The following is a 57,671-nucleotide window of genomic DNA, read 5'->3' on the forward strand; positions in this document are numbered from 1 at the left end:
GTGATAAACTTCACCATAAAGGTGCTCCTCTCTTTTGGGTGATGTGTTCTAGACAAACACCATTCTACCAAAGATCAGGGCACTTTTTTACGTTTTTATAAGATTTCACTTTCGAAATTCAGGTTAATCAATTACTATTGCGATTTAAAGGGAATACTAAGATTTTGGCGAATATGATAACTTTAGAGACACATAAAAATTGGTAAATTATAGGTATATAAAATAGATAAATTATATATGGAGTGAAATCTTTGAAATGCACAATAATGCAAGCAATACTATTTTCTTTTGTCGTACAACTATTATTATTTGGTGGAGTATATGCTTACATAAAGATAATTGATTGGAGGGAAATTCATAATATACAGTCTCGTGGAGGAAATCCATTTCATTCAAACTCCATTATTGCTGTATCCGATGGAAGTAGTTTAATTATTTTACTCATTTTTAGTTTTCTATTTATGACGAACGAACTTACTTAATGGAGGTTACAATATTGTTCCTTAGAATTGATAACTTAGCGTATCGACTAGATGACTTGGAACTTATAAAAAAATGGTTGATCCCAAACCAAACAAGTGAATTATTATCTAAATACTGTACACATGTAACTTTGAATAAAAATAATAAATTTGATATTCCAATGATCCTTATAGCGCTTTTAGATGAAAAACCGGTTGGTACCATAGCATTATTAAGTGATAGTATGATTAAAGAAAATAAGTATACCCCCTGGATTGCGAATATGTTTGTAGTAGAAGATAAAAGAAATATGGGAATTGGATCTTATATGCATAACTATATGCTCGAAGAAGCTTTAACAATGGGATATGAAAAATTGTATGTATCGACAAACCTAGATGGATTTTTCGAAAGACTTGGATGGACATATAAAGAAACGGCTGTAACGATCATCGGTAATGAAACAAATCTTTATGTCAAAGAATTAGAATAGCAATAATGATGGATTTACTATTTGTGGAAAAAAAGAGAAAGTATGTTCTTATAAACAAGGGCCCTTTTAGAAGGTAACATTAGAAGTAGAGCCGGATGCCTTGTAAGTTTGATCCCGACAATAGAGGTCTGTTAATAATTTTGTGTAAACTCTTTTTTAAGGTGCCCCCCGAGGGGGATTTCCCTCTTAACGTAGATGCTGTCAAACCCTATCCGGAAATAAAACGGAGAGTTGAAGAAGTATCTGCCCTCAGTTCTGGACACGACTTGTCCACTTGCGAATGACGTCCATTGTGGAGAAATAGAGCATTTTGAGAAGGCCTCATCGGAGATACTCTTTGCTTTCGTTACTATGCGAAGTTGACGATGGCAGCTCTCAATGATGTTAGTAGTGTAGATGAATTTACGAAGATGTTAGTAGTTTAGATGAGTTTAAGAATCTCAGGCGGATACTTAAAAAAGGTCGCCAGCTCGTCCCAATTATTACGCCAGGAACGGATAATGAGCGGATATTTCGTATCCCAGATTTCCTCGAACCGATAAACTGTCCTGCTTCACTTTGAAGTGAATGGCATCCAAAAACACGACCGCGTATATGCCCTGCGTGTGTAAAGGGCTACAATTTGGTCTTCTATACCAGTCACATTCGACTGATGCTTCTTCATGAATAAGGGTTCAAACTCCCCCTGACGGTCACGATCACTTACTCTATTTTAATAGAAATAGTAGCTTACTCAAAGTACTTTACAGACTCTGCGACACACTCATGCCACAATGCTTATCGAAAAAAATGTAAATGTGAAACTTATTTCTGAGCGGCTTGGTCATTCGAAGATAGGGATTACGTTGGATACGTATAGCCATGTGACACAATATCCAACAAGAGCTGGCAGAGCAGATAGATTCATTTATAAATTTGTGACCGCATGTGTGATTTCCCCCTACAATCATCATTTTAATGAGCATTCAACCAACACTGTACAAATTATTTTTGCATATACTGTTGTTGCAAAGCAATGCCTCTTATTCATGTACCGAAGGGGGTGGATCCTATATGATGCGAATGGTTCCTTTTACACTGGAGAATGGGGAAACCGTTCTTGGCGTTGAAGTGAAGCTGCCCAAAACAACTTTGCTAGCCATTATGACGGACAAAGGATATATTATGTGCGGTGCGCTTGATGTCTCTCTGTTGAATGAGAAGCTTAAGGACAGGGAAATTTTGGCCGGCCGTGCTGTTGGCGTACGAACGCTGGAGGAACTGATGGCAGCCCCATTGGAATCAGTCACCCACACAGCAGAGGCAAAGGGCATCGTAGTTGGAATGACGGGCTCGGAAGCATTAAAGCTAATGGTATAAAAGAACGAAATAAAGCCCTAATCAGCTTTGCGGCAATTTGGTTGCCACGTGCTTCTGATCAGGGCTTTCACTTGTTTCTTATTTATTCGAAAAGCTTGCGCAGATTGACATCGTATGGAGCTTGCACGATACCTTTTTCAGTAATAATCGCTGTTACATATTCATTTGGCGTTACGTCGAAGGCAGGATTGAATACCTTGATCCCTTGCGGAGCGGTACGTTTGCCGAAGCCTTCCGTTATTTCTTCTGCATTGCGTTCTTCGATCGGAATTTCTGCGCCGGTAGGCGTCCCCAAATCGATCGTTGACAGCGGGCTTGCCACATAGAATGGAATGCCGTGAGCCTTCGCCAGGACAGCAACGCTGTAGGTTCCGATTTTGTTGGCGACATCGCCGTTTGCGGCAACGCGGTCGGTGCCGACGATAACCGCATCGACCCAGCCTTTAGCCATAATCATACCCGCCATATTATCGCAAATGAGCGTCACATCTACGCCAGCCTGCTGTAATTCAAATGCAGTCAATCGAGCTCCTTGCAGGACAGGTCGAGTCTCATCCGCGTATACGCGAAGCGTAATGCCGCGCTCAAGAGCTAGGTAGAACGGTGCGAGCGCCGTTCCGTATTTGGCAGTCGCGAGACCGCCGGCGTTGCAGTGAGTAAGCACGCCCATATCGTCCTTGAACAGTGAGAGTGCGTGCTCGCCGATCAATCGGTTCGTCTCTTCATCTTCACTTTGAATAGCAATTGCTTCCGTTAACAAAGCGGCTTTGCTCTCTTCAAGAGACAAGCCCTGCTCAATGAGAGCAGCGGCAGCGGCCTTCATGCGATCAAGCGCCCAGAACAGGTTAACCGCGGTAGGCCGCGATGTAGCCAAGTACTCTGCTTGTTTGCGCACTTGCGCGAGCCAACCGTCCAGTGACTGCTCATCGCGGCTGCCGAGAACGACTCCGTATGCGGCTGAAATCCCGATAGCCGGCGCTCCCCGAACTTTTAGATGGCGAATGGCTTCCCATACATCCTCTGCCGTAGTTAAGGGCAAATATACGATTTCCTCAGGCAGCAGCCGTTGGTCTAGCAGATCAAGCCTGCCTTCGGTCCAAATAACCGATTGCAAGCCAGCGTAATTTGTTGTCATGATGTTAATTCCTCTCTATCTTCACTCATTTGCTTGCTGCCGTTAAGGCAGCATCGATTACTTCTTCAATGGACTGCGCCTTGCGGTTGATGCGAATAAGCGATGTTCCAATCTCAAGCGCTAATCGTTGTGCCCGCTCGCGTGCGGCTGCATCTGGAATGCGGTCAATGTCAACGACATGCGATAAACCGACGATGCGGCGAACGATTTTGCAGCCGGCAAAGCCGATAGCATCTTGAAGCAAGCGATTCATGTAATAGTCCTGATAGGCTGGCGTAGAAGAAGCAATGCGGTCTACCCCTTGCTCATTCCATAATGCACGGAACTTTTGATCAAATAATTGCCATACATCGCGTACAGTGTCCGTTAAATAACGGCGGAAGTCGCTGCGCTTGTCCGAATCGGCAATCCAATGCTCTTGGCCGGCAAAATTAAGGAGCAGGTTCGCGATAACCGCGCCGATATCGAAGCCGATTGGCCCGTAGTAGGCAAATTCAGGATCGATGACCTTTGTGGATTCCGGCGTTACAAATACACTACCCGTATGAAGGTCTCCATGAAGCAGCGCTTGTGCGTTCGTCAAAAATTTGTCGCGCAGTATAGCCACTTCCAAATGAAGCTCTTGATCCTGCCATAGCGCTTCAGCAGCGTCCCGTATAGCTGGATCAAAGCTGTTGTTTGGCGAGTCCGTATAAGGGTCGTCAAAAATAAGGTCTTCCGTTATTTTGCACAGCTCCGGATTAATAAAGGCTTTCACGCGAAGCTTCTTTTCCTGCTGGTTCAGCCCGAGATCGGAGGTGAAAAATAACGTGCGGGCGATAAACGTAGAAATATCGTCCGCAAATTTCGGATAGCGTGTCCCGCCGATCAGCCCTTGCCGCATAATAATATGATCGCTAAGATCCTCCATGATCGTAAGGTAGAGCTCTGGGTCATACTTGTAAACAGCAGGAACGAGACCAGGAGCAAGCTCGCCCTCCAAAATAAGCTTCTCGCTCTCGATACGCGCGCGATCAAGCGTAAGCGGCCACGACTCACCTACAACTTTAGCATAAGGCAAGGCTTGCTTCATAATCAGGCTTTTGCCGCTGGCAGAGTCAGTGATGTGGAAAACCAAATTTAAATTGCCGTCGCCAATTTCACGACTCGTTAAAGTAGCACCCTCCGGGAAAAACCCGTCAAGCGAAAGCGCTATTTGAACGGCTTCTTGTTCAGTTAATGGTTGATATGCAGACATGGCTGTCCACCTCCGGTTCATAGTAGTTGGGCAGCAATGCCCAGTATTCATCTCAACATAGTATAATGGATATTATTTCGCCTTGGAATACCTTCGTTTGATATAATGTTATCAATTATAGACAAGTTGGATGGAGGAAGCATGATGACATCATCAAATAAGGAACAGCCAATCGCTTTGAAGGAGTGGGCTGTAAGCGTAAAGGCGCTAGCAGAAGGGAAGCAAATTATCGTAATGCGCAAAGGCGGGATCATTGAAGAAACGCGTGATTTTCAATTGATCAGCCCGAACTTCTATTTAATGCCCGCTTACGAGCACCAGAAAAAGCATCTATTGAAGGAACAATTCGCCGATGATATGGACGAGACACTTGCGGATTGGTCATTGGAATTGGAGACGATCAAGCTTGAATCGTATGCCGAGGTCATCCTAGACATTGAAATAACCGATCAGGAAACGCTGGATCGTTTGCGCGATTTGCATATATGGACGGATACATTTGCCGAGGAAAGATTGCGATGGAAGCGAACCAAGCCGCTTCATGTATTGCTTCTTCGAGTATACCGCTTGGCGGAGCCAATAGAAATACCTATGCGTGCTGCTTATAACGGATGCAAATCTTGGGTAAGACTGGAAGATGAGTTTGCTGTTCCTGCGCTGATCCCTGTACTGGATGCGGAGAAATTTGAAGCTGAGGTTCAGAAAATCAAGCTGGCACTTGCATAATTCAAAGCTTTGGTGAACATGCGACCCTGCATCTAGATTAGTTATCCTCTTTTTGCTTTGAAATATAGGGAATACATACACGAATTTCAACCAATTTTCTCTTCTAAAAAGAGACATATTCAGCGAAACAGGGCATCTCGCATTGATTTATAACAAAAACTATATTAAAATGATTATTGAGAATCATTGAGAATCACTCTATATAGAAAGTGTAAATCTATGTAGACGTGGCAGAGCGAATTAAACCAACCTTGGAGGGATCAGCATATTATGGCAACGCATTTTGTCATCGAAGGCCTGAAAGCGGCTATCGACGGAAAAGAGATTTTAAAAGGAATTAACCTTGATATTAAAGGTGGAGAAATTCACGCGATCATGGGCCCTAACGGAACAGGTAAATCTACGCTGGCATCCGCCTTGATGGGACATCCTAAATATGAAGTAACAGAAGGCAAAGCTGTATTGAACGGTGAAGACATTCTTGAAATGGGCGTTGACGAGCGTGCCCTTGCTGGTTTGTTTCTAGCCATGCAATATCCAAGCGAGATTCCAGGCGTAACAAATTCCGACTTTTTGCGCAGCGCGCTAAATGCACGCCGCGGCGAAGGCAACGAAATTTCGCTGATCAAGTTTATTCGTCAAATGGAAAGCAAGATGAAGGAACTCGAAATGAACGCTGAGTTCGCTCACCGTTACTTGAATGAAGGCTTCTCCGGCGGCGAGAAAAAACGCAATGAAATTTTGCAAATGATGCTCCTTGATCCAAAAATCGTTGTTCTTGATGAGATCGATTCCGGTCTTGACATCGATGCGCTTCGTATCGTATCGCAAGGCGTAAACGCTATGCGTTCGGAAGATCGCGGCTTCCTTATCATTACTCACTATCAGCGTTTGCTTAACTATATTACACCGGATTTCGTACACGTTATGATGCAAGGCCGCATTGTTAAATCAGGTGGTCCTGAGCTTGCAGAGCGTTTGGAAAACGAAGGTTATGATTGGGTTAAAGAAGAACTTGGCATAGTAGATGAAACGGTCGGCCAGGCCTAAGCGAAAGAAGGGGGCATTACGAATGAGTACACAACTATCGACGCCTGCCAACCGTCAAGCTGCTGAAGCGCTGGCACGCAGCAAAGGCGAGCCGAATTGGCTCGTTGAACTACGTGGAGAAGCGGCTGAGCTAGCCGGAACACTCGGTTGGCCGAAGCCGGAGAAGGTTCGGATTGAACGTTGGAATTTAAACGCAGTCGGCACCTATGAGCAGCCAACATCAGTTGGCGCAATTAGCAACCTTCCAGAGGTTGTCCGTGAATTGATTACAGAAGGAACTGAAAATTTGCTTGTACAACGCAATTCCGGAACGGTATGGAATCAGTTCTCAAGCGAATATGCAAGCAAAGGCGTTATTTTCACCGATTTGGAGACGGCATGCAAGGAGCATGGCGATCTCGTTCAAAAATATTTGTTCCAAGCGGTTGCTAAGGACGAAGACAAGCTGACAGCACTGCATGCTGCACTATGGAACGGCGGCGTATTCATATACGTTCCGAAGAATGTTGAAGTAGAGCTTCCGCTTCAAGCTATTTTCTACAACGACAATGCTGAAGCGACGTTTGCTCCGCATATTCTCATTGTTGCAGATAATAATAGCCGAGTGACTTACGTGGATTGTGTTGTTTCCGAGCCAGGCGCAAGCAGCGCTCCGTTCGTACATCCATCCATCGTAGAAATATTCGTGAAGCCAGGCGCACACGTTCGTTTCAGCTCTATTCATCATATGGGCGAGACCGGCGTTGATATGTCGATCCGTCGTTCCATCATTGAAAACGACGGTCAAATGGAATGGATCATTGGCGATCTAAATGACGGCAACACGTTGTCGGATACGAAATCGATTCTGAAGGGCACTGGCTCTACTTCGGATGCGAAAGTTATAAGCGTCGGCAAAAACGCCCAGCAAAACAGCTTGACAACGCAAGCTGTTCACTTTGGCAAAAGCTCCGACAGCAACATGGTAACCCGCGCCGTAATGAAGGATTCCGCTTCAGCGATCATTAACGGCATTACAAAAATCGAGCATGGCGCAACGAAAGCGAACGGCGTGCAAACCGAGAAGGTTCTTATGCTTAGCCCGAAAGCGCGCGGCGACGCCAATCCGATTTTGCTTATTGATGAAGATGATGTAACTGCCGGTCATGCGGCAAGCGTAGGGCAAGTTAACCCGGAGCAGGTCTATTACCTGATGTCACGCGGTATATCTAAGCAGGACGCTGAACGATTGATTATTTATGGCTTTTTGGCTCCGGTCGTATCGGAAATTCCGGTCGAGGCGGTACGCGGGCAGCTTCAGCGTTTGCTCGAAAGGAAGCTAGAGGGATGAATATAAATGCGATTCGGGAGCAGTTCCCGATATTGCATCAAGAAATAAACGGGCACCCGCTCGTTTATCTAGACAGCGCGGCATCTTCGCAGAAGCCGCGCTCCGTCATTGATGCGGTTAAACGGTACTATGAGCTGGATAACGCGAACGTTCATCGCGGTGTGCATACACTTGGTTCCAGGGCGACTGATGCCTATGAGGGAGCGCGTGAGAAGGTAGCGAAATTGCTGAACGCGGGAGCGCCTGAGCAAATCATCTTTACACGCGGAACGACGACGGGTCTGAACTTGGTTGCTTCCAGCTACGCACGCTCGGTGTGCAAAGAAGGCGATGAGATTGTTATCACGCCAATGGAGCATCATAGTAACTTGATTCCTTGGCAGCAAGCGGCTAAAGCGACTGGCGCAACGTTGAAATATATTCCAATGCAGCCTGACGGTACGATCTCGCTTGAGGATGTAGAGAAAACGATCACGCCGCAAACGAAGGTGGTCTCGGTCACTTACGTATCGAACGTGCTTGGCCTTATTAATCCGATCAAGGAAATTACGCAAATCGCTCACCGCAATGGCGCAATTATGGTTGTTGACGGTGCGCAAAGCACACCGCATATGAAGATTGACCTACAGGATTTGGACGTCGATTTTTATGCGTTTTCCGGACATAAAATGTGTGGTCCTACGGGCATCGGCGCATTGTATGGCAAGAAATCGCTTCTTAACAACATGGAGCCGATTGAGTATGGCGGCGAAATGATCGATTTTGTAGATCTATATGAATCCACGTGGAAAGAGATTCCTTATCGCTTCGAAGGCGGTACTCCCATTATTGCGGGTGCTGTCGGCCTAGGAGCAGCAATCGACTTTTTGCAAGAAATCGGACTGGATGAAATCGATCAGCATGAGAGACGTTTGGCAACGTATGCTTACGAGAAGCTGTCGTCGCTTGATGGAATAACCTTGTACGGGCCTAAAGAAAATCGTGTCGGACTCGTAACCTTTAATTTGGAGGATGTACATCCGCATGACGTTGCAACCGTTCTGGATTCCAAAGGTATCGCGGTGCGCGCAGGCCATCATTGCTGCCAGCCGCTTATGCGATGGCTGAATGTATCGGCAACGGCAAGAGCTAGCTTTTATCTATATAATACGGAAAATGACATTGACCGCTTAGCCGATGCATTACTACAAACGAAGGAGTTCTTCGGTCATGCAATTGGATGATTTATATCGCAGAGTAATTATGGATCATTATAAAAACCCTAGAAATCGCGGTACGATGAATGAAGAATCGGTTACGATCAACCTGAACAACCCAACCTGCGGTGATCGCATTTCGCTACAGCTTCAAGTTGTAGACGGCAAAGTAGCTGATGCGAAATATAGCGGTGAAGGCTGTTCGATCAGCATGAGCTCTGCATCGATGATGACAGAGGCGGTAAAAGGGAAATCATTTGACGAGGCGCTCGCTATGGCTGAGAAATTTTCGGCACTTATGAAAGGCGAACCGGTTGAATTTGATGAATATGAGGAATTGGATGCACTTTCAGGAGTGAATAAGTTTCCTGCACGTATCAAATGCGCGACACTTGCATGGAATGCCTTGCGCAAAGGGATCGAACAGCAGCAAGAATCACATTAATCTAGATTTATGAGGAGCGTGAATGACCATGGCTAAATCAATGCCGGAAATGGAAGATTATAAGTATGGTTTCCGTGACGAGCACAAAGCCGTATTCGAATCAGGCAAAGGATTAACGGAAGAAATCGTTCGTACGATTTCCGAAATTAAAAACGAGCCGCAGTGGATGCTTGATTTCCGCTTGAAATCATTGGAGCAGTTTTTCAAAATGCCTATGCCTAAATGGGGCGGCAACATGGATGAGCTTGATTTTGACGACATCCAATATTATGTTCGTGCTTCCGACAAGCAAGGCAAGACTTGGGAGGAAGTTCCTTCCGAGATCAAAGAAACGTTCGACAAGCTGGGTATTCCAGAAGCTGAGCAAAAGTTTCTTGCCGGCGTATCGGCTCAATATGAGTCCGAGGTCGTTTACCACAGCATGCAAGAGGATCTAGAGAAGCAGGGCGTTATTTTTACGGATACCGATACAGCGCTTCGCGAGTATCCTGATCTGTTGAAAGAATATTTCGGAACGATTATTCCTCCGAATGATAATAAATTCGCAGCGCTAAACAGTGCGGTATGGTCGGGCGGCAGCTTTATCTATGTGCCAAAAGGCGTAAAATGTGAAATTCCATTGCAAGCCTACTTCCGTATCAACTCCGAGAACATGGGTCAATTCGAGCGTACGCTCATCATTGCTGATGAAGACAGCTCGGTTCACTATGTTGAAGGCTGTACGGCTCCGGTATACAGCACGAACTCGCTGCACAGCGCAGTCGTTGAAATTTTGGTTAAGAAAAATGCCCGCGTTCGTTACACGACGATTCAAAACTGGGCACCGAACATTTATAACCTCGTTACAAAACGTGCAGTAGCTGATGAGAACGCAACGATGGAATGGGTAGATGGAAACATCGGCTCCAAGCTGACGATGAAGTACCCAGCAGTTGTTCTACGCGGTCGTGGCGCAAAAGGCATGGTATTGTCGATTGCCGTTGCCGGTAAAGGTCAGCATCAGGATGCAGGCGCTAAAATGACTCACCTTGCACCAGACACGAGCTCGACGATTATTTCGAAGTCGATTAGTAAACACGGCGGTAAAGTAACGTATCGCGGTCTTGCATCGTTCGGACGCAACTCTGACGGCGCGAAAGCGAACATCAAATGTGATACGCTCATCCTTGATAATGAATCGACTTCAGATACGATTCCTTACAACGAGATTTTGAACGACAACATCACGCTTGAGCATGAAGCAACCGTATCGAAGGTTTCCGAGGATCAATTATTCTACCTCATGAGCCGTGGTTTAAGCGAAGCGGAAGCAACGCAAATGATCGTAATGGGCTTCATCGAGCCGTTCACGAAAGAGCTGCCGATGGAATACGCGGTAGAGATGAACCGTTTGATCAAGTTCGAAATGGAAGGTTCTATCGGTTAATAAAAACGTAGATGTATCAAGGGCTAAACGGGATCGAGAAATCGCATGATACCGTCTAGCCCTTTTTTGCGTCTGAATTTTGCCTGGGTAAAATATGTAGTTTCATAGCAAAAATTCCTTTAATTTACATATGTTAAAAACGCTGTAAAGCCCATCTAATCCTAAGATTTTAATCTCGGGTTCTTTTTTGTTCAAGTATTGCATGGCAATGACGTAAGAAGGAAATGGTACATTACATAAATTTTGAGCTCAATTGGTAAACTGCCCAAGACCAATCGTTAGAGTCACCCCTGTAGCTGGACTGATAGATAGGATCATCATAAAATGAACACATATTGTTTCTCGGTTAAGCACGCTGAAAAAAGAAAGACCCACAACTGCGTATAACTCAGAGTTGAGGGTTTTTTTTGTGATGCTGCTTATAGATGCACTTGCTGTATTTCGTATTCACGCTCAATTGACATGTCAATGAATTGATCGTCAACTTGAATGAGCGGGCGGAAAAATTCGGTTGGGTGGGTCATGACAATAATACCGATCTCACCGCTTACCAGCTCAACACGCTTGCCGATGAAATTAGGCATCATGTGCTTGATGAACGTATGTGTCGTTAAAGGATCAAGCTCGTTGAAGCTCAGACGGTACAGTTCCTTGAGTACGAACAACAAGTCGCGTTTCTGCTGATAGACACGCTGAGAGATCATAGCACTGTAAATATCGACAACAGATATGATTTTGGATACAGGATGGATCTCGTCGCCGCTTAAGCCGTGAGGGTATCCAGAGCTGTCATTTCGTTCATGGTGCTGCAGCGCGCCAATCGCTATGTATGGCTCGTTGATGGAACTCGAAATAATATCATGACCGTAGATCGTATGCTTTTTCACTGCCTCGTATTCTTCATCAGTTAGCCGACCAGGTTTATTTAAGATGACTTCTGGGATACGGCATTTACCAATATCGTGAAGGAAGCCTGCTTTGCCGATTTGAATGGATTCTTCATTAGAATAACCGATCCAAGTGGCTAAGTAGTAGGAGAGCATGCCTACCTGCACGGAATGCTGGTAAGTGTAGTCGTCCTTGGTGTTGAGCAGCAGAAGCATAGATACAACATCACGTTCTAATTGAAGATTTTCGAGTAAAGGATCAAGCATGGACGATACTTCTTCCTCGTCGATTTTACCTTGATTCAGTGCTTTCGCGAACAGTCCTTCAAAGTTTTTGACAGCGTTTTCGTACATTGGCTGCATGGTAGGCAGCCATCTTGGATTCACTGTAGATTCTAGCGTACGGGGCGAGGCTTCTTCGCTGGCTCTATTCTCGATATTGACATATTCAATTTGATGTTGAAATAATCTTGATATTTCTTGCTCCGTTACGGTAGTTCCTTTGGAGAGTACATGAAGTCCATAGTTGTTAAATGTATCATTGCTTAATCGGTCTCCATTGATTAATTCTGTTACATGAACTCTCATCAAGACACCTCGATTAATTGTAGTAACTAATGTACCTACAATAGTAGCAATGAATGAATGGATTGGCAATATGAGGATTTTAAGTTTGAGACTAAATACCTAATATTTCCGCATAAATTGATCTTGCTTTTATCGAATCATCGGTACCTTGAACGATAGCACGGCCATCGCTGAATAGGACAAAAGTCAAAGTATCCGAAAGAGCAATGCGCAGTAAGAAACGATTTCTCGTCACGGTGCCAATTGGCATCAGCCTGATGGATAGCTCATCCAAATTAAGCGCGGCGGTTTGATTAGGTGTAATTTGCACGGAATGGCGGCCGCAAAGGGATGCTGCCGCTTGTTCAGAGAAATGCGCATCGAGAAATTCGAATTGCTTCTCACCGCAGCAAAGACAATCACTGCGCTTCGCATTGGCAACCGATACAGGCATCCAAGCATGGTTCCAAAGATCGACCTGAAATAGCGTTCGATGCAGCGATTTCCTGTTTCCAGAGAGCAGCTTGATCGCCTCAGTTGATTGTACGGATCCAATAATATCTACGATCGGCGATATGACGCCAGCGGTTTCGCATGTGTCGGTCGTACCAGGCGGGGGCGGGTCATTAAACAGGCAACGATAGCAGGGCGAATCCGACTCATTTGGGAGAATTGTCATCGTCATGCCCGACGCGCCGACAGCTCCGCCGTAAATCCAGGCAATGCTATTTTTCACACTATAATCATTAATAAGATATCTTACGGAAAAGTTGTCGCTGCCGTCAATAATGACATCAACATCTTCAAGCAATTTCTCGGCATTTACTGCTGTCAAATCGGCTACGACGGGCTCAACCGCAACGGAGCTGTTAATCGCTCGCAAATGTGCGGCGGCAGCCTCCGCTTTGGGGAGAAGAGCGAGCACGTCCTGCTCCGTATAAAGCATCTGTCTTTGCAGATTGCTCCATTCAATAATGTCCCGGTCTATAATTCGAACGTATCCGACGCCTGATCTTACGAGATGCTGAGCGATGACGGAGCCAAGTGCTCCCATTCCAACAACAGCTGCGCGACTGCCTGCAAGCTGCTGCTGTCCTTGTTCTCCAACTGGCGTGAACCGGATTTGCCTTGCATAGCGAGCAGCGCTTGAAGAAGCTGATGCTGGGGAGACTGTTGTTTCCTGGCCTTCTTTATTTGGTTGTTTCATCTCAATTAATCTCCTTAAGAGCTTCATGAAGTCATAATTACGTTAAAAATCGGATAACTGTTCAGTAGGGTTCCAAGGTCCGAGCTGATGACCCTTCCACTCGGAGCCGTCCTCCCAAATCTCTTTTTTCCATATAGGCACGATCTGTTTTAGACGTTCAATGGCATATCTGCTCGCCTCATAGCAGCTATCTCGATGTGGTGACGATACCGCGATAACGACGCTGGTCTCCGCTAAACCGACTACTCCAATGCGGTGGCTGATCGCACACAGAGCGCCTTGCCAGCGCTCAGCGATTTCATCGCCGATTTGCTGCATGGTCGCAACGGCCATTGGAGCGTAGGCCTCATATTCCAGCCTGACTGTACGCTGACCATGCGTCCATTCGCGCGTTGTTCCAACGAAAGCGATGGCAGCGCCGTGCTCAGGCACAATAACTTTAGCAAGCACATCATCTGTGCTAATGACTCCGGAAGTTACGACAAATCGCGGAGCAGCATCTCGGACAGGCTTCTGCTGCTCCTCACCGCCGGAGACTGGGGGAAGCAGAGCAAGCTCATCCGATGCATGCAGAATCGTATCCTCGGATGCGTAGGCATGGTTTCGGGCAATAAACGAAATATGAATTAATGCTTTATGATCTGCAAATTCAGCAGAAATGGCAGCTTTCAGCTCGGCTGCACTCATCCGATCAACACCGGATTGCAGCGTTATGGACGGGACTCCGAGACGCTCGGGAAGACCGGCAAATAGTTTGATTGACCAACTATATTTCATGGTATAAAACCTCTCATCATTTAGGCTCAAAGCTGTTTATAGAATATCATAAATCTAAAAAAAATGTTATGCTGATACGTAGACAGAAAGGAAGTGAGATTCATGCCGACATTGACGGATCGTTTTGGACGGGTACACGATTATTTGCGGATTTCAGTAACCGATCGATGTAATTTGCGATGCTTGTATTGCATGCCTGAGGAAGGAATGGAATTCACGGAATCTGAAAATCTGTTATCCTACGATCAAATTGTAGAGGTGGTCGAAGCCGGTGCGGCGCTTGGCATTACAAAGCTGCGCATTACGGGCGGAGAACCTCTGATTCGCCCTGGTTTGGACGGCTTGATTAGCCGATTATCTGCCATTTCCGGCATTCGTGATATTGCATTAACGACCAATGCTATTTTTCTGGCCAAGCAAGCAGAAGCGCTTCGAGCAGCAGGCTTGAATCGCGTTAATATAAGTTTGGATACGTTAGACTCTGCTAGATTTCGCTTTATTGCGAGACGTGGAGAATTAAAACGAGTGATGGAGGGAATCGAAGCAGCTGCAGCAGCAGGATTCGATCCAATCAAGCTGAACTGCGTGCTTCTAAAGGAAGTCAACGAAGACGAAATTGCCGCATTTCTTAAGCTTGCCTACGAGCAGCCGATGCATGTCAGATTTATAGAATATATGCCGATTGGTCATGCCGATGAAAATTGGAAAAAGCATTATTTGCCGCTTTCCCGCGTACTGGAAGTAGCGGAGCAAGAGGGTTATGCGATTAGCCGCGGGCCTAATGTGCACGGCAACGGACCTTCCGACGACTGGCAAATGGAGGGCGGACGAGGTTCATTCGGACTCATTCACCCGATAAGCGATCATTTCTGCAGCAACTGCAATCGGCTGCGCTTAACGGCTGACGGTTCAATTAAGCCATGCCTTTATTGGGTGGATGAATTGAATGTGAAGCATGCCTTCGGCCATCCTGAAGAAATGCAGCGCTTGCTGCTTAGAGCGATGGATATCAAGCCGGAAAATCATGAGATGGCGGCAAAGCTGGCGGATGGCGTTCTATCTCACATGCCAACGGAGAGACGCATGTCGCAAATAGGGGGCTGAAGAATACCGATGCAAGAGATCATAATCGAGCATTTTGAGCTGGGCTTGTCTATGACAAGCCCAGCCGAGATGGCTAAAGTTGCAGGAGCAAGCTTTTCAATAGCGGATAGAGTGCCAGAGACGGCAGGAGAAGCGTTTGATTGGCATAGCTGGTATTCGGGGTGGCTCCGGCATGCTGGCGGTGCTGGGGCAGCAATCAAGCCCACTCATTTGATTGTTGAGGCTGCGGATACTTTTGAAGCTAAGATCCCTTGGGAGCAGCTTGATCAAGCCGCTGTATTATTTCAGCTAGACGGCGAGCCCTTGAAGAAGACAGGGCCTATTCGTCTTTATGTGCCTAACGGAAGCAGCAAATGCTTAAATGTGAAAAGTATTGTCAAGCTTAAGATAGAGAATCATACAGGAATTGAACAAGAAGAAGCGACTTATGGATTTAAGCATACATTTTCTGCTGATGAATTGCGTAAGAACAGATAAAGCGACTTTGCGGCGCTTAGACGAAGCAATGAGGAGGCGTGCATGAATTTGACAGACAACTTTCATACACGGGTAGTGCTCCTTCATAGCAATGATATACATAGCCGTCTGGAGCATGCCGCCAAAATAGCTTCCTTCATCGCGGAGGAGCGGCGGACCTACGGCAGCGACCAAGTGTTAACCGTCGACTGTGGCGATCATATGGATCGGATGCGGATAGAAACGGAAGGCAGCGATGGAATCGTAAATGTAGAACTGTTGAATGATGCAGGCTATGAAGTCATTACTCTTGGCAATAATGAAGGACTTACTTATTCCTTTCAAACGATAGCAGACGCATACGTTAATCGCGCGAATTTTGCAGTCGTGTGTGCCAATATGCGCGATTCGGCAACTGGCGAGCGACCTGATTGGCTGCTTCCGAGCACGATCATTGATAAAAATGGACTGCGGATCGGGATCATAGGCGTGACTGCAGCTTACAATGATTTTTATTCGCTGCTTGGCTGGCATGTTTCAGATCCCTTTGAAGAGTTGAAGGCGCAGGCTCTCAAGCTGAGAGAGCATGTTGATGTTTTGGTCGTGATGTCTCATCTTGGCATAACCTCGGATCGTCTAATAGCGGAGAAGCAGCTGGGTATCGATCTCATTTTGGGAGCGCATACCCATCATTTATTAGAAGAACCGATTGTCATCGGCGACACGACCATTTGCGCAGCCGGCAAGTTCGGGGAGTACATCGGACGGGTAGAAATCGGGTTCGACTCGGTATCTGCCCGTCCTCAGTTCCGCGCTGCGTGCGTGCCTACGTCCGCTTTTGAGGAGCATCCAGATGCTTCCGCCATCATTAGCAGCTATCGCAATTCGGGCCAGCAGCGACTGAGCCGGGTGGTCGCGCACCTTACAGAACCGCTGCCTGCCAGAATTGACCGGGAATCGCCGCTCACCAACCTGCTAGCCGCTGGCTTGCGGCGCTGGGCGGATGCCGAGATTGGCATCGTCAATGCGGGTCAATTGCTTGGCGGCCTCGCGCATGGAGACGTGACAGCAGGCGAATTGCATGCTCTCTGCCCGTCGCCGATCAATCCATGCAAAATGACGATCGCAGGAGCAGACATAAGGACAGCGCTGGAGCAATCGCTCCTGCCTGAATTTATACACAAGCCAATCAAAGGCTATGGCTTTCGCGGCGAAGTGCTTGGCATGCTTGCCATTGCTGGCTTGACCGTCACTTATGATTCAACAAGGCCTCCAATGAACAGGCTCATCCAAGCAGCTGTAAACGGGGCTCCGCTTGAAGATGAACGGATTTATATGCTTGGCACGATTGATATGTTCAGCTTTAAGGCAGGTTATGTGTCATTGGCCAACGCCATTCAATCCACCTATTATTTGCCTGAATTTATTCGAGACGTCATTGCCGAACAGCTTCAAGATTTTTCCGCTATTGCCGAATGCCGTCAAATGCGGTGGAATGATGTAACGAAATAGTAAATTCATTGTCTTTTTCGACAAAATTTGTCGAAAAAATAGTATAAAATGGTTGCGGTTTTCTCGTTTTTCTCGTACATTAACATTACGAACGGCTTTTTCCGATGTAATAGTTAGCATATTTTTTTATGGGGAAGGACCGAGAAAATGCGTTTGTTGCCAATTGCGAAATGCAGGCCAGGTATGAAGCTTGCCAAAAAAATATTTTCTCAGGAGGGTCTCGTCCTTCTTGGCGAAAACATAGAGTTGTCTGATCGTCTAATTTCCCGCTTGGAGCAATGCGGGATTCAATATGTGTATATTTCAGATCCGAGAACGGAAGATATTGTACTGCCTTCCTTAATCAGCGAGGAAACGTTAAAGTCCTCTCTCAAAGAAATTCGCACAAGTTTCCGTGAGATGATGGATCGCCCGAAGCGGAAGAAGGGCGTCACCTATCCTTACATCGCCCAGCCATTCAAGCAAATGATGAGTATGATCATCGATGATCTATCTAGCCACCAGGACGCCATGATCATGCTGATGGACATGAGCTCCGTCGATCATTATTTGTATCAGCATTCCTTGAATGTTTGCGTCTATACGACGCTGCTAGGCATGTCGAACGGATACTCGAAGGATGAGCTTACGACGCTTGGCATGGGCGCGCTTCTGCATGATATCGGCAAAACACAAATTGCGATCGATGTACTAAGAAAGCCCGGATCCCTCTCGAAAGAGGAGTTCGAGGCGATGAAGCAGCATGCCAAAATCGGTTACGAGCTATTGAAGGATGAGCCTAACCTTCCGCTGCTGGTAGCCCACTGTGCTTTCCAGCATCATGAGCGGATTGACGGAAGCGGTTATCCGCGCGGAATCAAGGGCAATGAGATTCATGATTATGCAAAGTGGATCGGACTTGTTGATTCGTACGATGCGATGACAACAAACCGGGTCTATAGCTCGCCAATGCTTCCCCATGATGCGATTGAGCGGTTGTACGCGGGAACGGGAACACTCTATGAGCAAAAAATGGTTCAGCTGTTCCGTGATAAGGTCGCTATTTATCCAATCGGGATAACGGTTAAGCTGCAATCGGGCGTATCGGGTATTGTCGCGGATCTTAATCACTCTTATCCGCATAGGCCGATTGTTCGCATTTTGTATAATGAAGCTGGGGAAGAGCTTGCAAGCCCGTATGAAGTTGATTTGTCGAAGCAGCTGACGATGATGATCGTAAGCGTGAATGATGACTCTACTGATGTACAGCATGCCTCTGGTATTTAAATGATTTTGAGCATGGGGAGCCGAGGGCTCCTTTTTTCTTCTTTTTCTTCGTTTTATTTGCTTCCTTCGCAACCTCGCATTACAATAAAGCAAGAATGTTTCATTCCAGATAATAAGTCAGGTGCTGAAGAAAATGAATACAATAGATTTGCAACAAACGGGTAGACCGCTATCCGCATTATCGCCAATGAATGATCCGTGGGATCCCATTCGTTCGCTGCAGCAATATGGAAGACATCGTTTGACAAGCGTGGAAATGACCGTTTCGAACCTCTGCAATATGCGGTGCGAGCATTGCGCCGTTGGTGATACACTCGTAATGTCCGAACCCGCCAAGCTGCCGCTTAAGCAGATGCTGGACCGACTGGACGAAGTGGAGCATTTAGAGACGATCAGCATTACAGGCGGTGAGCCCTCCTTCTCTGATCGAACGGTACGCGACTATATGGTACCGCTGCTTCAATATGCCCGAAGCCGCGGCATTCGCTCTCAAATCAACTCGAATGTAACGCTTCCTTATAGCCGTTATGAGCAGCTTGCCCCTTATCTCGACGTTATGCACATTTCATTTAACTATACGTCTCCGGAAGATTTTCACCAAATCGGATTTGCTAAAGCAGGGCATCACGTATCGCTAGAGGCAGCAACCAAGCTTTACGCAAGAATGATCGACAATACGCGTCGTCTCAGCGAGACCGGCGTACTCGTTTCTGCGGAATCGATGATCAATTACAGAACATATGACAAAATCGACGAAATCCATAAGCTGATCGTGGAAATGGGCTGTCAGCGGCATGAGGTTCATCCGATGTATCCAAGCTCCTTCGCGAAGGATTTGCCGGTGCTTACTCGCGGGCAAATGCTGGAGGCTATCGATAGGCTGCTGAAGGCGAGAGACAAATCGATCTGGATGCTGTTCGGAACGCTGCCATTCTACCAATGCAGCGACAACCCTCTCGAGCGCAAGCTGCTGAGAAGATTAACGGAAGAGCCGAATGTGACGATTCGCAACGATCCGGACGGCCGCAATCGGTTAAACGTCAATTTGTTTTCAGGCGATGTATTCGTAACAGATTTCTCCGACGTTCCTGCTTTTGGCAACATTGGCACCTCGAAGCTGGAGGATTTATTCGATAAATGGCTCGGTCATTCACTTGCCCAAAGCGTGAATTGCCATTGTCCCGCTGCAGCATGCTGCGGACCGAATTTACTCGTTAAGGATATGTACTATAAGGCTGTTGATTTCCATGAGCGCGGCGCGGTAATCGACTAGCGTGCAGGAGAGCCATTTATTCAGGCTAGGCTTAATAGAGAATTAATACACATATAGAATAAGAGAGAGGAGGAGAAGCTGTTGTCGATCAAGACAATCATATTTATCGGGTTAGGATTGCTGCTGCTCTACTTGTTTTTTACAGTTGGAGCGCCGTTCTTGCTCGCGCTTGTTGTAGCTATTTTTCTAGAGCCGCTTAATCAGATGTTTATGAATAAGTTTCGAATGAATCGGCTAGTGGCGGCTACGATATCAAGCAGCTTGTTCACAATTATTCTCATAGGCTTAATCGCGCTGCTTGGCGTCAAAGTTGTAGCTGAGCTTATCGCTTTCTTCAAAAAAGTGCCGAACTATTTTGAAAATGCGAATGAAATGGTTGACGATCTTATGGTGCAGGTGCAATCGCTATATCAAAATTTTCCGCCCGATGCGATTGAAACGCTGGAAAACTGGCTAATGGGATTAACGAGCACGCTGACCAAAATGGTAGGCACCTTGTCTAATTCCGTTATTGCGTTCGCTTCCAGCATTCCTGGCATGTTTATCTTCTTTATCGTTTTCTTGGTGGCGGTATATATGATGAGCTTCAGTCTGAATACGATGAAGGAGACCGTCCTGTCATTGTTTGAAGAGAAGTCGCAGCCGCAAGTAAATGATTTGCTTAACAATCTCAAAAAGTCGATTTTCGGCTTTCTGCGCTCGCAGTTTATTTTGAGTGCTCTTACATACATTATTTCGTTGCTCGGCTTGCTGGTGCTTAATGTGAAGTATCCGCTGGCGATCGCATTGCTTATCATCATCGTTGATATTATGCCGATTCTTGGAACAGGCTCAGTGCTTGTCCCTTGGGGAAGTTATTTGTTGCTTACAGGCAATATGTATGTGGGTGTCGGGCTTATCGTGCTCTTCCTCGTTATTACAGTGTTCCGCCGCATCGTGGAGCCGAAAATTCTTAGCGATTCCGTCGGAATCGGGGCGTTGTCCGCGCTCATCAGCTTATATGTGGGCTTCAAGCTGGTTGGCGTAATCGGCGTATTTATTGGACCCTTAGTCGTTATTATATACATGGCGGCACGCAAGGCAGGATTATTCCAAATGAAGTTCAAGCTTTAGGCTGTGTAGGGGCCGTGTCAAAAACATTTCTAGGAGCGTATGATACTGCAAAATAAGCAGATCATGTAGGAGGCATCCGAAGAGATGGCACCAATTAAAGTAGCGATTGTCACCCCAGGCTCGTTTCCAATTCCGTCACAAGGAAGCAGCTCGGTTGAGCGGGTGGTTGAGAAATTCGCCCCATTGCTGATGCCTTATGCAGAGCCGCGTATTTATGGAAAATTAAGCAAAAAGCTGCCCCGTCAGGGACATTTTAAAGGTGTTGTTTGTGAACGGTTTCCAGCCGGCAGCAAGCAGCGATATATTCATGATGTTGGGCGCGCGGTGCAGCGGTTTTCTCCTCATGTCATTGACGTGGAGAACCGTCCGCAATATGTGCTGACCATGAAGCAAATGAATCCAGGCAAACGAGTCTGGCTTTATTTGCATTCCTCCACTTTTATTTCCCCGAATCATATCTCACCTGCCAAGCTGCACCAATGCTTGCAGGCTGCTGATAAAATCATTGTGAATAGCGAGTTTATTAGGCGAATCGTCGTGTCCAAAGTGCCCGAGGTCTCATCTAAGATGCGAGTCATTTACCCAGGGGTCGATACGGTACGCTTTCCATCACAGTATTCCGCTGAAGGCGCTGCAAAAAGGGAGAGCTTGCGCAAAAAAAGAGGTCTGACCGGTAAAAAAGTGGTGCTGTTTATGGGAAGGCTCATTCCGCTTAAAGGCGTACACCATTTGCTGAAAATTGTCCCGCAGCTTGTGAAGAGCCATCCCGAGCTTGTTGTCGTCATCGTCGGCAGTCCGTTTTATGGCTCGCATCGCAAAACTGCGTATGCGCGGATGCTTGAAAGACTCGGGCGCAAATGTCCAGGCCATGTTCGGTTCGTGCCTTATGTGCCGCATACCGAGGTGCCGGGCTGGATGCTGGTAGCGGATGTAGCGGTCGTTCCATCCGGGCAGAGGGAAGCATTCGGGCTCGTCAATGTGGAGGCGATGTCCTGCGGCGTTCCAGTCATAGCTACGCGTGCCGGCGGAATGAAGGAGATTATCCGAAGCGGCGAGACCGGCTATCTGGTCAATCAAGCGCGCGTTGAAACGGAGCTGAGGGAAAAGCTGCATCTGCTGCTGCGGGATAAGCAGCTGCGGCAGAAGCTGGGCAAGCGCAGCAGAGAGCGAGTCGAGCAGACCTTCACATGGCGGCACACGGCAGATCGCTGGGTGAAGCTGATGAAGGAAAGCGGCATGTAGTTGGTCCTATTTTGCATGTGGATGTTAAATATAGGGTTGACACCCTTCTTCGCATAACGTTATAGTCTAACAAGGATATCCACTAGGGGCGCCGTCATGGCTGAGATAAAGCATAATGCTTTGGTCCCTTTGAACCTGATCTGGGTTATGCCAGCGTAGGAAAGTGGGATTGTGCGTTTATGCAACTGCGCGTGAAAGCTCTGCCGAATCCAGCTGGAACGCCAGCTGGAAGGAATGACTTTCAAAGCTGCATCAAGCCGGAGGAAATCTTCGTTTGATGTTGCGCGCATGACGACACACTTCGACCGCTCCCTCGCTGGAGCGGTTTTTTTGATGTTGAACGGGCTGCGCCAAGTCTCGCTGAGCGAGCGTGCAGCTGGTTCATTCACGCTCCAGCGAATGCCGTGCACGTAGCGATTATACGTGGGTGGGTTAGCGGTGCGTTAAACTTTCTTATATGCTCGCGTATGCCTCCAGGAGGAATTCTGCATATTCCATTAGGAGGTTTTTTGTTATGGCGATTATGACAACGCCCCTTCCGGGCAGCCGTAAAGTGTATGTCACCGGCTCGAGAGAGAGCATCCGCGTGCCGATGAGAGAAATTGCTTTGGAGGCAAGCTCAGGCAGAAATGGCGAGGAGCTGCCGAACGAGCCGTTACGCGTCTACGATGCAAGCGGCCCTTATACCGATGAGAGCTTAGAAACAGATGTAAGGCGCGGCTTGCCGACCTTTCGCAGCGAATGGATTCACGAGCGCGGCGACGTGGAGCATTATGACGGTCGTGAAATAAAGCCGGAGGACAACGGATTCTTGACGGAGGATAAGGAAAAACAGCGGGGGGCAGAGCGGTTTCCCGGCCTAGTGAGACAGCCGCTGCGTGCGAAAGCCGGTCAGAATGTTACGCAGCTGCATTACGCCCGCAAGGGCATCATTACTTCGGAGATGGAATATATCGCAATTCGCGAGGGAATGGACGCAGAGTTTGTTCGCAGCGAGATCGCAGCAGGGCGCGCCATCATCCCGGCGAACATCAATCATCCGGAGAGCGAGCCGATGATCATTGGACGGCATTTTCACGTGAAGATCAATGCGAATATCGGCAATTCCGCGGTTGCTTCCTCGATTGAGGAGGAAGTGGAGAAGATGACATGGGCAACCCGCTGGGGAGCCGATACGATTATGGATTTGTCTACGGGCAAAAACATACATACGACGCGGGAATGGATCGTCCGCAATTCGCCGGTTCCGGTTGGAACGGTGCCGATCTATCAAGCGCTGGAGAAAGTAAACGGCAAAGCGGAGGATCTTAGCTGGGAAGTATTTCGCGATACGCTAATCGAGCAAGCGGAGCAGGGCGTCGATTATTTTACGATTCATGCAGGCGTGCTGCTGCGTTACATTCCGCTCACCGCTAAGCGCGTTACAGGCATCGTCTCGCGGGGCGGGTCGATTATGGCAGCTTGGTGTCTCGCACACCATAAGGAAAACTTCCTGTATACGCATTTTGAAGAGATTTGCGAAATTATGAAAGCCTATGACGTGTCATTCTCGCTCGGGGATGGGCTCAGACCAGGTTCGATCGCCGACGCAAATGATGCCGCGCAATTTGCCGAGCTGGATACGCTGGGCGAGCTGACGAAAATCGCTTGGAAGCATGACGTGCAGGTGATGATCGAAGGTCCCGGCCATGTGCCGATGCATCTGATCAAAGAAAATATGGATCGCCAGTTAGAGGTTTGCGATGAAGCGCCTTTCTATACGCTAGGCCCGCTAACGACCGATATTGCACCTGGTTATGACCATATTACGTCAGCAATCGGAGCTGCAATGATCGGCTGGTTCGGTACAGCCATGCTGTGCTACGTAACGCCGAAGGAGCATCTGGGGCTTCCGAATAAAGAGGATGTGAAGGAAGGCGTTATTACGTATAAAATCGCGGCTCACGCAGCCGATCTGGCGAAGGGGCATCCGAGAGCAAAGCTGCGCGACGACGCCTTGTCCAAGGCGCGGTTCGAATTTCGCTGGCGTGATCAGTTCCATCTCTCGCTTGACCCCGAGCGCGCGATGGCGTACCACGACGAGACGCTTTCGGCGGATGCGGCCAAATCCGCTCATTTCTGTTCGATGTGCGGCCCTAAATTTTGCAGCATGAGAATTACTCAGGACATTAGGGAGTACGCCGCGCAAAACGGGATGGAAACGACTGAAGCGATTGAAGCGGGAATGAAGGAGAAGTCGGAAGCGTTCAAGGCGGCAGGGAGCATGATTTATGGCTAATGGTACCGAGCCGGTTTTTTTCGACCGATATTCGAGGCAAACCAGATTTGCGGCAATCGGCGAGGATGGTCAGCGCAAGCTGGCCAAGTCGTCGGTTCTCATTGTCGGCGTCGGCGCGCTTGGCGCGTCGCTTGCGCAGCATATGGTTCGGGCGGGGGTAGGCGAGGTTAGACTGGTCGATCGGGATTTCGTCGAGCCCAGCAATCTGCAGCGGCAAATGCTGTTCGATGAAGCGGACGCTCTTGCGGTTATGCCCAAGGCAGTTGCCGCAGCCAATAAGCTGCGGCAAATCAACAGCAGCGTGAGCCTCGTTGCCACTGTGGCGGATGTGAACGCAGCGAATGCAGCTGTGCTGGCAAGCGGCGTCCATCTTGTGCTTGATGGAACAGACAATGCTGCGACAAGGCTTCTGCTTAGCGAACTATGCTTCAAGCAGCGCATTCCATTTGTATATGGCGGCGTAGCAGGAGCGCAAGGAATGCAGGCAACGCTCATTCCGGGTGCAACCTCATGCTTGCGCTGCTTGATTGGCGCCGAGGATTCGGAAAACGAGGCAGATACCTGCGATACGGTTGGCGTGCTGGCGCCAGCCGTAGAATTTGTAGCTTCATTGCAAGCGGCCGAAGCGATCAAATGGCTCACCGGCAATCAAGGAGCCATACGCCAAACCTGGCTAAGCGTCGATTTATGGTCGTTCCGGCTCCGGGAATCGCTGCTGCCAGCCGGAAGCGCCTGCTGTCCATATTGCGGCAATGAAGAAGGGTCGGCAAGGGCTGCTAAGCCAATGTTGGAAAAGGACATACAAGATGAGGTTGTCATCAGCTCTACCGTGCTATGCGGGAGAGACACGGTACAGGTGACATTAGGCAAGCCGCTCCAACTGGCTGCATTAGAGAAGTCGTTAGGGGTGCAGGGCTGTAAGCTGACGGTTAATCGCTATTTAGTAAAGGCAGTGCTCCCATGCGGCGAACAGCTCATTCTCTTTCCGGATGGACGGGTGCTCGTGCAAGGAACGGCGGATGCTGAGCATGCCATTAGGCTTTGCAAAGCTTATTTGATATAAAAAGAAATGATTCTGACGATAGAGAGGCGTGCATGATTAATGAGTAGACCAAAATGGCGCGATTTTCGGCTATACGCCATTACGGCGGAAAGCAATCATCCCGGAAAATTCGTCGCAGATGTCATGGAGCAGGCATTGATTGGCGGTGCGCAGATCATACAGCTTCGCAATAAGACGGGAACAAGGGAAGAAGTGCTGGAGCAGGCCAAGGCGCTGCGTCAATTAACGCGAAAATATAATGTTCCTTTCATTATCAACGATTACCCGGATATCGTTCTGGAAACGGATGCTGACGGCGTCCATCTAGGGCAAGAGGATATGCCTATTGCGGAGGCGAGAGCATTGCTCGGACCGAATCGGATCATCGGCATTTCGACGCATAGCTTGCAGCAGGCATTGGCGGCCGAGCAAAGCGGAGCTGATTATATTGGCGTGGGACCTGTGTTTCCAACCAATACGAAGCCAGGCCGCGCCGCTGTCACCACTAGCTATGTAACAGAAGCAGCTCGGCACATCACGATCCCATTTGTTGCGATTGGCGGCATTACGTTAGGCAATGTGGATATCGTGCTCGCTGCTGGAGCAAAGCGGATATGTGCCGTCTCCGCTATCGTAGGCCATACAGCTCCGGCAAGCGTATGCCGCGCCTTCTTGGAGAGACTGGATGCGGCTGGCTGTGAGCTGGCTTCTGAACATAATTTTGCGCAAAAGACGTTGATCATCAATGGACGCAAGGAGCAGACGAGCGCCAAAACGGTCGAGGAGCTGGTAGTTGAGCTGGGACAGCAAAACAAGAAGCTTGTCATAGAGCTGAATGGTGTGATCGTCCAGCGCGCGCTCTGGGCAGAAACCGAGCTGCAAGGCGGCGCTTCTATAGAGCTTGTACACTTTATCGGAGGGGGGTGAGCCAAAGTTGGGTGAATGGATTGAGAATGATCCGCTAGTTATTGGCGGTTATACGCTGCGGTCGCGCTTTCTGTTCGGAACGGGGCGGTTTCCTAGTCCCGCTGTGCTTCAGCAGGCGCTTGAAGCGTCGGGCTCGGAAGTCATTACATTCGCAGTAAGACGGGTCAATCTTGAAAGCGTAGAGGATGATTCGGTGCTGCAGCACTTCGAGGACAGGGCGCTTAAATATTTGCCAAATACATCGGGTGCAAGAACGGCAGAGGAGGCTGTACGGATTGCGAGATTGGCACGTGAGGCCGGTCTTGGAAATTGGATCAAGGTAGAAATCAGCGGCGACCACCGCACGCTGCTGCCTGATCCGGTAGAAACGCTGCGAGCTACGGAGCAGCTTGCAAGCGAAGGCTTTATCGTACTGCCTTACACCTCAGATGATCCTATTCTATGCCGAAGGCTGGAACAGGCAGGAGCTTCGGCAATTATGCCTGGCGGCTCTCCAATAGGAACCGGACTAGGGCTGCTCAATCCTTACAATTTGGGTCTTATTGCCGAGCAGTCAAGCGTCCCCGTCATTATTGATGCGGGCATCGGCTCCGCAAAGGACGCGGCGGAAGCGATGGAGCTGGGCGCGGACGGCATATTGGCCAATACGCCAATCGCCAAGGCGCAGGACCCGGTCATGATGGCTCGCGCATTCCGGTTAGCGATTGAAGCAGGCCGTCTAGCGAGGCTTGCCGGCCGCATTCCGAAGAAACGCTACGCGTCAGCAAGCAGCGAGTGGGCGGGCTCCTTGTTTGAGACAGCGGCCAGCCTCGGCAGCGGAGGCGAGCAGTAATGCCGCAATCCGTTATGATACTCGGCGGCGGCATCATCGGTTTGTCCTGTGCGTTTGAAGCAGCAAGGAGAGGGATGCATGTAACGCTTATTGAGCCAAGCGAGCTGGGCGGTCAAGCATCGGGTGCGGCTGCGGGCATGCTTGCCCCCTATTCGGAAAATACGGAGCAGCCGGATGAATTCTTTCACTTGTGCTTAAACAGTCTTCGCTGCTATCCGGAGTGGATTAAGGCAGTCGAGGAGCTGTCAGGCATGCCTGTAGAATGGGTCCAAAGCGGAAGCATTAACGTGTTTATGCACGAAGCGGATGCGCTTCCTATTGCGTCAAGATTGCAGTGGCAAAATGATTGGGGCGCAAGAGCTCAGCTTCTCGATGCAGCGCAGCTTCGGAAGCTGGAGCCTATGGTGTCGCATTCGGCGGTTGCCGGCGTATTTACGCCGCAAGAGAGCCACGTTTACGCACCGAAGCTGGTCTCGGCGCTTGCGGCGGCGTGCCGCAAGCTGGGAGTTGCCATTCATGCGCATGCCGGCGAGATTGAAGAAGTGCTTGTTCACCCTAGCGGAGGGGTTACTGTTCGGGCTCAAGGTTTAGCGAGTCTTGTTCACGCCGATCGGCTAGTCGTGTGCGCGGGAGCTTGGTCTGGCGCTTATGAGCGGTGGTTCGGTCTCAGCATTCCGGTTCATCCGATACGCGGTCAAATTTGCTCCTACGAGCATCAGGCTGACGATGTGCGCCATATGGTGTTCGCAAGTCAGGCTTATTGGGTCGGCAAACGAAATGCACGGCTCGTATGCGGCGCATCCGAGGATGTCGCCGGCTTTGCGACAAGCGTGACCGAGCGGGGAATTGGACGCTTGATTCGCAGCAGCAACCAGCTGTTTCCTTTTCTTGAAGGCAGGAAGATCGCGCATAGCTGGGCAGGTCTCCGCCCAGCAACCCGAGACGGGCTGCCGCTTCTTGGTCAGATAGAAGGAACGCCGGCAGTTATTATGGCAATCGGCCATTATCGCAATGGCATATTGCTGAGTCCAATTACGGCGCTCGTCGTAGCGGATTTGCTGGAAGAAAAACAGGCGAGGCTGCCCATCAGTCGATTTGCTCCACATCGTTTTACGGTTCCTGCAAGAGCGGGAAGAGTCCGTGCCTGACGCATCATCCCACCGATCCGCTATGAATTGACTTAATTAACTCATTGAAAAGTGCTAAATAATCTGCTATATTGAAAACGAGAATCGTTATCAATATAGCGGGTTTTTTTTATGCCCAAAAACTTACTTTTGTTAAAGAGGCTACCTGCGAGCGATGCTTGCGAGCCATTATGTTCAATCAAAGTATACATATAGAAGGGTAGTTAGAGCATGTCTTCTTCATTAAATGCGAAAGCGGCGGCAAGCACAAAGCTGCGCACGCGGCCGCTGGCGGCCACTATTATTTTGTTTGGGGGCATTGCTTCTCTCATCCTGTCACTCGCTTTATCCATTTCGGTTGGAGCGGCGGATATCAGCCTATCCACCGTATGGCAAGCTGTATTTCACTTTAATGGGGACGAGATACAGCATCAGATTATTAAAGAGCTCCGGATGCCGCGCGCGCTGGCGGCGGCCCTCGTAGGTGCTGCTTTTGCTGTCGCAGGCTCGGTGATGCAGGGGATGACCCGCAACCCGCTGGCGGATTCAAGCTTGCTCGGCATCAATGCTGGGGCAGGCTTCATGCTGGCGATTTGCTTCGCTTTTTTTCCATCGGTATCGTACTTAGCGCTTATGTTTGTTTGCTTTGCCGGCGCTGCAGTCTCAATGGGACTTGTTTATGGGATCAGTTCACTGGCGAAGGGCGGACTAACGCCAGTTAGACTTACGTTAGCAGGAGCGGCTGTAGGCGCCTTGCTGCTTGCGATTACGGAAGGCATCGCACTCTACTTTAAAATCGGTCAAGATTTGGCGTTTTGGTACGCTGGCGGAGTAGCCGGAATAAAATGGGTGCAGATTCAAATCATTTCCCCATGGGTGATCGGCGGCTTGCTTGGCGCTATCGCTTTATCCCGCTCAATCACGTTGTTGAGCTTGGGTGATGATGTTGCTGCGGGTCTTGGCCAAAGAACAGGCTGGGTGAAGGCAGGAGGCGTTATTATCGTCTTGCTGCTCGCCGGCACTGCTGTGTCTGCAGTTGGGTCAATTGGCTTTGTCGGACTTATTATTCCACATATATCACGCTTCCTTGTCGGCGTGGATTACAGATGGATTATTCCGTGCTCGGCTGTTCTAGGCAGTCTGCTCATGGTTCTTGCGGATATTGGCGGGCGTATGGTTAATCCGCCTCAGGAAGTGGCGATAGGCATCATTATCGCGGTAATCGGCGTTCCTTTCTTCCTTTATCTCGTAACTAGGATGAAGGGGGAATAAAGGTGGATACATTATTTATTACTGCAACGGAGCAGCGCAGAAGAAAACGCGCCATTCTCGCCATGTCGGTGCTTGGCGCGCTTATCATCCTATCCTTTATTATCAGCATGAATACGGGCTACATCCGGCTTGCGCCGCTCGATGTATTCAAAACGTTATTTGGGGCGGGCACAGACAAGCAGGAGCTTATTTTATTTGATTTCCGATTGCCGCGAATTGTTATTTCCATCCTGATCGGAGCGGGATTCGCCGTATCGGGCTGTATTATCCAAGGCATATCGCGTAATCCGCTTGCTGATCCAGGGCTTCTCGGGATTAACGCGGGTGCTGGGCTTGCCGTTATTTTGTTCATCTCCCTCTATCCGACAACGGAGAAGGGGTCCATCTTTTTGATGCCCTTTCTGGCGTTGATAGGCGCTTCGCTCACGGCATTGATTATTTTCATGCTATCGTATAAGCGGCATCGCGGATTGCTGCCAACCCGGATGATTCTCGTCGGAATCGCCGTAGCGGCGGGCATTGGCGCAGCGATGCAAATTTTGATTTTGCGTCTTACGCCGGAGAAATACCAGTTTTTTGCCGTTTGGATGGCGGGAAGCATTTGGGGCACGAACTGGAAATATGTATTGGCGCTTCTGCCATGGCTGATTATTATTTTGCCGTTCGTGCAATATAAAGCGAGAGCGTTAAATGCTTTAAACCTTGGCGATCAATTGGCGGCAGGTCTCGGCGCGCAGGTGAATAAGGAGAGAGCTTGGCTGCTTGCGGCATCCGTAGGACTTGCAGGTTCTTGCGTTGCCGTCGGCGGCGGCATTGGCTTCGTGGGGCTTATTGCTCCACACTTGGCAAGAAGGCTCGTTGGACCGCAGCATCAGGTGTTAATTCCAACCTCTGCATTTGTTGGGGCATTGCTCGTAATCGTAGCGGATACGCTGGCTAGATGGGCATTCCAGCCCAATGAAATTCCGACAGGAATTGTTGTTGCCGTTATCGGAGCACCATATTTCCTTTATTTACTGTCAAAATCTAAATAATGGGATACTAACATGTGAAAACCGCGGAGAGCATCATGACTCCTCGGTTTTTTTTGCATGCGACTTAGCCAGTCATACATATTTGTCTTCGCTCCTAGTAGCCAGCCTATGGGTATGTGCATATATTACCTATGACATTTCTGGTGGAAGAAGGAGAGGACTATGACAAAAAGCAATAAAGGGAAAAGCCCGAAGGGGCGAAAGCCGCTTTTTTATGTTGATAATCCGCATACTTCCGAGTTAAAGTGGCTGGACGAATTGAATAAAAAGAAAGCCGCTGCGTTAGAAGCAGCCAAGTTATCCTTAAAGGCTGCAGAGGAGAAGGTACACAAAGCTGCGGATGAAAATGAACTAAAAGCAACGGTAAATGCCGTTGCTCCAGTCCTTGATCAAGTTGATGTTGTTGATGTGGATGCTGTAGTTGTTGTTAATGATGTTGATGATGTTGATGATGTTGATGATGTTGATGATGTTGATGCTGAACTCGCATCGATCGAGCAAGCAGAGCAGGAGGCAACCGAGGAGCTAGTCGAGCAGATTCAAGAGATCACATGGGAAGAGAAGCAGGATAGGATTGAGGAGAAAAAGGAGCCAGAGGGTCCACCCGCTTTTATTTATACAGATGACTTGGTCGATCTAGCCGTTACGGCTGAGAAAATCGCACCTGGGGCGATTGACAGCAGCAAGCTGTCGACTGGAAGCGTGCAAGCAAGCTCGCTAGCTGATTATGCCGTTCAGACCATTCATCTGGAGGATGGAGCAGTTAACTCGTCCAAAATCGCTAGCGAATCGATTACAGGCGAGCATCTGGCGAACCATTCGATATCCGGTGACAAAATAGTGGATTATTCCATTTCCGGCAGCAAGATTCAAAGCGGCAGCATCACGTCGGAGAAGCTGGCAGACCGCATAATCAGCCCGGATAAAATTGCCGAAGGCTCGATTGATTCCAAGCACTTGAAGCCGTTTCTCATTACATCAGAGCTGCTGGCGGAGCAGTCGGTTACAGCCGAAAAAATTAAAAGCGGAGCGATCCGGCCGGAAAATTTGGCAAATGAAAGTATTCATAATTCGAAGCTCGCCGAAGGAGCGGTAACGCACTCCAAGCTGCGTGACGGAGCTGTTACGAGCGAGAAAATTGCGGCTGAATCCATTGATTCCGAGCATGTTAAGTCTGGCGTACTCCTATCAGAGCATCTTGCAGCTGGTATCATTCAGGGAAAGCATTTGGCCTCGGGCGAAATCATGTCAGACCATCTGGCAGAAAACGCAGTCGGAACAAGGGAGCTGCAGGCAAAGGCAGTCGAAGCCGAACAATTGGCGGACGAATCCGTGTCTTCATCCCACCTTCAAGCAGCATCTATTCTGAGCATACACGTCGGAAGCGGTCAAATAACAAATGAGCATCTCGCCGATCTGTCAGTCAACACGACGAAGCTGGCGGATCAAACGGTGTCTTCATCTCACCTGCAAGCAGCGTCTATTCTGAGCACACACGTCGGAAACGGACAAATTACAAGCGAGCATCTCGCCGATCAGTCTATCAACACGACGAAGCTGGCGGATCAATCGGTCTCCACGATTAAGATCGTCGATCATTCGATTACGCAATCGAAACTTTCGGATCAAAGCGTGAACGGTCAGAAGCTGGCTAATGATTCGGTGCAAAGCCGCCATTTGGGAAATGGAAGCATTATCTCTGACAAAATAGCCGAAAATCAAATTTTGCAATCCCATCTATCGGCAAAGTCGATCACAACGAAGCATATCACTCCAAACGCCGTCTTAAGAGAACATTTGCAAAACGGCATCATCAACGAGGATAAGCTCGCATCTCAAGCGGTTAGAGAAGAGCATATCGGCTTTGAGGCTGTTGGCATGTCACAGCTAGCCAGCGAATCGGTTTCTCGGAGCAAGCTGACGGCAGATGCCGTCGACGGTTCCGTTCTCGCGAATGGCTCGGTTGAATCGCGGCATTTGCAGGATGAGATAGTTACCTTCCAGAAGCTCTCGCCGGAAGCGCTGAGATCTTACCATTTTTCGGCGGGCTCCGTAATGGGCGAAGCGATTAGCAAGAATGCTGTCGACGGCGAGCATCTAAAGCCGGCAATTATTGAAGGACGCCACCTCGCGGTAGATTCCGTCGATAATGAGAAGCTGCAGGACGGCTCGGTAACTAGCAGCAAGCTGGCGCTAGGTGCCGTAACGGAGCGTTATATTGCGGCAGGTAGCGTATTCTCTCATCATTTAGCCGATCATGTCGTGAACTCGCTCAAGCTTTCGCCGGAGTCGGTCACGACCGATAAGCTGACGGACTTAAGCGTCTCCTCTGAGAAGCTTGCCGACGGCAGCGTAACGAGCGCCAAGCTTGTGCCGCATGCCGTATTGTCCAGCCATCTTGCGATTAAATCGGTGTCATCGCAGCATATCCAACCCGACTCGATTCGCTCGACCCATATTGAAGCCAAGTCAATTGGAGCCAACCATCTTGCCGATCAATCCTTTGGAACTGATACACTGCAGGATGGCGCCGTTACAGCTGCTAAGCTTGCTTTTGGCGCAGTGCAGTCGAAGCAGATCGCCGACGAAGCCGTGCTTAGCCGTCATTTGGGGGGCGCATCCGTGCTCGGCATTCACCTTGGGGAAGGCAGCGTGCATGGCGCTCATTTGGCTGATGATTCCATTACGTCCGATAAGCTTACTGAGGGAAGTGTAGGTTCTGTACAGCTCCAAAAAGGCTCCGTTGGCGCAGAAGCGCTCAGCAGCGAAGCTGTCGGGACGGATCATATCGCGGAGGGTGCGGTCACATCTGGCAAAATAGCCCCGCTATCGATAGGCGACAAGCAGCTTCAACCGGACTCGGTATATGCCGTTCATTTGACCAAAGCCAGCATTGGGGAGCAGGCGCTTCAGGATGAATCGGTAACTAGAGCAAAGATCGCGCAGGATTCGGTATCAAGCGAGCATGTTCAGCTGGAGTCGCTGGCAGGCAAACATTTGAAGTCGGATACGATTCAAGGCTATCACATTCGCAAAGGCACGATTACGCTAGCCCATTTGGCCAGCGATGTGCTGGCTTTCGATAAAATAGCTGACGAAACGATATCGGGAAGCAAGCTTAAGCAAGGGACGGTCGGCAGCAAGCAATTATCAATTAATAGCGTAAGAACAGAGCAGTTGAATGACGGTGCCGTAACGCGTGAGAAGCTTGCGGCTGATGTAATCGGCACGAAGCAGATCGAACCAGGCGCGGTTGGGGAAGAGCAGCTTGCCGAGGGCAGTGTTACATCGTCGAAGCTGGCATTTGGCAGCGTAGGAGCGGATCAGCTGTCAGCAGGCAGCGTAACGACATCGAGGCTTGCTGAAGGCAGCGTAGGAGCGAATCAGCTGTCAGAGGGCGGCGTTACGGCATCCAAGCTGGCACCGGGCAGTGTAGAAGAGGGACATTTGGCAGCAGGCAGCGTAACGATCTCTAAGCTGGCGGAAGCAAGCGTGGGAACGTCGCAATTAACGGATGACAGCGTAACATCTTCAAAGCTAGCGCCGGGCAGTGTAGAAGGCGAGCATTTGGCAGCAGGCAGCGTAACGATCTCCAAGCTGGCGGAAGCAAGCGTGGGAACGGAGCAATTAGCGGATGACAGCGTAACATCCTCTAAGCTAGTGCCGGGCAGTGTGGAAGAGGAGCATTTGGCAGCAGGCAGCGTAACGATCTCCAAGCTGGCGGAAGCAAGCGTGGGAACGGAGCAATTAGCTGAAACCAGCGTAACGTCATCCAAGCTAGCGCAAAGCAGTGTGGAAGAGGGGCATTTGGCTGCAAGCAGCGTAACGATCTCAAAGCTGGCGCATGCAAGCGTTGGAACGAAGCAATTAAAGGATGACAGCGTAACAGCCGAGAAGCTGGTGCTGGGCAGTGTGGAAGAGAAGCATTTGGCAGCAGGCAGCGTAACGATCTCCAAGCTGGCGAAATCAAGCGTAGGATCGAAGCAATTAACGGATGACAGCGTAACGTCATCGAAGCTAGCGCCGGGCAGTGTGGAAAACGAGCATTTGGCAGCAGGCAGCATAACGAGTCAGAAGCTGGCGGAAGCAAGTATAGGAACGGAGCAATTAACGAATGACAGCGTAACGTCAGCAAAGCTGGCGCCGGGCAGTGTGGAAGAGGGGCATTTGGCAGCAGGCAGCGTAACGAGCTCAAAGCTGGCGGAAGCAAGCGTAGGGACGGAGCAATTAACGGATGACAGCGTAACATCATCCAAGCTGGCGCTGGGCAGTGTAGAAGAGTGGCATTTGGCAGCCGGCAGCGTATCGAGCTCAAAGCTGGCACAGGCAAGCGTAGGGACGGAGCAATTAACGGATGACAGCGTAACATCATCCAAGCTGGCGCTGGGCAGTGTAGAAGAGTGGCATTTGGCAGCCGGCAGCGTAACGAGCTCAAAGCTGGCGGAAGCAAGCGTAGGGACGGAGCAATTAACGGATGACAGCGTAACATCATCCAAGCTGGCGCTGGGAAGTGTAGAAGAGTGGCATTTGGCAGCCGGCAGCGTAACGAGCTCAAAGCTGGCACAGGCCAGCGTAGGAACGGAGCAATTAACGGATGACAGCGTAACGTCATCCAAGCTAGCGCCGGGCAGTGTGGAAGCGGAGCATTTGGCAGCTGGCAGCGTAACGATCTCGAAGCTGGCGCAAGCAAGTGTGGGTACAGAGCAATTAGCTGATGCTAGCGTAGCAGCAGAGAAGCTTGCCTTCGAGAGCGTAGGTACAGAACAGCTGGCGCCAAGCAGCGTGACATCGTCGAGACTTGCACCTGGAAGCGTGACGACGTCGAGGCTTGCGCCAGGCAGCGTGGGAACGGAGCAGCTGTCGATTGGCAGCGTAACGACGTCGAAGCTGGCGTTAGGCAGCGTAGGGACAGAGCAGCTATTTACAGGGAGCGTAACCTCGTCGAAGCTGGCGCTTGGCAGTGTAGGAACGGAACAGCTCGGTGAGGGAAGCATAACGGCGTCGAAGCTGGCATTCGGAGTCGTAGGGACGGAGCAGCTGTCTGCGGGCAGCGTAACGACGACGAAGCTAGCGCTAGGCAGCGTAGGAACGGAGCAGCTGTCAGTAGGCAGCGTAACAACGTCGAAGATTGCGCTGTGCAGCGTAGGAACAGAGCAGCTGTCGACCGGAAGCGTAACGTCATCGAAGCTAGCGCAGGGAAGCGTAGGAACGGAGCATCTGTCAGCCGAAAGCGTTACTTCATTGCATCTTGCTCTGGGCAGCGTAGAAACGGAGCATTTATCAGCCGAAAGCGTCTCATCATCGAAGATAGCACCTGCCAGCATAGGTCCGGAGCATCTAGCAGCTGAAAGTGTGACTGCTGAGAAGCTGGCCTTCGGCAGTGTAGGAGAGGAGCAGCTGTCGAGTGGAAGTGTGACAGCGTCGAAGCTGGCCTTTGGCAGTGTAGGTACGGAGCAGCTGTCTGCGGGAAGCGTAACAGCGTCGAAGCTGGCCCCTGGCAGTATAGGTACAGAGCAGCTGTCAGCAGGCGGCGTAACATCATCGAAGCTGGCAATAGGAAGCGTAGGAACGGAGCAGATCGCACCGGGGAGCATTACGGCGGATAAGCTTGCAGTCGGGCTATTGCCGGAATATTCGCTGGGCTTGGCTACGATACAATCGGAGCGTATTGCTGATGGCTCCATAGCTGGAAGGCATATACAAGAGCAATCAATTGAACTCTCAGCCTTACGGTTTACGCCTGTTATTACGACATCAGGCAGCGGTGCCATCAAGCAGCAATTCGGGCTGTCACCCTATAGCTTTGAAGTTCAAGCGGAGCAAGTCGAGCTTATTATTCCATTCGATGAGCCTTTCGCAGACAATCGTTACGTCATAACGGTGACGACTGACAATCCGGCTTGCTATGCCGTTGTTCATTCAAAAGCGATCGATAAAGCAGCTATCATCATTATCCGTACGCGTATCAGTCACGAGCCTAGAGGCAGCATTAACTGGATTGCGATTGGCAAAGCATAATAGAAGCAAGAATCATGCTGTCCCGCGAGGTCTGTAAAGACCTGAGGGGCAGCTGTTTTATTTTACAGTAAATGGAATCTAATAGATTTCATTTCTGCATAAGTTGTACGCTTGCCGTTGCAGATAAAGCTTCTCCACATACAATATGATGTTGAACTGAACGATCAAATGATGGAATGGAGAGATTAGTGATGAGACGCAAAAAAAGGCCGATTCGACGTCTCAACAGCAATGCTGCCTCGCGCAATAACGCGGAAAAACGGTTGGAGAGGTATAAGCTTGGCCTGAGTCAAGGTTATCAGCAAGGACTGCAGGCTGGTAGAGAAAGCTATGAGACCTATTTCGAAGGCACTAGCATTATCATTCCGAGTGAAAACGAGGTTGAATCGGTAAAAGCATGTATCGAAGGCATAATGGATCATACCGACCTTCCTTATGAAATCATCGTTATTGATAATAGCTCTACGGATGGCATCGAGCGATATTTAAGTCAATTGGATGGTCAAGTGAGATATCGGGTTCTATCAGAATCAATCGGCTTTACAGGCGCAGCGAACATAGGCTATATGATGGCCAAGGGTACGACAATTTTGCTGCTGAACAATCATATTCTGCCTACCGAAAACTGGCTTGAAAATTTACTTCTATGCTTGAACAGCGATGCAAGCATAGGGATAGTAGGACCGGTATCAAATGGACTGAGCGGAAAGCAGCATATGGTGCTGCCATTCGAAGATTTGGAAGATAAGTATGAATGTACAAGAGTCAACAATAAAAGCAATTCGTCCAGATGGCATCAAGCCGAGCGACTTTCGGGCAGCTGCTTGTTGTTTCGGCGCGAGCTGTTGGAGAGGGTTGGCTATTTGGATGAGGGCTGTCAAGTAACGCCTTTTTATGCGGATGATTATGGCTTGCGAGTGAGATTGCAGGGCTATTCGCTCGTTTATGCGAAAGATGCCTATGTTCATCTTGCGGAGCAGGAGGAAGAGAGTGAAGCTCGTCGTTCGACTGAAAAAGCGCATCAGGATTCGAGTCTCTATTTTGCAAATAAGTGGAGCGGGATAGATCATTTCATATTTGACATGGAAGCGTCTGCATATAAGCAAGGAAAATGGCTTCAGGAGCTGGAAAAGGCAAGCGGGAAGCAGCTTGGCGAGTCCGCCTTTTACCCGCAGCATTTGGCTGTGAAGGGACTTGGCGATACGATCTATTGGATTGAGAATAGCGTAAGAAGACCGATCGACGGGATTTGGGAGGAGACAGCTATTCGGCTGTCACAGCTCGACATATGGCGCTGGGCAATGGGCGAGCCCATTCATGCAGAAGCATTGACTGCTTTGAAAAGCTCAATCCGTGCAGGAGAGCATGAGGCGCTGCGAAATGGCATGTTATGCGAGGGTATGAATGGGAGCAGCTATTACCTTGAAGACGGCAAAAAACGCGCGATTATAAGCAGGCTTGCCGCCGAAGGCTGGGGCCTCGATGCTCATCAGCAAACGAAGCTGTCTGAAGAAGAGCTAAGTGCCATCCCGGATGGTCTGCCCATAATCGCACCTATAAAGCTGCTTCAAGCTTTGTAGCCTGCAATCGAGTACCAAGAATGCAGGGAACGCATATGTTATAGAAGCAAGGAGGGAGAGTTCCATGCACAAAAGAGTTACGGAAATCATACATCATATGGCTCATTCCAATGAAAAGCTGGCACTAATCCTCGAGTCAGAACGTCATGTGACGGTTCGGATTTCCGAAGTCGTACAGTCACTTCCGAACGAATATCCGAATTTCAGCGGAGTAACCGGTGTTCTGGAAAATGCGCAGGCGATGGGGCAGAATATCATCGCTTATTTAAATAGCATCGCGGATTTTGAGGAAACGATTGCTGAGCAGCTTACTTTCGTTATACGTGAGCTAAATGAAGCGGATGAAGAATGATGAGGTTATAAGGAGGCTTTGCTTGGGATGAATCGCGAACATGCGTATTTGCGAATGCTTGGCTCAACGGCTAGTATACAAAAAAATATAGCGATAATGCTGGAAGCCAAAGCGGTGGAAGCCGAAAAAATGCGATCCTGGATCTGTAACCACTTGCATAGCGATAACTTCAACTCGCAGCAAGCCCAGCTGGATCAGTCTATTCAGATGCATGATCAGGTTATTGAGGCAATCGACGGGATCGCCAAGCTGAATCATGGTATTGTATCCATAATGAAGGCCGTGCTGCAGCGGGAGGAAGAAGAATCTGAGATGGATGGGGAATCAATGGCTTCCTTTGGCAAAGGCATCTCATTCGGTGATAAAAACTAATGAGAAGCATAGGGACGGAACGTGAGGCGAGAGCGGACTTTCTAGCTTCGCTTGCAAGAAGCCAACAGGCGCTTGCCCGTATTTTGGAGTGCGTAGCCGATGTGGCAGGCAGCTCACAGGGTACAGCTAAGCTTCTTCGCGATAATGTGCGATCGCTTACCGATCTGCAGGAAACGATTGCAGAGGCGGTTACCGGTCTTGCATGGCGCAGAAGGACAAAGCGGAGAGGAAAGCCGACAAAGCCGTGGATTCAGCCTAAGCTGCCCGTTTATGGCGTTCAAAGGTCAGGGGGAGAAGCCATTGCTCAAAAACAAAAGGAAAGCCGCACCTAGCTCGAAGGACAGTCCGAAGGGATCGCGCAAACGAACGAGCCGGAGAAGTTCGATTGGCAAAAAGACGCTCCATCGCCGCAAGCCGCTGCTTAGGAAGCGGTTTTCGCAGAAGGAAAACGAGCAAGCAGAGTTTGGGCAAACCTTTAATATCGGCTATAATACCGGTTTCGCCAAAGGATTTGAAGACGGACATCAGGATGCCTACAAGAAGCGGACTTAATGGATAGAAGCCCTATATTCAATCGCTGCAATGTCAAGCAGAACGATTGAATATAGGGCTTATTTGTTCGTTTACAGGGACCACCGAAGTATGACGCCGGCTTGCGTAAGGCCTCCACCGAAGCCATACAGGAGCATGAGCTGGCCTGGCTTAACAGTACCTGCTTTGACCGCTTCGTCGATTGCAAGCGGTATGGAAGCTGCAGAGGTGTTGCCGTAATGCTTGATGCTGGATAAAGTCTGGCTAAGCGTGAAGCCGGTACGCTCGCAAAGGGATTCGATGATGCGCATATTTGCGCTATGGGGAATAAACCAGTCGATATCCGCTGCGGAATGTCCGCTGCTCTCTAAAAGCTGCTGGACTCCTTCCGCTACATGGCTGACCGCCCAGCGATAGACTTCCCTGCCATTTTGCACAATAAAACCGTTCGTATGAATGTCATGCTCCCCGATTGCGGAAGCTAAGCTGCTTCGGTAAAGCAGATGGCCGCGGGTACCGTCGGTCTTATTATATACGGCTGCAATATCGCCATGCCCGTCCTCGGACGCTTCTATAAGAAATGCGCCTGCTCCGTCGCCAAACAAAATACATGTGGTGCGATCGGTGTAATCGGTAATTTTGGACAGCGTTTCTGCTCCTATGACTAAAATTTTGCGATATGCGCCAGAGAGCAGCAAGCCGTTGGCCAGCTGTATGGCAGCGGCGAAGCCTGCGCACGCAGCCTGTATGTCGGCAGCTCCAGCGCTGGCGATGCCAAAATGAGACTGTACCTGAGACGCTACGCTCGGAAATACGGCGTCCGGCGTAGAGGTAGCTATAATAATGTAATCGACATCGGCCACGCTCACGTCGTAGCGTTCAATCATGTCATGAATAGCAGCAAAGCAAAGATCGCTTGTAAATTGGTTGTCTGCGGCGATATGCCGCTCCTTGATGCCGGTTCGCTGCATGATCCATTCGTCGCTCGTCTCCACTAGCTTCTCCAAATCAGCATTTGTTAATATTCGTTCAGGAACGTACGAGCCGATAGCGGTAATGACGGCATTCGAGTGAATGGCAGCATATTGTGTTTTGTTCATACGGAGCACTTCCTCTCAAGTTTAGTACCAAGTACTAGTAGTTGATACTAATTTACTTTATCCCTGCATCTTTGTCAATGAGATGAATAGCTCATGCGGAAAAGACAAACGATAAGGAAAGGTTCGAGGCCTAATTTAAAAAGATGGAGGGTGGCTAAATGCGCAAACCATTCGCTGCTTTGACTGCAGGTTTGCTGCTAAGCACAATGCTGGCAGGCTGCATGGAAAAACAAGGAGATCTTGGGAATAAAAACATTCGCCAAAACAGCGTAAGATATGATGCAAATGGCAATTTATTAAAGGATAAACGGTTTGCCAACGATCAAATGAATGAAATGAACCGTGTGAACGGTCGAAGGCTCAACAGCAATAACGTCATTGGCTCGCATAAAAATTATCGAATGGAAATGAGCGAGGCAATTGCTAAGAAGATTATGGATATGGATGCAGTGAAATCAGCTTACGTGTTGTTGACCGATCATAATGCATATGTCGCTGTCTCATTAGATGAGGATGAGCCTAAGGTTGAATCCAAATTGATGAGCCGGACAAATAGCGGTTATATGGGCCAAGAGGGCACAAGGGTCAGCAGACGAATGAGCAGCTTATCTACAGGACATCATATGCTTACTAATCAAATGAAGGATGATATCGCTAAAGAGGTTAGAAAATTAAAGCCTGGCGTTGAGCATGTGTATGTCTCAGCGAATCCGGATTTTGTCGGCCGAATGAATGCGTATATGAACGATGTGAAGCTTGGACATCCGATTCAAGGCTTCATTGCAGAATTTAATGCGATGGCTGAGCGGATATTTCCAGCTAGGTCAGATGACAAAAACATGGAGACGAGAAGGATCAAGGACAGGCGGTTCATATACGATTAATTAAAATATTATACAATGAGAATCAATGGCTTGAGGACAGTGTCCTTGAGCCTTTTTAGTTGAAATCTACTTCTATATTCAAAGCTTTTTTATATAAAATCTAGACTCGTATATGTTGCTTATGAATCTAGTCAAACATAGTATATGGCAAGAGAGGAGATGGTTGAACAACCGTGAATGACAATCGACTACAACTGTTTAAACGGGGTGGAGCAGCATGATCATTGGAACGGTTTCGAGCGCCAGCCTCCTGCCGAGCGCGATGATATTGGCTAAATCAGTCAAAAAGCAAATGCGAGATTGCAAGGTCGTAGTAGGTATAATTGAAAGTGCTATGCCGAGCGAAGCGCTCATTTGCCCTTATTTTGACGAAGTTGTACTAATAAGAGATTTGGGTGCGTACCCTGATATGCAAAAATTCTTTTTTCAATATACGGCTCAGGAAGCAGCGCGGGCTAGCAAGGCGCCATTGATGAAGTACCTGTATGACAAATATACGGAAGAGCAATTAATGGTTTATATGGATGCGGAAACGAAGGTAATATCGCCACTCGAGGAGCTTTCCGCCATTGCGTTGAATCATCCTATCATCTTAATCGGCAATGCCGTTCACCTTGAATCATTGGATCTGGATTGGTTGTCCACCACTCGCCAAAGAGGCATTTACCATCCGGGATTTTTGGCGTTAAAACGTCATCCGGCCGCCGAGCGCTTTATAGCGTGGTGGAGCAGGCTAAGCGAGAACCATTGCTATTATGACGATGGAAATAAAAGGTACGGCGACCAAGCATGGCTTGATCTTACGCATACGCTCTTCGAAGATGTGTATGCGCTGCGCCATTCGGGATATCTTGTGTCTCCCGGAAATATGATGGAAAGATGGAATGTGCACCAGGTTTCGCCTAGTGCTTATACCATCGATAATCAGCCGCTGCGGTCCCTTCTTTTATCTCATGATTTCTTGCCGGCAACCTCATGGATCGATTCAGCTAGAGGAGAGTTGTATGGAAGTCTATTCCTCGAATATAACAATGAATTAATAGGAATGAAGCAGCTAGCGATAAACAGCGCTCCATGGAGCTATAGCCTTTTCTCTAGCGGCGAATGGATTACCGATCAAACGAAAGAGATGTTCCGCCGCAATGGCTACGAAAATCCCGAAATTGAAAACCCATTCTTGCTATCGAATGCTTATTTTACAGGAGAGCAAATTAGCGAAAGCGTACCTTCCGTACCGGTTCGACCGCAAAGAAGCAAGCTGGATGCACAAGCAAGAAAAAGAAGGCTAGGACGCAAAAAACGGTATTCTCCTCGTAAAAAACGCCGATCAACCTTTTGAAAGACTTATGTATCGAATAATACAAACAGGAAACGAGCCTTTAGAATCGCTTCTAAGGCTCGATTTGTATTCCATTCATTTATTTGTCATCATTCAAGACTGCGAAGCGGACAAGCCTTTGTATTTAAAGCGAGCAGGGAGCAAGTGCTGCTTGTTCAGCTTGTTTAGCGATTTATTAATGTATGGCTTAAAGTCATTTGTATTGATAATGCTGGCGTTTTTGTCTGTCAGCAGCTGCTTGTCGGTTACTTTCCACGTATGTGAAAGGTTATTGGGCCTGCGATAGGCTGCAAAATTATAAGGACTGGTTGTGTACAGCCGATATCCGTTCTTTAAACAAGCGCGAACAAATCTTACGTCCGTGCCTTGGTACACATTTGTTGCAAATTGAACCTTCTCGAATACTCTTTTGTTGAACATAATCGTCGCACCGGCGATTTTTTTACATGGCTTGAAGGGAGGTACCGACGTTTTGCGAAGCAAGAGCTTGGATCTATGGAGAAAAAAGAAATAGCAGGAGCGCTTGCCTACGACATCCGCCTTTGAGCTCGCGAACTGATACATAGCCTCAGGGAGATAATATGGCGAGTAATAATCGTCATCGTCAAATTTGGCGATGTAATTATATTTGGCTTTGGCAACGCCGTAATTGAGACATGACCCCAAGTTTTTATGCTGATCGGCTCGATAGACGCGGACATTCGGATATTGCTGCGCCTTCTGCTTATAAGGGATCAATGAAATACTGTTTTTGTTAACGATAATGATGAGCTCTTTCTTATTCCACGTCTGGCGGGCAAAATTTTGAAAAATATGATGGATATGCTCCGGCCGAATGGTTGAGGTTATTATAGATACGCCTTCATTCGCGATGCTCATCATCTATCGAGCCCCCTCTCCCGCAACTTAATAAGCAACGAATCGGTTGCCAGTTCCTATGCAGATGGATTACGAAACGAATTTTGTAAAGTCAGTCGTATAACGGATCAGCCTGCAATAATCCATATATCTTTTTGTGCTGTTCTTTTGTGTGTGAGATTCAACATTTTTTCTTCTGACGCAAACATAATTCTTTTTGGACACAGAGTAAATTTTGTATCCTCTTTTTCTGCACCTGAAGGTCCACTCCGAATCGGTACCCACCGCTCTATTCTCAGGAAATTTCACTCTTCTCCATACCGACTTTGTAAAAAGCAGCGTACCGCCTTTAATGGACCTTTGATACGACCGCTCGCTGCCGGCACGGAACACCATTAATGCTTTTGTTTCCTCAAAATAAAGATAGGAGGTGGTTTTGCCGACAATGCTGGCTTTGCCTGCCCTGAGCGCCTGCATGGATTCTCTTAAATATTTTGGGCCGTAATAATCATCGTCATCAAACTTGGTAATCAATCCATTCTTCGCTCTGGCGATCGCAAAGTTTAAACATTTGCCCAGCATATATTTCTGCGGAAGCTTATAGACTCTAACTTCGTTATTGGGGTACTGGCTCGCTCGTTCCTTCCACAGCTTAATATCCATGTCATCCTTATTCAAAACAATAATCATTTCTTTGTCCAGCACATCCTGGCGATTATAGTTGGCGAATACATTATCTATATAAGAGGATCTCATCGTGCATGCGATAATGGTTACCACTTATTTCAGCCCCTTGCCTTTATGTTTGGCTTTGCGCTTATTCCAAACGGTATTTCTCATGATTTTATATTTTTTCTCTTTAATAATTTTTTTATATAGTTTTAAAAACTTGTCGGTCATGGAGCGGTCGGAGAAGTTTTTTTGGACATAGCTCCTGCAAGCGCGGGCTGAAGGAAACTTTGAACGCTTCTGGACTTTATCGATCATATCCTTCGTATTGCTGCAAAGCAGCTGCGGCAAGCCTTTCAGCACTTCCGGTACGGCGCCGCCTTTCTTGAAGCCAAGCACAGGCGTTCCGCTGGCGAGCGCTTCAATCAGAACGAGACCGAATGGCTCATCCCAAGTGGACGTAAAGAGCACGCAGCTTGATCGAGACAGCAGATCCATCTTCTTGCTGCCGCCAACTGGCCCTATATAGCGAATGTGTTTATTCAAGTGAGGCTTAATTTTAGCGTTAAAATATTTTTTATCATTTATGGGGCCAGCCAGAATAAGGTCCTTCCCGGTTTTTTTGGCGACTTCGACGGCGTGATGAACGCCCTTCTGCTTGATGATCCGACCAAGAAATAGAAGGTATCCCTTTTTCTTTTTTCGATAGCGATAATCTTCAACCCGAATGCCGTTATGCACATAGTAGCCTTTGTTTTTACCGTATTTTCGCAAAATCGTCTTGCTCACATAAACGGGGATTTGCACGCCGGATACGCCTTTTGAATGCGAGCTTCGTATGGTGGGAATAGGAGGGTTGGATTTGGCTACGATTCCGTAATGATCATGAATGAAATCAACATCGCTGGGGAGATTTTTTTTTATAAATGCAAGCTGCTCTGTTCGGTCATTGGACGGATATTCGAAGGTTTGGGTAGAGCGGGCCGTAGAGCCTTTTTTCGCAAATAAAATGACTTTATGTCCGCGCCGAACGAGCTCTTCGGTTAGATAATGAACCTCCCGCTGCGTGCCTCCGTAATCTTTTGGTGGAACTGGTATCGTATTGGTCGAAATTTGTGCTATCTTCAAAATCGCACAGCTCCCTTAAGTTCAAAATTTACAAGCATTCCCTTTTTAGAATATGAATGCTGTTCCGCTCGTGATACGGACATTTCAATTGTTGGGCATTCTAAGAAATATACTTTGCAAAGTGGCGGGTATGACGGACTAGCCTGCAATGGGACATATACCTTCTTGTGCTCTTTTTTTGCGTATGCGAGCCAATATTTTTTCGTCTTATGCAGACGTAGTGCTTTTTGGAGACGGAATAGATTTTAAATCCTCTTCTTCTGCATCTGCCAGTCCATCCAGAGTCAGTGCCGACCAGCTTGTTCTCAGGAAATTTCACTTTTCTCCATACCGACTTTTTAAAGAGAAGCGTTCCTCCCTTAATGGATCTTTGATACTTTCGCTCTCCTCCTCTACGGAAGACCATAAGCGCCTTTTTCTCTTCAAAGTAAAGATAGGAGGTATGCTTGCCGATAATGTTTGCTTTTCCTTTCTTTAGCGCCCTTACAGACTCTCGTAAATATTTTGGAGCATAATAGTCATCGTCATCAAACTTGGCGATCATGCCTTCCTTTGCCAAGGAAATGGCGTAGTTCAAGCATTTGCCCAGCTTATATTTCTGCGGAAGCTTATAGACCCTCACTTCGTTTTTAGGATACTGCTTTGCTCGCTCCCTCCAAGCTGAAAGGTCCATATTGTTTTTGTTCAAAATAATAATCATTTGTTTGTCCTTCCAGGTTTGCCGATCATAGTTGGCGAACACGTTATCCATATAAGAGTTTCTCATGGTGCATGCAATAATGGTTACCATTTAATTCAACTCCTCGATTTCGTTATTGGCCTTCGCCTTGCGCCTATTCCATAAGGAATTTTTCACAAGCTTATATTTTTTACTTTTAATAATTTTTTTGTAGAGCTTGAGAAAGTTATCGGTCATGACGCTGTCGGAGAAGTGAGTATTGACGTACCGCCTGCATTTATAGGCAGAGGGCAGCTTTTTTAGGTTTCTGATTTTTGAGATCATCCCCTTGGTATTTCTGCAAAGCAGCTGCGGCATCCCCTTTAAAACCTCCGGTACGGCGCCTTTCTTGAAGCCAAGGACAGGCGTACCGCTTGCGAGCGCCTCGATCAGCACAAGGCCAAACGGCTCATCCCAGACGGATGTAAACAGCACGCAGCTTGCACCGGCCAGCAGTTCTTGTTTCTTGCTCCCGCCGACTGATCCTACATAGCGGATTTTATGATTTAAATGAGGCTTAATTTTAGAATTAAAATATTTTCTATCATTTAAAGGACCAGCAATGATCAATTTTTTTCCGGTTTTCTGTGCGATTTTGATCGCGAGATGGACGCCCTTTTGCTCGATTAAACGGCCCAAAAATAACAGATAGCCGTCTTTCTCCTTTTGAAAATAATAATCTTCAACCCGGATGCCGTTATGCACGTAATAGCCTTTATTTTTACCGTATTTTCTCAAAATCGTTTTACTTACATAGATCGGAATTTGCACGCCGGCGACGCCCTTTGAATGGGAGTTCCGGATCGTAGGGATTGGCGGATTGGCTTTAGCTACAATACCGTAATGATCATGAATGAAATCGACGTCGTCTGGGAGGTTTTTTATTATAAAATCGAGCTGCTTCTTGCGATCATTGGATGGATATTCAAAGGTTTGAGTAGATTTGGATGTAGAGCCTTTCTTGGCGAACAAGATGACCTCATGTCCGCGACGAACCAGTTCCTCGGTAAGATAATGTACGTCACGCTGCGTGCCGCCATAGTCTTTAGGAGGGACCGTTATTGTATTTGTAGATATTTGTGCAATTTTCAAAGTCGCACTGCTCCTTTAGGTTAGTATCTATAAGACATCACACCGTAGAATATGAATGGTCAACTGTTCCTGGCACGGCGTTTTCATTAGATGGCAGCAGTTCTTTTCCGCTCTTAATCTATTCATTTTATAAGCTCGGCCTACACCAATAGCAGCTCCATTTCATAGGATGATAGAAATTGATTTTTTTAATAGGGGAGATGCGTTTTGAAAGGACTTATTCTCTGTGCCGGCAAAGGGACTAGGCTGTATCCGTTCACCCTCAAACACCCGAAAACGCTCATACCTGTAGCTAACACTCCCATTTTGCAATCCTGTATTGAGAAGTTGACAGAGCAAGGAATTAGGGAGATCGGGGTTGTCATCCATCCGTCACAGGAACTTGATATCCGTGAACAATTTGGCTTGGGAGAAGGAATGCATGTCACGATCACTTATATTTACCAGTATGAGGCGAAGGGCATCTCGGATGCGTTGAAGCAGGCACAGCCGTTTATCGGAGATGAAGCTTTTTTGTTGTTGCTCGGTGACAATTTAATTTCTGATCGTTTAACCGAATTGAAGAATGACGTGGAGGAACGGGGGAGTGAGGCGTCGCTGATGCTCGCGGAGGTTGCGAATCCGCAGGATTACGGCATTGCGGAGGTGCTGGAGGATCGTATCGTACGGCTCGAAGAGAAGCCTAGATTGCCAAGGTCCAAGCTCGCCGTCTTAGGCGCGTATGCCTTTAAAGGTTCGATCTTCGCTGCGGTTAATGATATCAAGCCATCAGCAAGAGGCGAATACGAAATTACGGACGCCATTCAATGGCTTATCGATCAAAACCTGACGGTTACCTATCATTTGACGGATAAGCTGAATATGGACGTTGGCACATTAAAGAGGTGGTTGGAGTCCAACCAAAAAATGCTGGATAAGATGCCAAGCAAGAAGTCGATTCATGAATCGGTCATTTTAAGCAACTGCACGATTGTTGAGCCTGTAACCATTGCTAAAGGCAGTATATTGAAGGATTGTGTCATTGGGCCGCATGTCTCGATCGGTGAAGATTCGCATATTGAGAATTGCCGAATAGAGAACAGCATTATTTTAAACGGCGTACATTTGCTGCACATCTCTACTTTATTAAAAGATACGGTCATTGGCAATCGATCCATTATGGCAGGATTGCATGTAAGGGAATAGGGGGAAACCAATGAATATATTGGTAATTGGCACGGGATATGTAGGGTCAACCACTGCTATGGTATTTGCCGAGCTAGGCTGGCAAGTGACGGGACTTGATACCGATGCACATAAAATTAAGCAGCTAGAGCAGGGCTTTCTGCATTTCTACGAACCAGGACTCGAAGCGCTGCTCAGTAAGCATATACAGTCCGGTCAAATCAAATTTACTACTAATAAAGACGAGGCAATTAAAGGCAATGATATCATTTTTATTTGCGTCGGAACGCCATCTCGTCCCGACGGCAGCGCAGATATGCGCTATGTGAAGCAGGTAGCCGAGGATATCGGACAGAAGATGAATGGCTATAAGCTCGTTATAACCAAAAGCACCGTTCCAGTAGGGACGCAGGAGCAGATTACCGCTTGGATCGGCGCCGCGCAGGAACAATCGTATCCTTTCGACGTAGCATCAAACCCGGAATTTTTGCGTGAAGGAAAAGCAGTGGTTGATGCATTAAATCCTGATCGCATTATTATCGGTTCCAATAGCAAACGAGCTGCAAATCTGCTTCAATCGCTCTACCAATCCGTCAAATGCCCCGTTGTCATAACTACGCCTAGAACAGCTGAGCTCATCAAATACGCTTCAAACGCATTTTTAGCGAGCAAAATATCTTTTATAAACGAGCTTGCTAGACTTTGCGACGCCATTGACGTCAATGTGAAGGAAGTATCAAATGGAATGGGACTTGATCCCCGAATTGGCGCCAGCTTTCTGCAAGCCGGGATCGGATACGGAGGTTCGTGCTTTCCGAAGGATGTCTCTGCCTTAATTCTGACGGCAAGGCAAAATCGTATCGAGCTGTCTGTTTTGGAGAAGGTCGTTCAGGTCAATCAAACGCAGCATGCTTACTTGATCGATAAAACGAGAGAGCGCTTGGGAAGCATTGTCAATAAAAAGATAGCGATACTAGGTTTGGCCTTCAAACCAGATACAGATGATATCCGGGAGGCTCCGGCACTCCGTGTAATCGAAAGCCTGCTGAGCGAACATGCTCATATTATGCTGTATGATCCAGTTGCCGTCCTGCCTGACAACACCGAATATGATGCGGTAAACGAATGCTCCCAGCTGGAGGAAGCGCTGCAAGATGCCGATGCCGTCATCATATGCACGGAGTGGCCGATTTTCAGAAAACTGGATTGGGCTCAAATGAAAGCTGTGATGAAGCAGCCGAACGTATTCGATGGACGTAATATGCTGGATGCGCAAGACATGCGGGCTCTCGGATATTTTTATCAAGGGATAGGGTTATGAGGAGAAAGCTTGAGAAATCAAGCTTCTTCTTTTTTTTATTGAGGAATGCTGTACAAAAGTAAATTCAGACAGCAAACTGTCCAATCCATTTCTATTTATTGTTCATATAGTATTTAAGTTATTTAAAGCAGCTAGAGAGAGGGCGAGATCATAGAATATGAGCAAGGAACAATATGTTAATACCAAAGAAGAGCGGCGAACGGTGGCAGTTGTTGGGATGGGCTATGTTGGCCTTCCGCTGGCGTTGCTATTTGTTCAAAAAGGGTTTCATGTGCTGGGCATTGATTTGGATCGTCAAAAAACGAAGCTGCTTAATGAAGGAATTAGCTATATAACGGATATTCAAAATGAAGTCATCCAGGAAGCCCTGTCATCAAAGCGCTTCACGCCTTCCAATAATTACAACGGCTTGCATGAGGCTGAAGCTATTATCATCTGTGTACCGACTCCGCTAACATCGCATAGAACGCCTGACTTAAGCTATTTGACTCAAGCTGCGATAGAAATAAGCTATAGATTGAACAAGGGACAGCTTGTCATATTGGAAAGCTCCACCTATCCAGGGACAACGAGTGAGGTATTGGTTCCTATTCTTAGTCAATTCGGTTTAAGGGCGGGAACGGATTTTTTTGCAGGCTATTCGCCTGAGCGGCTGGATCCCGGCAATGAAAAGTATCAGGTGCAGAATATTCCTAAAATTATCAGCGGTATAACATCCAGCTGCAAAGCTAGAGTGGAAGAGCTATACGGACAGGTATTTGACCAGATTCATCCGGTTTCTTCAACAGATGCAGCAGAAATGACAAAAATTTTGGAAAATTCGTTCCGACTGATCAACATTTCCTTTATGAATGAGATGGCGATGATATGCGATGAGCTTAAGCTGAATGTATGGGAAATTATCGATGCTGCCAGCACCAAGCCTTTTGGCTATACGCCTTTTTATCCCGGACCTGGAATCGGCGGACATTGTATTCCTGTCGATCCTTCCTATTTGGTATGGAAAATCAAACAAACCGGAATTAATTCTGATTTTATACAAATTTCAAATGCCATTAATCGTACGATGCCCAAATATATCGTTCAGCAGCTCGAAAAGCATCTTGGCCATCAAACGTTGTCGAACAGCCATTTACTCGTTTATGGCGTTGCGTATAAGCCTGATATAGCTGACTACCGGGAATCGGCATCCACAAAGCTCATCCAATTACTGCAGCAAGAGGGAGCGATCGTTTCGTACCATGACCCTTACGTCCCTACTTTACAGCTTGAAGGGCTTAAGCTTCAGAGCACAGAGCTGACAGAAGAGTCGCTCAAGAAAGCGGATTGCGTCATTATTGCTACTAATCATTCAAGCTTGCCCTTGTCTTATTTAATAGAGCATGCCTCGTTTATATTCGATACGCGCAACGTTAGCAAAGGCATATCGGGCAAAGCGAAAATCGTGAGACTTGGAGGAGGAGATGGCTGAATTTAGACAAAATGTAGGGTTTCCTAGCGAACTAGGCAAACATAGTATAAGTCAAGAGAGGAGAAAGGCAAGTAACTGTCTATGACATTTGCCGGTAATAGGTGGAGCATTTGATAGTAGTAAATGAGCATGCTATGAAAATAGAAGCTGAAAGGAGATGACCCTTTGAAAGGAGTCATATTAGCAGGAGGTACAGGAACGCGTCTGCGTCCCCTTACTAGCTTGATGAATAAGCATCTTCTTCCCGTTGGAAAATACCCGATGATCTACTATGCAATAAAAAAACTAGCTGATGCTGGCATTCAAGATATTTTACTCGTTATTGGCAAGCAGTCCGCCGGTATGTATGTGGATTACTTGGGAAGCGGCAATGATTTTGGCGTTCGAATAACGTATAAAATTCAAGATCAAGCAGGCGGAATTGCTGAGGCATTATCACTCGCATCTGATTTTATCGAAGCTAATGAAAAGTTCGTCGTGCTGCTCGGTGACAATTTGTTTACCGATAGTTTGCTGCCATTCGTTCAAGAGTTTCAGTTACAGCCAGAGGGAGCAAAGGTCGTATTAAAGATGGTCGACGATGCTCGGAGATACGGTGTTCCTGTCATTGAAGGTACGATCATCAAGTCCATTTTGGAGAAGCCAGAAAATCCACCCTCGAACTACTGCGTAACCGGCATTTATATGTATGACCATCAAGTTTTTGAGCTTGTTGCCAAGATAGACCCTTCTTCAAGAGGCGAGCTCGAAATTACGGATGTCAACAATCTGTACGCTGCCAAAGGCGTTCTGACCTATAACGTGATGAACGGATGGTGGACGGATGCAGGGACGATGGAATCTCTGCATGAGGCTGGAGCAAAGTTGAAGGAAGGTGAATAACGATGAGGCTGCTTATTACCGGGGGCATGGGGTTTATTGGAAGCAATTTTGTGCTGCATATGCTGCGCCAATATCCTGACTACCACATTTACAATTTGGATTTGCTTACCTATGCATCCCATATCGACAATTTAGTAGAGGTGGCTTCATTACCGAACTATCATTTTATCCAAGGAGACATTTGCGATAAGCTGCTCCTCTCCCAATTGATGAACGAGGGCATAGATGCCGTCATTCATTTTGCGGCTGAGTCGCATGTCGACAGAAGCATTGAGAATCCGTTCGCCTTTGTGGAAACGAACGTGCAGGGCACGCTTGCTCTGCTTGAGGCTGCCAGAGTGCATAAGGTCAAACGTTTTGTACAGGTGTCCACGGATGAGGTATACGGCTCGCTTGGAGGAAGCGGTTATTTCTCCGAAACGACGCTGCTTGCGCCGAATAGCCCTTATTCATCCAGCAAAGCTGGCGCGGACCTGCTGGCGAGAGCTTACTTTCACACGTACGGCCTGCCTGTCATGACGACGAGATGCTCCAATAATTACGGGCCGCGTCAATTTCCAGAGAAGCTTATTCCGCTTACGATATTACGCGCACTGAACGTTGAAGAGATTCCGCTGTACGGAGACGGACTGAATATTCGGGACTGGCTTTATGTGGATGATCATTGCAGCGCTATAGATCTTGTTCTTCATCAAGGCGCCCCCGGGGAAGTGTATAACATCGGCGGGCATAACGAGTATACCAATATTGAGATTATTCGCCGCATCCTTGCCGAGCTTGGCAAGCCGGAATCGCTTATTCACTATGTGAAGGACCGATTAGGCCATGATCGCCGTTATGCAATAGATGCTTCGAGAATTAGAAAAGAGCTCGGCTGGTTGCCGAATTATCCATTCGAAAGCGGAATTCGGAAAACGGTGGAATGGTATGTGGACAATTTGCAGTGGCGGAGCAAAATTGCTGCAGGTACGAATAACAAGAGCATTTAGTTACTTTTAGGGAGGTTTGAATAAACGTGATCGAAGGCGTACGGAAAAAGATACTTAAAAAGCATAGCGATGATCGTGGTTTTTTTATGGAGCTTCTGCGCAAGGACGATGACATTTTTGGAGAATTTGGTCAGGCATCATTGTCCAAATCTTTTCCGGGAGTCATCAAAGCCTTTCATTACCATAAGAAGCAGGATGATATTTGGTATTTTCCATTCGGCAGCGCTCAGGTCGTTCTACATGATATGAGAGCGGACTCGGCTACATTTGGCCAAACCGACGTTTATTACATGGGGGAAGAAGATCCGTTTCTGCTGTTCATCCCTCGCGGTGTAGCTCATGGCTATCGCGTGCTGGGGCAGGAGCCTGCCTATATTATGTATGTGACTAATATGGCTTATGATCCGGCAGACCCTGACGAGTATCGTTTTGCTTATGATGATCCAGCGATCGGATTTGATTGGAGTACGAAAAATCGTTAAGGAATGGGGAGAACATGATGCGCGTGAAATCCGGGCGAAAGCCAGGCTATCATTCCAAATGGAATAAGGGATTTCAAGCCGGCAACAACGATGGCCTTGCCAAAGGGTGGAATGCCGGCTATCGATTAGGACGATCACAAGGCATCCTTGCGAAAATAGGAGAGGCAGCCGTCCCCCTTTTTGCTTACAGGGTACTGTATGTGACAGCCGGAATTGGCGATCCTTATCCAGCGCTGGATCAAGCGATAATCGACGGCTTAAGCGGAGTCGTTACGGAAGTATTTTCGATGAGCCCCGCAGATTCGGTCTTAGCAGCAGCAGAGCTTCACCAACCGGATATCGTGCTTGTGCTTAATGGAGTGTCCCTATCGGTTGATCGGGTCGATGAGCTTCGAGCGCGCGGCTTCCGAACCGCGGTTTGGTTTACTGACGATCCTTACTATACGGAATGGACGGTCAACATCGCGCCGCATTACGACGTCGTATTTACTTTAGAGTTGAATTGTGTTCCATTCTATCAATCGCTTGGGTGCAAGCAGGTTTATTACTTGCCGTTTGCGGTTAGTCCAAAGCTTTATCAGCCAACTGCCGTCGAACCTGCCATGCAGACAGATATTTGCTTTATCGGTACCGCTTTCTGGAATCGAGTCCAATACATCGATCAGCTCACGCCTTATCTCCTTGGCAAGCGTACGTTTATCTCAGGCTTGTGGTGGGATCGCTTGAAAAATTATCGCCAGCTTTCATCCTATATAAAGCTTGGGGAGTGGATGCCGCCGGAAGAGACTGCGCGTTACTATAATGGGGCTAAAATCGTCATTAATTTTCATCGGCCTATTGTTGATGAGATGAATCGAATCGGCATGCCTATTCAAGCAAGCTCCGTAAATCCAAGGACCTTCGAAATTAATGGCTGTGCAACGCTTCAGCTTGTTGACGCTCGTTCAGAGGTTGCACAGATGTATGAGCCGGATAAGGAGATCGTCATTTTTCATTCGCCGGAGGAGCTTCGCCATAAGCTCGAGTATTACTTGACGCACGAAGAAGAACGGCGAGAGATTGCTCTGAGAGGCTACAAGCGAACATTGCAGCAGCATACGTATGTCCATAGACTGCATCAAATGATCGCTATACTCAGTCAACACTAAAAGAATGAAGCTTTGGAGGTGAATTATGCAGCAGCAAGCGCTACAGCGCAAATCGAGGCGAGTACTGCCGCAGCTTAGACGCAGATTGAAAGGCAAACGTAAGCTAAGTAAAAAAAAAATAGTGAACGGACAGCTTGCGAGCTTTAATTCAGGTTATAACACCGGTTACAACGATGGCTATAACAAAGGTTATGATCTTGCTTTTGACAAAGGGGTGTTCGAGGGCGGCGATGCCATTGTAGATCGGCAGCTTCCTGCTCATGTTATTTTACCAAACGTACCGCTCACAGCTATTATTGCAGCCGGCTTAGCGCATTACGAGGAGCAAATGCTGCCGCTGCTCCCAACTTTAGATGTCTATGTTCTTATACGTGATGCCTTGCTTCTCCGAAAACCGTTGTCCATTGTGAGGCTTGGCGATGGAGAATTGCTCACTATGGCTCAAGGGTTGCAAAGCATTGAGCAAATTCAAAAGGATGGAAGCTTTCTTCACTATGCTGGAATTGATGTGCCTGACTTCAACGCGCGAGATATGCTGCTGCAAGCTATCCTCCAATCCTCTGTCGTAGGCATTCCAAAATCACGCTACCGCACCTTCTCACCGCTTGCCATTTCTATTTTTGACCACTATGGCATCCCCTATCGAGAAATGGCTCTCACTCAATCCACCATTAACTATTCTTTATATTTAGAAGGCTTCCTGCTCGATTTGCTTGGGGGAGCAAAGGTGCTCCTTGTAGGGAACGAAGCGCCGAATCTGCGCGAGAAATTAGCGGCCAAAGGCATTCATGTTGTGGATGCGATCGCACCGGTACAAGGTTTTCATGATGTTCCTCGCGTGATGAATGAGATTCTGCTGCGGGATTTCGATATTGCGCTTGTATCGGCAGGGGTACCGGCTGTCATTCTCGTTCAGCGAATTGCAGCAGAGATGGGAAAGGTAGCAATCGATTTTGGTCATCTTGCGAATAAAATCAGCAATGGGGAAGCGCCTCTGTAGCCATTAAGAGAGGAGAAAAGCAATGAGAGCAGTCAAATTTAGACCTCGCAAGAAAGCCTTAAAGTCCAGAAATTCGCATCCAGCGTTTCATAAAGGATTAAAGGCTGGCTACGGGGATGGCTTTCAACGCGGCTACGAGCAAGGTTTAAATAGCGGGCTTCGTGACGGTATGGAAGGCAAACGACAGCTGTTTGATGGAACCAGCATCATTATTCCCACTATGAATCAGAAATTGTTTCTGATTGAATGCATCGAAAGCATCCGGAAATATACGCATCAGCCGTATGAAATCATAGTGATAGATAACGGTTCGACAGATGGTACGGCTCCGTATCTGATGGCAGAGACAGATGGCGTACGTTTCCGTTTAAATAATACGAATCTAGGCTTCGCGGGCGCTGTTAATCAAGGCATGCAAATGGCGAAGGGAACGAGTTTGCTGCTGCTGAACAACGATACGGTCGTTACGCCAAATTGGTTGAGCAATTTACTTGCCTGCGCAAGCTCTGATCCTCAAATCGGCTTGGTTGGACCCGTCAGCAACTATATTAGCGGTGATCAATATATTCCAACAAACTATGATTCGGTAGAAGGCATGCAGCAATTTGCACTTGGCTACAATCAACAAAACAATGCGCGTTATCAGGTTGTATCCCGAATTACTGGCTTTTGCTTGCTGATGCGCAGGGATGTTTTTGAGCGAATCGGATATTTTGACGAAGGCTTTGAGATCGGCAACTGCGAGGATGATGACTACGGACTGCGTGCGTCCATGCTCGGATTCAAGCTAGTCATCGCAGGAGATACGTTTGTGCACCATTACGGCAGTATGACGATGAAGCATCTAAAGGAAAAATTCGCACCGGTCTATGAGAAAAATCAGGTTTATTACTATGACAAATGGGGCGATCCAGGCCGTGCGCTGCAAGAAGCAACAAATAGCGAGGATCGCATTTCAACAGGAATGAATCGCTTTTACCCTAGCTGCATCATCGTTAAAGGTGCAGATCCAACTGCCTACTGGGTCGAAAATGGTATCCGGTATCCGATTATGACACCCATCTCCCTTCCTATAACGCAAGTGTCTTCGCTGGATTTGAAAAGCTGGCCGCTCGGTCCTCCGCTAAGCGCGGATGATGTGCAGGTTAAGCTAAATCAACTAAACAATGTGTTTCATGTAGAGCAGACGTTGGCGGATGGCGCCATCGTCGTTGCACAAACCGGACTGTTATACCAGCTGCAGCAAGGCAAATTGCGATCTGTCCTGTCAAGTGCAGCCTTGCATGTATGGCATTTGCATCAAAGGGCCGCCATTCCGATCTCTCATGAGACAGAGAGCCGTTATACACTCGGAAATCCGATTATCCCATGTCCGGCTATCCGTACACTTTCCTGGAGGTGATCATAATGATTCGCAGAACAAAACGCAAGATGACAAGAGCAAAGAAGCGTAAGAGCACAACAGTTGTCCGAAAAAGACGACGCATTGCCAATACGCGTTTGAGAAAAAAGAAAACGAAGGTTGGTCAAGCGAAAAGGGTTTATCGTTCTACTGCTTACAACAGGGGCTATAGCAAAGCCTTTGATCAAGCGTATAACGAAGGCTTCAACACAGGCTACGCGCAGGGCGTAGAGCAGGCCCAATTAATTAACAGCTCCGAGCTTTAAATGGAGGGGAGGACATGAAAGTGAGATTCAAGGCTCGCAGGACAAAACCTATAGGTCCTTCTGTATCATTCCGCAAAGGATTGCGAAAAGGTCGAGTAGATGGACATAATCGGGGTCTTCAAGACGGCAT

52 protein-coding genes, 2 pseudogenes and 1 riboswitch (1 of these 55 running past the window's edge) are annotated in these 57,671 nt (G+C 47.9%); of the genes and pseudogenes, 42 read left to right on the plus strand and 12 right to left on the minus strand.

Annotated elements, in window-relative coordinates; all coding sequences use genetic code 11:
• Positions 1-496 precede the first annotated feature (496 nt).
• A complete protein-coding gene (locus tag AC2TDN_RS10375; protein ID WP_484687911.1) occupies positions 497-955 on the plus strand; it encodes a GNAT family N-acetyltransferase in 459 nt (152 codons plus the stop codon).
• Positions 956-1,207: 252 nt separating this feature from the next.
• Here AC2TDN_RS10375 and AC2TDN_RS10380 read toward each other — a convergent pair.
• Positions 1,208-1,493: pseudogene (locus AC2TDN_RS10380) on the minus strand (transposase); the annotation flags it as partial.
• A gap of 214 nt (positions 1,494-1,707) precedes the next feature.
• Here AC2TDN_RS10380 and AC2TDN_RS10385 point away from each other — a divergent pair.
• Both AC2TDN_RS10385 and AC2TDN_RS10390 read left to right on the plus strand, forming a co-directional pair.
• A pseudogene (locus tag AC2TDN_RS10385) lies at positions 1,708-1,876 on the plus strand (tyrosine-type recombinase/integrase); the annotation flags it as partial.
• A gap of 132 nt (positions 1,877-2,008) precedes the next feature.
• Positions 2,009-2,314: a YunC family protein gene (locus AC2TDN_RS10390; RefSeq protein ID WP_482068032.1), complete on the plus strand. Its 306-nt coding sequence runs from the start codon at positions 2,009-2,011 to the stop codon at positions 2,312-2,314.
• Positions 2,315-2,396: 82 nt separating this feature from the next.
• Here AC2TDN_RS10390 and mtnA read toward each other — a convergent pair whose 3' ends face one another.
• Together mtnA and mtnK are read right to left on the minus strand one after the other, a co-directional pair.
• Positions 2,397-3,449, minus strand: coding sequence for an S-methyl-5-thioribose-1-phosphate isomerase (gene mtnA, locus AC2TDN_RS10395; protein ID WP_484687912.1), 1,053 nt, complete (start codon positions 3,447-3,449; stop codon positions 2,397-2,399).
• Positions 3,450-3,474: 25 nt separating this feature from the next.
• Entirely contained in the window at positions 3,475-4,686 is a 1,212-nt protein-coding gene (mtnK, locus tag AC2TDN_RS10400; protein WP_484687913.1) for an S-methyl-5-thioribose kinase, read from the minus strand.
• Between the two features lie 144 nt (positions 4,687-4,830).
• Between mtnK and AC2TDN_RS10405 the strand changes: the two genes are divergently transcribed.
• From AC2TDN_RS10405 to sufB, 6 genes are all read left to right on the plus strand, one after another.
• Positions 4,831-5,412 (plus strand): DUF1802 family protein, encoded by a 582-nt coding sequence (locus AC2TDN_RS10405; protein WP_484687914.1) that lies wholly within the window; start codon positions 4,831-4,833, stop codon positions 5,410-5,412.
• Between the two features lie 270 nt (positions 5,413-5,682).
• Positions 5,683-6,462: a Fe-S cluster assembly ATPase SufC gene (sufC, locus tag AC2TDN_RS10410; RefSeq protein ID WP_482068036.1), complete on the plus strand. Its 780-nt coding sequence runs from the start codon at positions 5,683-5,685 to the stop codon at positions 6,460-6,462.
• Between the two features lie 22 nt (positions 6,463-6,484).
• A complete protein-coding gene (gene sufD, locus AC2TDN_RS10415; RefSeq protein ID WP_482068037.1) occupies positions 6,485-7,792 on the plus strand; it encodes a Fe-S cluster assembly protein SufD in 1,308 nt (435 codons plus the stop codon).
• The gene (locus AC2TDN_RS10420; RefSeq protein ID WP_484687915.1) at positions 7,789-9,015 is read left to right on the plus strand and encodes a cysteine desulfurase; all 1,227 of its coding nucleotides are present in this window, start codon (positions 7,789-7,791) and stop codon (positions 9,013-9,015) included. Before sufD ends, AC2TDN_RS10420 begins: the two co-directional genes overlap by 4 nt.
• Positions 9,002-9,433, plus strand: coding sequence for a Fe-S cluster assembly sulfur transfer protein SufU (gene sufU, locus AC2TDN_RS10425; RefSeq protein WP_482068039.1), 432 nt, complete (start codon positions 9,002-9,004; stop codon positions 9,431-9,433). Before AC2TDN_RS10420 ends, sufU begins: the two co-directional genes overlap by 14 nt.
• A 28-nt stretch (positions 9,434-9,461) precedes the next feature.
• Positions 9,462-10,859 carry a Fe-S cluster assembly protein SufB gene (gene sufB, locus AC2TDN_RS10430; RefSeq protein ID WP_482068040.1) on the plus strand — a complete coding sequence of 466 codons (1,398 nt, stop codon included), beginning with the start codon at positions 9,462-9,464 and terminating at the stop codon, positions 10,857-10,859.
• 419 nt (positions 10,860-11,278) lie between these two features.
• On the opposite strand, the gene AC2TDN_RS10435 is transcribed toward sufB, so the two are convergent.
• The 3 genes from AC2TDN_RS10435 to AC2TDN_RS10445 form a co-directional block, all read right to left on the minus strand.
• Positions 11,279-12,334 (minus strand): HD-GYP domain-containing protein, encoded by a 1,056-nt coding sequence (locus AC2TDN_RS10435; protein WP_482068042.1) that lies wholly within the window; start codon positions 12,332-12,334, stop codon positions 11,279-11,281.
• Between the two features lie 91 nt (positions 12,335-12,425).
• Complete coding sequence (locus tag AC2TDN_RS10440; protein WP_484687916.1) at positions 12,426-13,520, minus strand: ThiF family adenylyltransferase; 1,095 nt, start codon at positions 13,518-13,520, stop codon at positions 12,426-12,428.
• 42 nt (positions 13,521-13,562) lie between these two features.
• A complete protein-coding gene (locus tag AC2TDN_RS10445) occupies positions 13,563-14,297 on the minus strand; it encodes a molybdenum cofactor biosynthesis protein (RefSeq protein WP_484687917.1) in 735 nt (244 codons plus the stop codon).
• Positions 14,298-14,399: 102 nt separating this feature from the next.
• On the opposite strand from AC2TDN_RS10445, the gene moaA reads away from it, so the two are divergent.
• The 20 genes from moaA (at position 14,400) to AC2TDN_RS10545 (ending at position 39,649) form a co-directional block, all read left to right on the plus strand.
• The gene (gene moaA / locus AC2TDN_RS10450; protein ID WP_484687918.1) at positions 14,400-15,401 is read left to right on the plus strand and encodes a GTP 3',8-cyclase MoaA; all 1,002 of its coding nucleotides are present in this window, start codon (positions 14,400-14,402) and stop codon (positions 15,399-15,401) included.
• A gap of 9 nt (positions 15,402-15,410) precedes the next feature.
• A complete protein-coding gene (locus AC2TDN_RS10455; protein ID WP_484687919.1) occupies positions 15,411-15,878 on the plus strand; it encodes a hypothetical protein in 468 nt (155 codons plus the stop codon).
• 42 nt (positions 15,879-15,920) lie between these two features.
• Positions 15,921-17,369 (plus strand): bifunctional metallophosphatase/5'-nucleotidase, encoded by a 1,449-nt coding sequence (locus tag AC2TDN_RS10460; protein WP_484687920.1) that lies wholly within the window; start codon positions 15,921-15,923, stop codon positions 17,367-17,369.
• Between the two features lie 147 nt (positions 17,370-17,516).
• On the plus strand, positions 17,517-18,635 hold the full coding sequence (locus AC2TDN_RS10465) for an HD-GYP domain-containing protein (protein WP_482068048.1): 1,119 nt from the start codon (positions 17,517-17,519) through the stop codon (positions 18,633-18,635).
• Positions 18,636-18,768: 133 nt separating this feature from the next.
• Positions 18,769-19,908 (plus strand): radical SAM/CxCxxxxC motif protein YfkAB, encoded by a 1,140-nt coding sequence (gene yfkAB, locus AC2TDN_RS10470; protein ID WP_484687921.1) that lies wholly within the window; start codon positions 18,769-18,771, stop codon positions 19,906-19,908.
• A gap of 81 nt (positions 19,909-19,989) precedes the next feature.
• Positions 19,990-21,021 (plus strand): sporulation integral membrane protein YtvI, encoded by a 1,032-nt coding sequence (ytvI, locus tag AC2TDN_RS10475; RefSeq protein ID WP_484687922.1) that lies wholly within the window; start codon positions 19,990-19,992, stop codon positions 21,019-21,021.
• A gap of 84 nt (positions 21,022-21,105) precedes the next feature.
• Positions 21,106-22,263 carry a glycosyltransferase family 4 protein gene (locus AC2TDN_RS10480; protein ID WP_482068051.1) on the plus strand — a complete coding sequence of 386 codons (1,158 nt, stop codon included), beginning with the start codon at positions 21,106-21,108 and terminating at the stop codon, positions 22,261-22,263.
• A gap of 74 nt (positions 22,264-22,337) precedes the next feature.
• Positions 22,338-22,442, plus strand: a riboswitch (TPP riboswitch).
• A gap of 335 nt (positions 22,443-22,777) precedes the next feature.
• Entirely contained in the window at positions 22,778-24,541 is a 1,764-nt protein-coding gene (gene thiC, locus AC2TDN_RS10485) for a phosphomethylpyrimidine synthase ThiC (RefSeq protein ID WP_484687923.1), read from the plus strand.
• Positions 24,534-25,604, plus strand: a complete 1,071-nt coding sequence (locus AC2TDN_RS10490; protein WP_484687924.1) for a ThiF family adenylyltransferase — start codon at positions 24,534-24,536, stop codon at positions 25,602-25,604. Before thiC ends, AC2TDN_RS10490 begins: the two co-directional genes overlap by 8 nt.
• A gap of 39 nt (positions 25,605-25,643) precedes the next feature.
• The gene (gene thiE, locus AC2TDN_RS10495; RefSeq protein ID WP_484687925.1) at positions 25,644-26,510 is read left to right on the plus strand and encodes a thiamine phosphate synthase; all 867 of its coding nucleotides are present in this window, start codon (positions 25,644-25,646) and stop codon (positions 26,508-26,510) included.
• Between the two features lie 7 nt (positions 26,511-26,517).
• Positions 26,518-27,342 (plus strand): thiazole synthase, encoded by an 825-nt coding sequence (locus AC2TDN_RS10500; RefSeq protein WP_482068055.1) that lies wholly within the window; start codon positions 26,518-26,520, stop codon positions 27,340-27,342.
• Positions 27,342-28,490, plus strand: a complete 1,149-nt coding sequence (gene thiO, locus AC2TDN_RS10505) for a glycine oxidase ThiO (RefSeq protein ID WP_484687926.1) — start codon at positions 27,342-27,344, stop codon at positions 28,488-28,490. Before AC2TDN_RS10500 ends, thiO begins: the two co-directional genes overlap by 1 nt.
• Before the next feature lie 210 nt (positions 28,491-28,700).
• Positions 28,701-29,741 carry a FecCD family ABC transporter permease gene (locus tag AC2TDN_RS10510; protein ID WP_484687927.1) on the plus strand — a complete coding sequence of 347 codons (1,041 nt, stop codon included), beginning with the start codon at positions 28,701-28,703 and terminating at the stop codon, positions 29,739-29,741.
• 62 nt (positions 29,742-29,803) lie between these two features.
• A complete protein-coding gene (locus AC2TDN_RS10515) occupies positions 29,804-30,775 on the plus strand; it encodes a FecCD family ABC transporter permease (RefSeq protein WP_484688086.1) in 972 nt (323 codons plus the stop codon).
• Between the two features lie 162 nt (positions 30,776-30,937).
• Positions 30,938-36,793, plus strand: a complete 5,856-nt coding sequence (locus AC2TDN_RS10520; RefSeq protein ID WP_484687928.1) for a WIAG-tail domain — start codon at positions 30,938-30,940, stop codon at positions 36,791-36,793.
• 191 nt (positions 36,794-36,984) lie between these two features.
• Positions 36,985-38,373 carry a glycosyltransferase family 2 protein gene (locus AC2TDN_RS10525; protein WP_484687929.1) on the plus strand — a complete coding sequence of 463 codons (1,389 nt, stop codon included), beginning with the start codon at positions 36,985-36,987 and terminating at the stop codon, positions 38,371-38,373.
• A 64-nt stretch (positions 38,374-38,437) separates the two neighbouring features.
• A complete protein-coding gene (locus AC2TDN_RS10530) occupies positions 38,438-38,725 on the plus strand; it encodes a nucleoside-diphosphate sugar epimerase (protein ID WP_482068060.1) in 288 nt (95 codons plus the stop codon).
• Positions 38,726-38,752: 27 nt separating this feature from the next.
• Positions 38,753-39,097, plus strand: coding sequence for an alpha-helical endospore appendage domain-containing protein (locus AC2TDN_RS10535; protein WP_482068061.1), 345 nt, complete (start codon positions 38,753-38,755; stop codon positions 39,095-39,097).
• Positions 39,097-39,429: a hypothetical protein gene (locus AC2TDN_RS10540; protein WP_484687930.1), complete on the plus strand. Its 333-nt coding sequence runs from the start codon at positions 39,097-39,099 to the stop codon at positions 39,427-39,429. Before AC2TDN_RS10535 ends, AC2TDN_RS10540 begins: the two co-directional genes overlap by 1 nt.
• Positions 39,398-39,649 carry a hypothetical protein gene (locus AC2TDN_RS10545; protein ID WP_482068063.1) on the plus strand — a complete coding sequence of 84 codons (252 nt, stop codon included), beginning with the start codon at positions 39,398-39,400 and terminating at the stop codon, positions 39,647-39,649. The genes AC2TDN_RS10540 and AC2TDN_RS10545 overlap by 32 nt, the downstream gene beginning before the upstream one ends.
• Before the next feature lie 71 nt (positions 39,650-39,720).
• Here the strand turns inward: AC2TDN_RS10545 and AC2TDN_RS10550 are convergent, their stop codons facing one another.
• Positions 39,721-40,728, minus strand: coding sequence for a beta-ketoacyl-ACP synthase 3 (locus AC2TDN_RS10550; RefSeq protein WP_484687931.1), 1,008 nt, complete (start codon positions 40,726-40,728; stop codon positions 39,721-39,723).
• A 158-nt stretch (positions 40,729-40,886) separates the two neighbouring features.
• Here AC2TDN_RS10550 and AC2TDN_RS10555 point away from each other — a divergent pair, with 158 nt between their 5' ends.
• Together AC2TDN_RS10555 and AC2TDN_RS10560 are read left to right on the plus strand one after the other, a co-directional pair.
• Complete coding sequence (locus AC2TDN_RS10555; RefSeq protein ID WP_484687932.1) at positions 40,887-41,612, plus strand: YhcN/YlaJ family sporulation lipoprotein; 726 nt, start codon at positions 40,887-40,889, stop codon at positions 41,610-41,612.
• Positions 41,613-41,829: 217 nt separating this feature from the next.
• Positions 41,830-42,951: a hypothetical protein gene (locus tag AC2TDN_RS10560; RefSeq protein ID WP_484687933.1), complete on the plus strand. Its 1,122-nt coding sequence runs from the start codon at positions 41,830-41,832 to the stop codon at positions 42,949-42,951.
• 93 nt (positions 42,952-43,044) lie between these two features.
• On the opposite strand, the gene AC2TDN_RS10565 is transcribed toward AC2TDN_RS10560, so the two are convergent.
• The 5 genes from AC2TDN_RS10565 to AC2TDN_RS10585 all read right to left on the minus strand — a co-directional run bounded on the left by AC2TDN_RS10565 (position 43,045) and on the right by AC2TDN_RS10585 (position 47,416).
• A complete protein-coding gene (locus AC2TDN_RS10565) occupies positions 43,045-43,833 on the minus strand; it encodes a glycosyltransferase family 2 protein (RefSeq protein ID WP_484687934.1) in 789 nt (262 codons plus the stop codon).
• Positions 43,834-43,899: 66 nt separating this feature from the next.
• Entirely contained in the window at positions 43,900-44,589 is a 690-nt protein-coding gene (locus tag AC2TDN_RS10570; protein ID WP_482068068.1) for a glycosyltransferase family 2 protein, read from the minus strand.
• Positions 44,590-45,606: a glycosyltransferase family 4 protein gene (locus AC2TDN_RS10575; RefSeq protein ID WP_482068069.1), complete on the minus strand. Its 1,017-nt coding sequence runs from the start codon at positions 45,604-45,606 to the stop codon at positions 44,590-44,592.
• Positions 45,607-45,706: 100 nt separating this feature from the next.
• Positions 45,707-46,396, minus strand: coding sequence for a glycosyltransferase family 2 protein (locus AC2TDN_RS10580; RefSeq protein WP_482068070.1), 690 nt, complete (start codon positions 46,394-46,396; stop codon positions 45,707-45,709).
• Positions 46,397-47,416 (minus strand): glycosyltransferase family 4 protein, encoded by a 1,020-nt coding sequence (locus tag AC2TDN_RS10585; RefSeq protein ID WP_484687935.1) that lies wholly within the window; start codon positions 47,414-47,416, stop codon positions 46,397-46,399.
• A gap of 207 nt (positions 47,417-47,623) precedes the next feature.
• Between AC2TDN_RS10585 and AC2TDN_RS10590 the strand changes: the two genes are divergently transcribed.
• The 11 genes from AC2TDN_RS10590 to AC2TDN_RS10640 form a co-directional block, all read left to right on the plus strand.
• Positions 47,624-48,601, plus strand: coding sequence for a sugar phosphate nucleotidyltransferase (locus AC2TDN_RS10590; protein WP_484687936.1), 978 nt, complete (start codon positions 47,624-47,626; stop codon positions 48,599-48,601).
• A 10-nt stretch (positions 48,602-48,611) separates the two neighbouring features.
• Complete coding sequence (locus AC2TDN_RS10595; RefSeq protein WP_484687937.1) at positions 48,612-49,901, plus strand: UDP-glucose dehydrogenase family protein; 1,290 nt, start codon at positions 48,612-48,614, stop codon at positions 49,899-49,901.
• Positions 49,902-50,058: 157 nt separating this feature from the next.
• A complete protein-coding gene (locus AC2TDN_RS10600; protein ID WP_484687938.1) occupies positions 50,059-51,372 on the plus strand; it encodes a nucleotide sugar dehydrogenase in 1,314 nt (437 codons plus the stop codon).
• Positions 51,373-51,537: 165 nt separating this feature from the next.
• Positions 51,538-52,254 (plus strand): sugar phosphate nucleotidyltransferase, encoded by a 717-nt coding sequence (locus AC2TDN_RS10605; RefSeq protein WP_482068075.1) that lies wholly within the window; start codon positions 51,538-51,540, stop codon positions 52,252-52,254.
• Between the two features lie 2 nt (positions 52,255-52,256).
• Positions 52,257-53,243 (plus strand): dTDP-glucose 4,6-dehydratase, encoded by a 987-nt coding sequence (gene rfbB, locus AC2TDN_RS10610; protein WP_484687939.1) that lies wholly within the window; start codon positions 52,257-52,259, stop codon positions 53,241-53,243.
• Between the two features lie 26 nt (positions 53,244-53,269).
• A complete protein-coding gene (locus AC2TDN_RS10615) occupies positions 53,270-53,725 on the plus strand; it encodes a dTDP-4-dehydrorhamnose 3,5-epimerase family protein (RefSeq protein ID WP_484687940.1) in 456 nt (151 codons plus the stop codon).
• Between the two features lie 14 nt (positions 53,726-53,739).
• On the plus strand, positions 53,740-54,873 hold the full coding sequence (locus AC2TDN_RS10620) for a CgeB family protein (RefSeq protein WP_484687941.1): 1,134 nt from the start codon (positions 53,740-53,742) through the stop codon (positions 54,871-54,873).
• A gap of 25 nt (positions 54,874-54,898) precedes the next feature.
• Positions 54,899-55,873 carry a GT-D fold domain-containing protein gene (locus tag AC2TDN_RS10625; protein ID WP_484687942.1) on the plus strand — a complete coding sequence of 325 codons (975 nt, stop codon included), beginning with the start codon at positions 54,899-54,901 and terminating at the stop codon, positions 55,871-55,873.
• A gap of 22 nt (positions 55,874-55,895) precedes the next feature.
• Complete coding sequence (locus AC2TDN_RS10630; protein ID WP_484687943.1) at positions 55,896-57,275, plus strand: glycosyltransferase family 2 protein; 1,380 nt, start codon at positions 55,896-55,898, stop codon at positions 57,273-57,275.
• 5 nt (positions 57,276-57,280) lie between these two features.
• On the plus strand, positions 57,281-57,541 hold the full coding sequence (locus AC2TDN_RS10635; RefSeq protein ID WP_484687944.1) for a hypothetical protein: 261 nt from the start codon (positions 57,281-57,283) through the stop codon (positions 57,539-57,541).
• Positions 57,542-57,555: 14 nt separating this feature from the next.
• On the plus strand, positions 57,556-57,671 hold the beginning of the coding sequence (locus AC2TDN_RS10640; RefSeq protein ID WP_484687945.1) for a glycosyltransferase family protein. The gene runs 1,039 nt beyond the window's last position; 116 of the gene's 1,155 nt are visible here — the first part of the coding sequence; it begins with the start codon at positions 57,556-57,558; its stop codon lies beyond the right edge, outside the window.

This window comes from Paenibacillus sp. Y660 (assembly GCF_057221575.1).

Bases quoted from the DNA above. Each gene is read 5' to 3' on its own strand.
- AC2TDN_RS10390 (WP_482068032.1), top strand. From the start codon at position 2,009: ATGATGCGAATGGTTCCTTTTACACTGGAGAATGGGGAAACCGTTCTT.
- mtnA (WP_484687912.1), bottom strand. From the start codon at position 3,449: ATGACAACAAATTACGCTGGCTTGCAATCGGTTATTTGGACCGAAGGC.
- mtnK (WP_484687913.1), bottom strand. From the start codon at position 4,686: ATGTCTGCATATCAACCATTAACTGAACAAGAAGCCGTTCAAATAGCG.
- AC2TDN_RS10405 (WP_484687914.1), top strand. From the start codon at position 4,831: ATGACATCATCAAATAAGGAACAGCCAATCGCTTTGAAGGAGTGGGCT.
- sufC (WP_482068036.1), top strand. From the start codon at position 5,683: ATGGCAACGCATTTTGTCATCGAAGGCCTGAAAGCGGCTATCGACGGA.
- sufD (WP_482068037.1), top strand. From the start codon at position 6,485: ATGAGTACACAACTATCGACGCCTGCCAACCGTCAAGCTGCTGAAGCG.
- AC2TDN_RS10420 (WP_484687915.1), top strand. From the start codon at position 7,789: ATGAATATAAATGCGATTCGGGAGCAGTTCCCGATATTGCATCAAGAA.
- sufU (WP_482068039.1), top strand. From the start codon at position 9,002: ATGCAATTGGATGATTTATATCGCAGAGTAATTATGGATCATTATAAA.
- sufB (WP_482068040.1), top strand. From the start codon at position 9,462: ATGGCTAAATCAATGCCGGAAATGGAAGATTATAAGTATGGTTTCCGT.
- AC2TDN_RS10435 (WP_482068042.1), bottom strand. From the start codon at position 12,334: ATGAGAGTTCATGTAACAGAATTAATCAATGGAGACCGATTAAGCAAT.
- AC2TDN_RS10440 (WP_484687916.1), bottom strand. From the start codon at position 13,520: ATGAAACAACCAAATAAAGAAGGCCAGGAAACAACAGTCTCCCCAGCA.
- AC2TDN_RS10445 (WP_484687917.1), bottom strand. From the start codon at position 14,297: ATGAAATATAGTTGGTCAATCAAACTATTTGCCGGTCTTCCCGAGCGT.
- moaA (WP_484687918.1), top strand. From the start codon at position 14,400: ATGCCGACATTGACGGATCGTTTTGGACGGGTACACGATTATTTGCGG.
- AC2TDN_RS10455 (WP_484687919.1), top strand. From the start codon at position 15,411: ATGCAAGAGATCATAATCGAGCATTTTGAGCTGGGCTTGTCTATGACA.
- AC2TDN_RS10460 (WP_484687920.1), top strand. From the start codon at position 15,921: ATGAATTTGACAGACAACTTTCATACACGGGTAGTGCTCCTTCATAGC.
- AC2TDN_RS10465 (WP_482068048.1), top strand. From the start codon at position 17,517: ATGCGTTTGTTGCCAATTGCGAAATGCAGGCCAGGTATGAAGCTTGCC.
- yfkAB (WP_484687921.1), top strand. From the start codon at position 18,769: ATGAATACAATAGATTTGCAACAAACGGGTAGACCGCTATCCGCATTA.
- AC2TDN_RS10480 (WP_482068051.1), top strand. From the start codon at position 21,106: ATGGCACCAATTAAAGTAGCGATTGTCACCCCAGGCTCGTTTCCAATT.
- thiC (WP_484687923.1), top strand. From the start codon at position 22,778: ATGGCGATTATGACAACGCCCCTTCCGGGCAGCCGTAAAGTGTATGTC.
- AC2TDN_RS10490 (WP_484687924.1), top strand. From the start codon at position 24,534: ATGGCTAATGGTACCGAGCCGGTTTTTTTCGACCGATATTCGAGGCAA.
- thiE (WP_484687925.1), top strand. From the start codon at position 25,644: ATGAGTAGACCAAAATGGCGCGATTTTCGGCTATACGCCATTACGGCG.
- thiO (WP_484687926.1), top strand. From the start codon at position 27,342: ATGCCGCAATCCGTTATGATACTCGGCGGCGGCATCATCGGTTTGTCC.
- AC2TDN_RS10510 (WP_484687927.1), top strand. From the start codon at position 28,701: ATGTCTTCTTCATTAAATGCGAAAGCGGCGGCAAGCACAAAGCTGCGC.
- AC2TDN_RS10515 (WP_484688086.1), top strand. From the start codon at position 29,804: ATGTCGGTGCTTGGCGCGCTTATCATCCTATCCTTTATTATCAGCATG.
- AC2TDN_RS10520 (WP_484687928.1), top strand. From the start codon at position 30,938: ATGACAAAAAGCAATAAAGGGAAAAGCCCGAAGGGGCGAAAGCCGCTT.
- AC2TDN_RS10525 (WP_484687929.1), top strand. From the start codon at position 36,985: ATGAGACGCAAAAAAAGGCCGATTCGACGTCTCAACAGCAATGCTGCC.
- AC2TDN_RS10530 (WP_482068060.1), top strand. From the start codon at position 38,438: ATGCACAAAAGAGTTACGGAAATCATACATCATATGGCTCATTCCAAT.
- AC2TDN_RS10535 (WP_482068061.1), top strand. From the start codon at position 38,753: ATGAATCGCGAACATGCGTATTTGCGAATGCTTGGCTCAACGGCTAGT.
- AC2TDN_RS10540 (WP_484687930.1), top strand. From the start codon at position 39,097: ATGAGAAGCATAGGGACGGAACGTGAGGCGAGAGCGGACTTTCTAGCT.
- AC2TDN_RS10550 (WP_484687931.1), bottom strand. From the start codon at position 40,728: ATGAACAAAACACAATATGCTGCCATTCACTCGAATGCCGTCATTACC.
- AC2TDN_RS10555 (WP_484687932.1), top strand. From the start codon at position 40,887: ATGCGCAAACCATTCGCTGCTTTGACTGCAGGTTTGCTGCTAAGCACA.
- AC2TDN_RS10560 (WP_484687933.1), top strand. From the start codon at position 41,830: ATGATCATTGGAACGGTTTCGAGCGCCAGCCTCCTGCCGAGCGCGATG.
- AC2TDN_RS10565 (WP_484687934.1), bottom strand. From the start codon at position 43,833: ATGATGAGCATCGCGAATGAAGGCGTATCTATAATAACCTCAACCATT.
- AC2TDN_RS10580 (WP_482068070.1), bottom strand. From the start codon at position 46,396: ATGGTAACCATTATTGCATGCACCATGAGAAACTCTTATATGGATAAC.
- AC2TDN_RS10595 (WP_484687937.1), top strand. From the start codon at position 48,612: ATGAATATATTGGTAATTGGCACGGGATATGTAGGGTCAACCACTGCT.
- AC2TDN_RS10600 (WP_484687938.1), top strand. From the start codon at position 50,059: ATGAGCAAGGAACAATATGTTAATACCAAAGAAGAGCGGCGAACGGTG.
- rfbB (WP_484687939.1), top strand. From the start codon at position 52,257: ATGAGGCTGCTTATTACCGGGGGCATGGGGTTTATTGGAAGCAATTTT.
- AC2TDN_RS10620 (WP_484687941.1), top strand. From the start codon at position 53,740: ATGATGCGCGTGAAATCCGGGCGAAAGCCAGGCTATCATTCCAAATGG.
- AC2TDN_RS10625 (WP_484687942.1), top strand. From the start codon at position 54,899: ATGCAGCAGCAAGCGCTACAGCGCAAATCGAGGCGAGTACTGCCGCAG.
- AC2TDN_RS10630 (WP_484687943.1), top strand. From the start codon at position 55,896: ATGAGAGCAGTCAAATTTAGACCTCGCAAGAAAGCCTTAAAGTCCAGA.
- AC2TDN_RS10635 (WP_484687944.1), top strand. From the start codon at position 57,281: ATGATTCGCAGAACAAAACGCAAGATGACAAGAGCAAAGAAGCGTAAG.